At 37.6% G+C, this 57,671-nt stretch carries 34 protein-coding genes and 2 pseudogenes (1 of these 36 running past the window's edge); 15 read left to right on the top strand and 21 right to left on the bottom strand.

Translation table 11 applies throughout. The features are described from left to right. From VKJ25_RS10445 to VKJ25_RS10425, 5 genes are all read right to left on the bottom strand, one after another. Positions 1–1,298, bottom strand: partial view of a PEP-CTERM sorting domain-containing protein gene (locus tag VKJ25_RS10445; RefSeq protein ID WP_324236571.1) — the 5' portion only. The gene continues 400 nt to the left of window position 1, outside the view; the window shows 1,298 of its 1,698 coding nt (coding positions 1–1,298); it begins with the start codon at positions 1,296–1,298; the stop codon falls past the left edge of the window. Between the two features lie 111 nt (positions 1,299–1,409). Next, positions 1,410–2,054, bottom strand: coding sequence for a PEP-CTERM sorting domain-containing protein (locus VKJ25_RS10440; RefSeq protein WP_324236570.1), 645 nt, complete (start codon positions 2,052–2,054; stop codon positions 1,410–1,412). A gap of 16 nt (positions 2,055–2,070) precedes the next feature. Then, the gene (locus tag VKJ25_RS10435; protein WP_324236569.1) at positions 2,071–11,532 is read right to left on the bottom strand and encodes a LamG-like jellyroll fold domain-containing protein; all 9,462 of its coding nucleotides are present in this window, start codon (positions 11,530–11,532) and stop codon (positions 2,071–2,073) included. A 163-nt stretch (positions 11,533–11,695) separates the two neighbouring features. Beyond that, the gene (locus VKJ25_RS10430) at positions 11,696–12,961 is read right to left on the bottom strand and encodes a sensor histidine kinase (RefSeq protein ID WP_324236568.1); all 1,266 of its coding nucleotides are present in this window, start codon (positions 12,959–12,961) and stop codon (positions 11,696–11,698) included. Between the two features lie 69 nt (positions 12,962–13,030). Continuing rightward, on the bottom strand, positions 13,031–13,783 hold the full coding sequence (locus VKJ25_RS10425; RefSeq protein ID WP_324236567.1) for a response regulator transcription factor: 753 nt from the start codon (positions 13,781–13,783) through the stop codon (positions 13,031–13,033). Between the two features lie 631 nt (positions 13,784–14,414). Here VKJ25_RS10425 and VKJ25_RS10420 point away from each other — a divergent pair. Continuing rightward, positions 14,415–16,076, top strand: a complete 1,662-nt coding sequence (locus VKJ25_RS10420; protein ID WP_324236566.1) for a CocE/NonD family hydrolase — start codon at positions 14,415–14,417, stop codon at positions 16,074–16,076. Between the two features lie 238 nt (positions 16,077–16,314). Then, a pseudogene (locus VKJ25_RS10415) lies at positions 16,315–17,760 on the top strand (GUN4 domain-containing protein). 898 nt (positions 17,761–18,658) lie between these two features. Here VKJ25_RS10415 and VKJ25_RS10410 read toward each other — a convergent pair. Further along, on the bottom strand, positions 18,659–19,939 hold the full coding sequence (locus VKJ25_RS10410; protein ID WP_324236565.1) for a tetratricopeptide repeat protein: 1,281 nt from the start codon (positions 19,937–19,939) through the stop codon (positions 18,659–18,661). Between the two features lie 520 nt (positions 19,940–20,459). On the opposite strand from VKJ25_RS10410, the gene rimM reads away from it, so the two are divergent. Continuing rightward, the gene (gene rimM / locus VKJ25_RS10405) at positions 20,460–21,086 is read left to right on the top strand and encodes a ribosome maturation factor RimM (RefSeq protein ID WP_324236564.1); all 627 of its coding nucleotides are present in this window, start codon (positions 20,460–20,462) and stop codon (positions 21,084–21,086) included. 304 nt (positions 21,087–21,390) lie between these two features. On the opposite strand, the gene VKJ25_RS10400 is transcribed toward rimM, so the two are convergent. From VKJ25_RS10400 to VKJ25_RS10390, 3 genes are all read right to left on the bottom strand, one after another. Next, positions 21,391–21,846 (bottom strand): nitrate reductase associated protein, encoded by a 456-nt coding sequence (locus VKJ25_RS10400; protein WP_324236563.1) that lies wholly within the window; start codon positions 21,844–21,846, stop codon positions 21,391–21,393. A 347-nt stretch (positions 21,847–22,193) separates the two neighbouring features. Further along, complete coding sequence (locus tag VKJ25_RS10395) at positions 22,194–22,664, bottom strand: phosphate-starvation-inducible PsiE family protein (protein ID WP_324236562.1); 471 nt, start codon at positions 22,662–22,664, stop codon at positions 22,194–22,196. 250 nt (positions 22,665–22,914) lie between these two features. Next, positions 22,915–23,124, bottom strand: a complete 210-nt coding sequence (locus tag VKJ25_RS10390; protein ID WP_324236561.1) for a hypothetical protein — start codon at positions 23,122–23,124, stop codon at positions 22,915–22,917. Positions 23,125–23,365: 241 nt separating this feature from the next. Between VKJ25_RS10390 and VKJ25_RS10385 the strand changes: the two genes are divergently transcribed. Continuing rightward, positions 23,366–24,298, top strand: a complete 933-nt coding sequence (locus VKJ25_RS10385) for an NAD-dependent epimerase/dehydratase family protein (RefSeq protein ID WP_324236560.1) — start codon at positions 23,366–23,368, stop codon at positions 24,296–24,298. Positions 24,299–24,774: 476 nt separating this feature from the next. Here the strand turns inward: VKJ25_RS10385 and VKJ25_RS10380 are convergent, their stop codons facing one another. Continuing rightward, on the bottom strand, positions 24,775–25,803 hold the full coding sequence (locus VKJ25_RS10380; RefSeq protein ID WP_324236559.1) for a S66 peptidase family protein: 1,029 nt from the start codon (positions 25,801–25,803) through the stop codon (positions 24,775–24,777). Between the two features lie 444 nt (positions 25,804–26,247). On the opposite strand from VKJ25_RS10380, the gene VKJ25_RS10375 reads away from it, so the two are divergent. Then, positions 26,248–26,697 carry an NUDIX hydrolase gene (locus VKJ25_RS10375; RefSeq protein ID WP_324236558.1) on the top strand — a complete coding sequence of 150 codons (450 nt, stop codon included), beginning with the start codon at positions 26,248–26,250 and terminating at the stop codon, positions 26,695–26,697. A 3-nt stretch (positions 26,698–26,700) separates the two neighbouring features. On the opposite strand, the gene VKJ25_RS10370 is transcribed toward VKJ25_RS10375, so the two are convergent. The 5 genes and pseudogenes from VKJ25_RS10370 to VKJ25_RS10350 all read right to left on the bottom strand — a co-directional run bounded on the left by VKJ25_RS10370 (position 26,701) and on the right by VKJ25_RS10350 (position 31,186). Then, a complete protein-coding gene (locus tag VKJ25_RS10370; RefSeq protein ID WP_324236557.1) occupies positions 26,701–26,862 on the bottom strand; it encodes a hypothetical protein in 162 nt (53 codons plus the stop codon). 8 nt (positions 26,863–26,870) lie between these two features. Next, entirely contained in the window at positions 26,871–27,986 is a 1,116-nt protein-coding gene (locus VKJ25_RS10365; protein ID WP_324236556.1) for an ATP-binding protein, read from the bottom strand. Next, positions 27,987–28,586, bottom strand: a complete 600-nt coding sequence (locus VKJ25_RS10360; RefSeq protein ID WP_324236555.1) for an AlbA family DNA-binding domain-containing protein — start codon at positions 28,584–28,586, stop codon at positions 27,987–27,989. Between the two features lie 248 nt (positions 28,587–28,834). Then, a pseudogene (locus VKJ25_RS10355) lies at positions 28,835–29,780 on the bottom strand (threo-3-hydroxy-L-aspartate ammonia-lyase). An 884-nt stretch (positions 29,781–30,664) separates the two neighbouring features. Then, positions 30,665–31,186, bottom strand: coding sequence for a pentapeptide repeat-containing protein (locus VKJ25_RS10350; protein ID WP_324236554.1), 522 nt, complete (start codon positions 31,184–31,186; stop codon positions 30,665–30,667). Between the two features lie 387 nt (positions 31,187–31,573). On the opposite strand from VKJ25_RS10350, the gene VKJ25_RS10345 reads away from it, so the two are divergent. The 7 genes from VKJ25_RS10345 (at position 31,574) to VKJ25_RS10315 (ending at position 41,002) form a co-directional block, all read left to right on the top strand. Continuing rightward, on the top strand, positions 31,574–31,696 hold the full coding sequence (locus VKJ25_RS10345; protein WP_324236553.1) for a pentapeptide repeat-containing protein: 123 nt from the start codon (positions 31,574–31,576) through the stop codon (positions 31,694–31,696). Between the two features lie 8 nt (positions 31,697–31,704). Continuing rightward, on the top strand, positions 31,705–31,803 hold the full coding sequence (locus tag VKJ25_RS10340) for a pentapeptide repeat-containing protein (protein WP_324236552.1): 99 nt from the start codon (positions 31,705–31,707) through the stop codon (positions 31,801–31,803). 98 nt (positions 31,804–31,901) lie between these two features. Further along, the gene (locus VKJ25_RS10335; RefSeq protein ID WP_324236551.1) at positions 31,902–32,087 is read left to right on the top strand and encodes a pentapeptide repeat-containing protein; all 186 of its coding nucleotides are present in this window, start codon (positions 31,902–31,904) and stop codon (positions 32,085–32,087) included. Further along, complete coding sequence (locus VKJ25_RS10330) at positions 32,074–32,628, top strand: RidA family protein (RefSeq protein ID WP_324236550.1); 555 nt, start codon at positions 32,074–32,076, stop codon at positions 32,626–32,628. The genes VKJ25_RS10335 and VKJ25_RS10330 overlap by 14 nt, the downstream gene beginning before the upstream one ends. 925 nt (positions 32,629–33,553) lie before the next feature. Further along, positions 33,554–37,210: an adenylate/guanylate cyclase domain-containing protein gene (locus VKJ25_RS10325; protein WP_324236549.1), complete on the top strand. Its 3,657-nt coding sequence runs from the start codon at positions 33,554–33,556 to the stop codon at positions 37,208–37,210. 604 nt (positions 37,211–37,814) lie between these two features. After that, positions 37,815–38,147: a hypothetical protein gene (locus VKJ25_RS10320; RefSeq protein WP_324236548.1), complete on the top strand. Its 333-nt coding sequence runs from the start codon at positions 37,815–37,817 to the stop codon at positions 38,145–38,147. 1,220 nt (positions 38,148–39,367) lie between these two features. Then, positions 39,368–41,002, top strand: a complete 1,635-nt coding sequence (locus VKJ25_RS10315; RefSeq protein WP_324236547.1) for a Ppx/GppA phosphatase family protein — start codon at positions 39,368–39,370, stop codon at positions 41,000–41,002. Between the two features lie 570 nt (positions 41,003–41,572). Here VKJ25_RS10315 and VKJ25_RS10310 read toward each other — a convergent pair. Together VKJ25_RS10310 and VKJ25_RS10305 are read right to left on the bottom strand one after the other, a co-directional pair. Beyond that, on the bottom strand, positions 41,573–41,974 hold the full coding sequence (locus VKJ25_RS10310) for a thioredoxin family protein (protein ID WP_324236546.1): 402 nt from the start codon (positions 41,972–41,974) through the stop codon (positions 41,573–41,575). 47 nt (positions 41,975–42,021) lie between these two features. Then, positions 42,022–42,735 (bottom strand): NnrU family protein, encoded by a 714-nt coding sequence (locus tag VKJ25_RS10305; protein ID WP_324236545.1) that lies wholly within the window; start codon positions 42,733–42,735, stop codon positions 42,022–42,024. A 530-nt stretch (positions 42,736–43,265) separates the two neighbouring features. Here VKJ25_RS10305 and VKJ25_RS10300 point away from each other — a divergent pair. Further along, the gene (locus VKJ25_RS10300) at positions 43,266–44,270 is read left to right on the top strand and encodes a LysR family transcriptional regulator (protein ID WP_324236544.1); all 1,005 of its coding nucleotides are present in this window, start codon (positions 43,266–43,268) and stop codon (positions 44,268–44,270) included. 1,422 nt (positions 44,271–45,692) lie between these two features. On the opposite strand, the gene VKJ25_RS24860 is transcribed toward VKJ25_RS10300, so the two are convergent. Then, on the bottom strand, positions 45,693–45,788 hold the full coding sequence (locus tag VKJ25_RS24860; RefSeq protein ID WP_483143739.1) for an ACP phosphodiesterase: 96 nt from the start codon (positions 45,786–45,788) through the stop codon (positions 45,693–45,695). 208 nt (positions 45,789–45,996) lie between these two features. Between VKJ25_RS24860 and VKJ25_RS10295 the strand changes: the two genes are divergently transcribed. Beyond that, a complete protein-coding gene (locus tag VKJ25_RS10295; RefSeq protein WP_324236543.1) occupies positions 45,997–47,355 on the top strand; it encodes a hypothetical protein in 1,359 nt (452 codons plus the stop codon). A gap of 243 nt (positions 47,356–47,598) precedes the next feature. Then, positions 47,599–47,865 (top strand): hypothetical protein, encoded by a 267-nt coding sequence (locus VKJ25_RS10290; protein WP_324236542.1) that lies wholly within the window; start codon positions 47,599–47,601, stop codon positions 47,863–47,865. On the opposite strand, the gene VKJ25_RS10285 is transcribed toward VKJ25_RS10290, so the two are convergent. The 3 genes from VKJ25_RS10285 to VKJ25_RS10275 form a co-directional block, all read right to left on the bottom strand. Beyond that, complete coding sequence (locus VKJ25_RS10285; protein ID WP_324236541.1) at positions 47,850–49,679, bottom strand: putative bifunctional diguanylate cyclase/phosphodiesterase; 1,830 nt, start codon at positions 49,677–49,679, stop codon at positions 47,850–47,852. The two genes, VKJ25_RS10290 and VKJ25_RS10285, sit on opposite strands and share 16 nt — an antisense overlap. Before the next feature lie 1,231 nt (positions 49,680–50,910). Beyond that, positions 50,911–54,318, bottom strand: coding sequence for a PAS domain-containing protein (locus tag VKJ25_RS10280; RefSeq protein ID WP_324236540.1), 3,408 nt, complete (start codon positions 54,316–54,318; stop codon positions 50,911–50,913). A 994-nt stretch (positions 54,319–55,312) separates the two neighbouring features. After that, positions 55,313–57,142, bottom strand: coding sequence for a caspase family protein (locus VKJ25_RS10275; protein WP_324236539.1), 1,830 nt, complete (start codon positions 57,140–57,142; stop codon positions 55,313–55,315). Positions 57,143–57,671: the final 529 nt, after the last annotated feature.

Genomic DNA, 57,671 nt, shown 5'->3' with positions numbered 1-57,671 from the left:
TTCACTGGATCAAACCCCGCTTCAAACGTAAACGTATATTGCTTAGTTGGAGATAAGAGTTGATCGTTTTCATCGAAAAAACGAACGGGATAAACTGCTTCCTCAACTACATTTCCTCCTAAGCCACCACGAGCTAATAAGGTTCGGGGTAGATACTCATCCTCAAAGTTACCAAAAGGAGTTCCCAAAGAATAAAACCAACCATTGTGGACATCATTAATTAATAATTTCTGATCCTCAGAACAGTTATCAAAAGAAACATCACTGCCAACACAATAGGCTTGGTCTGGCTCAATGGTTTTGATAGCGGCGATTTCTTCTGCCTCTTTAATTCCCAAGAGCAGAGCGGCCGCTTCATCGAGATTATTGATAATAAATTGATCATCAAATTCGATTTGTTCACTTTCGACCGGGCTAATACCAATTTGAGCAATTTGCCCTAAAATTGGATTGTCTAGAGCCGGGGGAGGATTTTTGACTAACCAACGATTCAGAACATTGAAAAACTCTAGACCTTCAACATTTAATTCTGGAAACTCGATGCCAGGTTTTGTAATGATTGGATTTTTATAATCTGGGTCATTTCCGTCAATAATAAATGATTGATATTCATTAAGCGTTAGAAAAACGTTTTTTTGAATCAAGTTTACAACCTCATTGCGATCTGAGGTAGAGTTAGGCGTCACTTCAAATCGTCCGACAATCCAACCAGAATTGGTGGGTGATGTGATGGTTTTCGTGATAGGAAAAGGAATCGTTCCGTTGAAATTTGGCCCAACAATGGCATAAGTCCCTTCCCCCTGCCCAGTGGTACGACTTCCAACATAGTCATAGTCATTGGTGTAAGCATCCATAAATTGCCAAACAAAGTATTGATCAGCAAAGGGGGTTGTACTCCGGTCTGGGTTAAAGAGAATAAGGGGTTGATTCGTTAAGTCAATATGGGAGGAAGCATAGACAACATTGACATTCGGAGATACCCAAAGTTGATTATCGGGGAGTGGGGTAGCCGTATCGATGAATAATTTATTGATCGGAGCATAAACGGCATCAGCAGTCGGAATCGTTTGATTAAACTCCTTTTCGGCAACGGTCACTGGGGCAAAACCGTAAATCCAAGCATCTTTGGCTAATTCAGTAATGGTAGGAAGGGGCAACCCAATTGAGCCAGCCACTGCGGGCAGTGCCCCTAGTAATAGGGTGGTCGGTATGACCATCAACTGACAAATAGGAGAAATCAGTGCTTTCTTGGTCATCAGGCTAGATAAATATTGCAGGGACAGAATTTTGTTGAGCATGATAAACAAAAGTGTTGGTAAACAACTGAAAATAAAATAACTGTTAGACGAAGAATCTAAGGAAGCTTAGGATAAAATCGTAAAGCTTATGATTGATTTTGCACTAATCTCCTAAGACAATTTTTGACCACTTCCCTTGTGTCCGACTTTACGCTTAAACGTCGCCCCCCAAAAAAGGGCTGAGACAGCGCCTAACAGTGTAAAAGGTTCAGGAACAGCGGAATAAGAGGGTTTGCCAACGCCTGAGTCGTTGGGTAAGGCGGAAAGACTATAGTCAAAACTAGAATCATCGGGACTGACAAAGGCATTGTTAAAGTCAAACGAAAAATCGCCATTAATGTAACTGCCGTTGAGTCCCACAAAGGCGCTGGGGTCGAAAACGGCAAAATAGGCGACGGGCGCAGTCATTATGGTTTCCCCAATACTGCCGTTACAAAGATTACCGTAACAATAGTTAGCGCCATTAAAATCGAAATCAAAACCCGTTACCGTCGCCGTCGCCTGGGGTGATCCTGCCACGTCGGCATCGTCATAACGAAAAGTGCCATCAAAGGTTTGCCCAACGAGGGAGCCACTCTCGATCAAGACAGAAAATTCATAATGAATAATCGCCGCCTGGGCTGGAAAGGCGGTGAGAGTCAGCCCGATCGCCGAGAAAATGGCGCTAGTGGTAAAGGTTAAGAATTTCATGTTCATAATCAATGAGCAGGATTGATAAAAGATGGACAAGGTTGAGAAAGGTGGCAAGGGAGACATAGGGGGGATTCAGTCCCTAAAAGCAAAAATTAGTGGCATCACTCAGGCCCCCAACATCCACATCGAATAGAAATGCAAAGGCCCGACGACTGGCTGCTCCCAAACTCCCGTCAGGATCGATAAACAGTTGGGAATGGGTTTCCCCAGCGGCACCAAACTGGACATAACCATCGGCGATCGGGTCACTGCCTCCATAATTGAGCGTGTCGAGTAGTTGACTGAGATCGATTAAATCAACGCCGACTTCAAAGTCAAAAATGAGGTCGCCCGCGTCGTGTAAAGCCGTGAACACAAAGGTGTCGTTGCCAAGCCCGCCGGTTAGTTGATCACTGCCTCGATTTCCGCTGAGAAAATCATCGCCACTCCCGCCTAGCAATTGGTCGTTACTGGAACCGCCGAAAAGGCGATCATTCCCGCCTTCTCCCAAAATATAAGAATCTTGAGCGCTCACCTGAACCACATCGTCCCCCTCTCCAGCGGCGATCGGTTGGCTAAAGTCGCCTCCCTGGCTAAAGGATTCCAGGATTCGTAAGTCAAAGTTGCGATTGGACTGCCGTAGAATAATGTCATCAATCAGGGGAATATCCACAGAGAGGGTTTCGACCCCCGGCCCAAAAATCAGTTTGCCGGAGCGAGGGATAAAATGGGTGCCCGCATCAGCAGTACCATCGAGAGTCGTGTAATTTAGGGTTAAGCCTTCACTAATGTCACCAGTTCGGGTAACTGTGAACTTAGCCTCTGATTCGCTTTCAGAAACCACCCCTTCAGAGACAAAAATGCGGGGGGTTGCGTCGAAGACGGCGACGGAATTTTCTTCTGGCGCAGTCAAGCTTGTAATGGCGACCTCGACGGAACCAATATCATCGTTGGTGGTGACAACTGTTAGTGTGTCCAGAGAGATAACCCGAACTCCGGGTGTGACATAAATAGACGCTTCTGCCGACGTATATTTATCGTAGGTAACGCCATTACCAGATACGGTTCCTTGGTTGGTAAAGTCACTCGCTAAGAATAGAGTGTCGGTAAAACCATTTGCGCCAGAATCTGCATCCACAAAGAGGCTGTTACTGGTGGTAGATAAATTCAGAACCGTTAAGGCATTGAGGGTTAACGTATTTTCGCCATAGCCGGTCATGTCAATAACTTCTAGATTTTGGAGTCGCAAACCACTGCTTAGCTCGGTTAAATCCCAGACTTGATTGAGCGCTCCTGCCAGCTTAAGAGTGTCGCGCCCACTGCCCCCATCAACTCGTCGAAAATCGGTATCGCCAATGGCAAGGACATCATTACCGGAGCCACCCACAAGGACATCAAACCCTCCTCGGCCGTCCAAAAAATCTGCGCCATTGCTCCCGATAATTTTATCTCCCGTTGCTGTTCCCTCCAAAACATCGTTGGCGATCGTTCCCCCTTGGCTCAATGTTGCGAGGAAATCACCGCCAAACAGCACATAGCTAAGGTTATCCACACCCGGTGCGCCAATGGCAAAATCGGCAAACCCATCGCCATTCACATCCTCACCGCCACCGAGGGTTAAGCCAGCTTGGGAGTTGGCCAGCCCTTCGATGGTTAGTCCGAATAGGGGTAAACCATCAGCAGTAACGGTTGTTGTGGCTGATGTGGTGAGGCTGGGAAGGAAAATAAAATCAGTCTGTCCTACATTTTTCCAGTTAGGACTGCCAAAAACGACATAGACTTTGGATGCACTGGGTTGTCCGACAATGACATCATCAAAGCCATCCCCATTAATATCTCCATTGCCGATTAACTGCAAAGGATTGGTGTCAGCAATGTTTTCACCTTCTAGCGAGGCGTAAGTGTAATTTGTTTCTCCACTGCCACTAATGGCAAGATAAAAAAGATTGTCCTCAATCCCTGAGCCAATCACCACAAAATCGCCCTTGCCATCCCCATTAACATCGCCAATGTCTAAGACATCCAATTGGGGTGATAAAGATAAATTAACGGTCGGTAATTGCCCATAGGTGAGAGCAGTGTCTGTTTGACCAAAATTAGCCGAACCATAAATGACATAGGGAATTCTTAGTTCAGGGGTGCTGCTAGCGTTAATGCCAATCAAGTCGCTGTAACCATCATTGTTGGTGTCGGCGATCGCCGTAATACCTAAAAATTCTGTGAACGTTAGGGGGGCATTACTCAAATCTAACGCCACCGGATCGGCGATCGTTCCCTCGGCATTACCCACAACCCAGTAAAGTGCTTCCGTTGTCTGTATCAACCAGTCGTTAAATCCATCGCCATTGGGATCTAATCCCGGCACAATGTTTGTAATTGACCCAGATAATGAGGATAGAGAGAAGGACGGTAACGTGGAAATATCTAACGTTTCTTGGGTTCCTAACGTCTCATTCCCCAACAATAAACTCGTGATGGCTGAAACCATTGTAATCGTTGCTCCCGCTTCCAGAGCGCCGTTATTTCCTTTTTGGCTACTGTCATCTACCGTTCCATTATCAAAGGTGTAATCCCCGACTAAATTGGTTTGGGTTAGAGGCTTGTCAATGGTTTGGTTGAGATTGGCCTGAATTTCGGCTTGGGTACGGGCCACATTCCAGATACGGAGATTATCGATCTGCCCAGCAAAATAGTTAGGGCGATCACTCGCACCCCTTCTGCCTAAAAATAGAGGAGAGTTATTTTGAGTGCTGTTGGTGGTGGTATCAGTTGCGGAAGCCGCAAGTTCGCCATCCAAATAAAGGTATAAATTTTTACCGTCTTTAACAAAGGCGACATGGTAGAACTGGTTAGTTCCAATTTTTGCGCTTATGGCAGGATTATTTGTGCCATCAAAACGAGCGACAAGAATTTCTCCAGCGCTTCTCTGATAGCGAATAACAAACGGATATCCCCCTTGCTCTGACCATTTTTCAATGATGTCATTGTCCCCCTCTTGGGTATCTGGCTGTTGGGTATCGATCCAAATCCACGCTTCTACAGTAAAGTTGTCATTCGTATCAAAGTTAATCGCTTCGATATTGGGAATTTGAGCATAATTGTTAATGCCATTCAAATTTAGGGCAGAATTGCTCGTTTCTGCCACAACATCTTGCAAACCATCCCCATTGACATCCCCCACGGCGGTGTACTGGGTAGAAACCGCTTGGGTTAAGGTCAATTCACGAGTAACCAGACTGTCATCGAGAAGTGCTTGGGTGCCGCCCCCAAAGACAAGAGTACTAGCGGTGGGGGTATTGTTGACCAAGGTTTCACTATAGCCATCACCGTTTAAATCCCCCAGTAAAATCACCTGTGGAGCGGCGGTGGGGTTGTCAATTGCGCCCGGAATAATCAATCCCTGATTGGATGTCAGGTCTTTAATTTTCAAGCTGCCTTCGTCCGCCAGCCAAGGATGGCCAAATAAAATGCCCACTTGATTGCCAACGAGGGCGCTGGCGAGTAAATCCTCTACGCCATCACCATTGACATCTACCGCATCGGTGGCCGGAACCATTAAGTCTTGGGGATTGGTTCCATTCAACGTGAAGTAATTAAAACTCGGATCGGGGGCACTAGCCAATTGGTTAAAGAAAGCTGTTCCTTGGGTAGCGCCGGGTTGCAGGGGGGTAATGGTGCTGTAGGCGTTGCCCGTGGCGCTGCTCCAAAGGGGATTATTGCTACTGCTGGTATTGCCAAACAGGATATGGGCTTGACCGGCGCTGTAGCCCGCATTCGGGGAACCAATCAGTAAATCATTAGCACCATCGCCATTAAAATCGCCTGCATCTGCCACCAAACGACCCAAATGGGCGCTGGCTTCTGGAGCCGTGAGAATTAGGTTACTGTCCCAGGCTAACGACAAGGGATCTTGATCAATGTAGTCAGCAAAACTGGAGCGCCCCGCGACCACATAAACACTCCCAGCCCCTTTGCTTTCCGCCGGAGCGCCGATCGCCAAATCTTCGTAGGTATCACCGTTAAGATCCCCAGCGCCAGAAACGCTATAGCCTGCATCCCCATCACTGTTAAAAATGGAAGAGCCATCCAAGATAAAACCGTTATTGGCCCCCAGAGCGCTTTGGGTGAGTCCGGTGGCAAAATTGCCCCCCTGTCCGAGCAAAACGTAGGCGCGACCCGTGGTTAGGGTCAGGTCATTACTGCCAGTAATATTCTGGTTATCGGGAACGGTAGGCGTGGTGGCCAGCCAAGCATTAATGGCATCCTTGGGAGCGTTGACATTTTGAAAACGGCTGTTAAAGGTGACCGTTTGTTGGTAATTAGGAGCGCCAATCACAATGTCGGCATGGACATCGGCGTTGAGGGTATGGCGACTGCTGTTAACCGGCACAATGTCCACCGCAAATCCAGCGGTACTACCCGCTTCGCCGGTAAAAATTAATTGGGGCGTTAAACTACTGCTGGCGCTACCATAAATGGCATAGACTTCTCCGGCCCCGGCGGAGCCATAGGGAGCGCCCACCAAAATATCCGCATAATCGTCACCGTTTAAATTCCCCACCGCTAAGGCAGTTCCCGCTTCACTGGCAGAACTAAAGCCGCTAATGGCTAAGGCCTTGCCTTCACTAACGAGGGTGGCCAGGTTGAGGCTACTGTTGGCGGTGAGGTATTCGCCAAAGACAACATAAATAATGCCTGCCTGGTTGTTACCTCGCGGTGCGCCAATCACTAAATCAGCTTTGCCATCGCCATTGATATCTCCTACCCCCAAGGTATAACCGGCATTTTCTTGGCTACCTTCTACCCCAGTAATCAGGACACCCCCAGTGGGAACGGTGGTTGGATCTAGGGTTAATCCGGCATTACTGTTAAGCGTTTTCCCAGCCGGAATGATGATAATGGCGCCGTCCCCCGTTGCGCCATTGGCGCTGGGTTTGGCATAGGGGGCCGCAATGGCGATTGCCATTTGACCATCAAGAAATGCGCCAGCGGCCATGGCAGTACCAACATAATCTTCGCTGGTAGCTAACGTCAGCCCACTATCAATCTGAGCCAGACTCGACACTTCATCTTCAAGAATGTCCCCCTGGGCAGAAATGACATCCCCGGCGGTTCCCGATTGACTGGGATTCGGTAATAAGGGTTGGAATTGAGTCGCTGTGGCGCCATCACTAAAAACGACCTTGACGGTGTAGTTCGAGGTGGAGGCTGTCCCTTGAAAATAAAGATCAAAAGTTTCTGTAATGCCCAAGAGGGTATGGCTAACGCCACTGGCATTATTAGTCAGTTCATCACCTTGGATGATTGCGAGGGGAAGGTGACCATCCGTTGCCCAATTACTACTCCAAATAGTGTTGCCATCAGGGCTGGTGACTTGGATCGCGTTGAGGGTGGCATTGGGATTGACGAGGGAAATTTGGGTATAAAGATCCGTCACCCCATCGGGGGCTAAGCCAGAAGTGGAAACAACGTCATAGGTTGGCAGACGGGAGAGTAGGGGCTGAGTCACCGGATCTTGGGGCTGAGGCGCAAATAGATTACTACTACTCCATTCACTGCCGTCGTAAACCGCATAAAACGTGCCATCTTTCACCACATTGGCGGGAAGATTATAGCGGGCGACATAATGATTGCTGATGGCATTGACCCCAGTAATGCCAGGATCATAATTCGTGATGTTGCCGCTCGCATCCACTGTGGGATCGGGCGTTGGCGTAAAGAGGGCGTTGTAAATGGCGATTTCATCTAACTGTCCGTCCAGATTTTGACCGGCTACCACCGACGCATCGGCTTTGGGGTTGGCACTGCCCTGTTGTTGCCCGACTAAGGCGCCGTTTAAATATAAGGCGGAGATCGGATTGTCTTGAGTACCGTTAATGCTGCTGTCCAGCGTCGCCACCACGTAATACCATTCTCCGGTGGTCAGCGCCTCACTGGTAATTTCGCCATTGCCCACATCAAACACCAGCGTTCCCCCTTCCCCAGTTTGTAGAATCCATTCGGGGGTCGGGGTTGAATTACTGTCGGTGGCGAGGGGCAGTTTTTGTAAGAGAATTTGACCGCTGGCCGTGCTATCCAGTTTGACCCAGAGTTCGAGGGTGTAACTGCCGTTTAAACTGCTTTGACTAAAGGGAATGGAAAGATACCCCCCCGCTGTGGCGCTAAATTGGGCCGACGCATCGGGGTCACCATCACCCGTTTCGGTGTTCACTAACGCACTATCGGCCACAATGGCCACCGTTCCCCCTACATAGGCGCCGTTATAGGTACTGCCTAAATTACCTAAATTTTGGGCGACGGAACTGCCACTGTCGTTGAGGCGATAGTACCAAGCCGGATCGTCATCTAAGACCGTGGCGCTGTAACTCGGCGCAATATCGTCAGTCCAGTAAATGGCAGGATTAGAGCCAAAGGCATCCAGAATCAGCTTACTAACCCGTAAATCGCTCTGCTGGGCGACAATCGCCGCTTCTGTCCATTGGTCATTGCTGGCATCCCAGGTACTGGTGTAGATGGTGGAGAGGGGTTCATCATTAATGGCGCTATCGGAGACCCAAGCTAACCTTAAATTGCCGTCGGGATCTTGTCCCACCGTGGGTAAACTATCGGTTCCCGCCATCGCAAACGCCACTTCTGGCGCACTCCAATCGCTCCACACACCTCCACTGGCGGGACGACTGGAGAGGCTGTAATAAATATCGGTCGCTTGGATCGCTGCTTGCACTTCATCAGGAGTACTGTTGGCGTTTAAATCCCCTGCTGTTTCGGAAAAACCCCACACCAAAATACGGTTAAGGGTATAGTCGGCAAAATCCTCAATGGTGGCCGGATTGGCGATCGCCCCGGTACTGGTGTTGGTATAGAAAAATTCACCACTAGGGTTGAAATTAAACCCCGGATGAAGGCTCTCATTGGTTTGATTCACCACGGTGGGAATATCCCAACCCCGCCCAGAACTATCCAACGCCGAGGCATATACCCGACTAACTACCGCGCCGGTTTGACTGGCCAGGGGAAGGGTACTGTCACCGCCCGCCGCCACCCAAGCCAATAACACTGACCCGGTATAGGGGTCAAACGCCAGGGTAATATCATCATCTGCCGTTAAATCATTGAGGGTTCCGGCGCTGGGATCAGATAAGTCGGAGCGGACGGCCCCTGTCGTTTGGTAAAGAATGTTGGAGCCAGTCGTGGGGGCATAAATGACAGTGACATCACCTGTATTGCCGCTGGCCGTACTGTCAGTTATGCTGTCCGTTGCTAAGGTTGCTGATGAATTAGTGGATAAATCAAAAGAATAGCTAACCCCTTTATTCCAGCCCCAAGACCAATTCCAGAGCAAAAATGAAGCGCTGGCCGACAAATTACCCGCAAAATCTAAATCGACTGAGGCCGCCCCTGTATTATCCACATTCAAGTCAATGCCAATGTCAGCTCCCGCTCCCATGTTGCCTTGTAGGGTATTGAACAACACGCCGATACTGCCGCTCAAGTTCGGCGCATAATCCAGCCCAATAGTCAGATCCTCAAAGGTATAGTTTTTCAAATCGCCCAACAACGTGCCCACCTGCTCCACAATTTGCAACCCATAGAGCAAGCCGATCAGGGTTTCCACCGTCGCGACAGGATAATTTAAAATTCCTCCCTCAGCGGGTTCCACTTCCCCTTGGGCGTTTTCTTCCAGGGTCAGCAGAGCAATGGTTTGCAATAGAGCCAGGGGCAAACCCGCTAACGCTTCACCTTCTGTTCCATTCAAAAAGGCCGTGATGGTTTGATTGACCATCTGGATGGAACCCGGAGTGTTGACATTCCCCGTCAGGTAAATCGGCAGTTGCGGTGTCGTTGATTTGGTTGCTAAGTCAACACCAGTATTAACCGTGAAATTCAGTTTAGATAAGGTGACACTCCCCTGCAAAATCCCTCCCTTTAGCTTTGCGGGTAGAGGGGGAACAGACAGTTGAATCGCATCAAACGTTCCAAATCCCAGCGTCAAACCTATGGAAGCGTCTGAGTATTGCAAATCCCCCGACTCATCCGGGGTAAATGTGGTGCTCAGGTCTAACGAAAGGGACAGGGAGGTTCCCACAAATTGATCTCGACCTGAGCTTTCATCGGAGCCAGATGTAATGGTTGGCCCTTCGGCAATCGAAACATTAGTATCTAGTACGTAAACCACTTGTCCATCTTGGACTTCCTTGCTCGTGCCAATAGACCCCGTCAGGGTATACGTTTGATTGCTATCGGCCGGAATCAAGGAGGCGGGTAGCGGAATTTGCCCCGTTAAAATCCAACTGGCGGCGGCAAACGTTAAATTAAAGCCTTGGGTGGTGCCGAAGGGAGTGGTGGCAATACTGCTAGAGGTTGCGCCCAATCCCAACAAAGCCTCATTACTTTTGGAATTAATCGTGTCAGCAGTCAAAAACTGGGCCTCAGGCCCCAGAGGTTCATAGCTGGCAGGAATCGGTATTTGGTCAGCAAAGGTGACCATATTGCCGTTTTGATCGGTGAGCGTATCGCTAGTGCGAGCATCCCCCGTAAACGCAATGAATTCACTGTAAAGATCAGTATCGTCGTTGGTTTGGCTGGCAACGGGAAAAATCGCGCTGGCTAGGGAACTGATGGCAATGGTAGTAGGGGTGTTTGAACCGACCGGAATGGTTTGTAACTGAATCTCCTCGCTTGCGCTTTGACTCTTGAGTATCCAGACGGCATCGTCACTATCAACAGAACGGTCTAGCCCTGTGTTTAAGCCATAGAGATCTTCACTGGGGGAAAAAACGGTTGCATCGGCATTGGCCAAAATTTGTTGGTTAGCTAGATCAAAATTAAAGTTGAAGGTGTCGAGGGCTAACTGTTGGCTAAGGTCATAACTGGCTAAAACCGTCGTGCCATCCGCCGACAGCGCCAACATTGTCCAGCTTGTCAATTCATTGCTAATACCATCCCCTAAACTGTTATTCGCGCCCCGCCCCGATAAAATGCCATCGCCATTGCTATCAACACCAGTAAAACGAAAGCTAATGAGGGTATTTTGATCGCCTAAACTGCCCCGCCAGTTGGCAATGTATTCCACCGTGGTATCGACTTGGGAATAGACCACGGATACCGCCGCCGGAGTCGCTATACCTTCTTGGGTAATGGTGGCTGGGGTAAGCGCAAGCGCCGGATCTTGGCTAAAAACGGTGTCATTGGGATTATTAAGATTAGGAGCGCCAAATTCGACGGCATTTGACCACTGAACCGTTTGGTCTTCCCCATAGCGCCCCACGACATAAAACAGGTCGCCGTTGCTATCGGCCCAAATTGCCACCAACCCTGGCGCATACTCGGTAAAGGTTTGCCCCGTTCCCGTATCTGTGACTTGGTAGGGAATAATATCGCCGGTAATCAGTTGCAGTTTGCCCCCGCCAACCGATGTGGCCACAGGACGACCTTCCACCCACTGGTTAGCGGTTTCATCAAAATAGCTATGCCACAGGGCCCCGCTCTGTTCCCAAACGGCGTGTTCGGTCCCGGCCGCATCAACGGTAATAGCGGCAAATGCTCCGTAGTTGTTAGACATGGTTTGAAACGAGAAAAGTGACTAACCCAAGGCGGCAATCTCAAAACCACAAACGACCTTTGGGTGATTTAGATCACGCTCTTGTCCAGTTAAGCGCTTTTCTGATTCTTTGGGTAGGGGATCAGTCCAAGGGGGGGATAAAACCAGGGCGTTGACCCTTTATTCAAACAACCTCTGAGAGAATCGGCAAGGTGACGGTGAAACAGGCCCCTCCGGTTTGGGGATCGTTGGCGGCGCCGAGGCTTCCCTGATGGGCTTCAATAATCTCTTTAGCGATAGCCAACCCCAAACCGCTACCGGATCGGGGAGACTGCCCCCGATGGCGGGAGGGATCGCCCCGGTAGAGGCGGTTAAAAATAAAGGGCAGATCCTGGGGATTAAAGCCGGCGCCTTGATCCAAGACTTGCACCTGGGCCTGGGAAGCGCCTAAATCGGCCCACACGGTAATTACCCCCCTCTCTGGGCTATGTTTCAGACAATTGTCGAATAAATTGATAAACACTTGAATGAGTCGATCCCGGTCGCCCCGGAGCCATAACTGCTCGGCGCCTTGGTAATCCAGTTGAATCTGTTTTTCCTGAGCTAAGGGTAACAGGCGTTGCCAACTGGAGAGTAAAACGTCTCGCAGATCCAAATCTTCCAAATCCAGACACTGCCCCGGATTCTCCGTAATCTGGGAAAGGCTGAGCCATTCGTCTACCAGTGCGCGTAAGCGCTCAGTTTCTGTCAGCATCTGTCCCACCCAGCCCTGTTCTGGGGATTGAAGTCGGGGAAAGAGAGCCTCGGCGACTAAGGAAATCGCCGTCAGGGGCGTGCGTAACTCGTGGGTCAGATCGGCGAAGACTCGGTCGCGACTACGGCGCAATTCCGCTAGGGGCTGGAGATTTTCGATAAAAATGGCCACCTGTCCCCGGGGTAGAGGATAGCTATACCCTTTCAGTAACCAGGAGGAGAGGTTGCCTGGATTAAGGGTCTCCGGGTTGATGGGCGGAAAAAAAAGCCATTCCTGAATATGGGGGGTTTGGGTCTGGCGAGTCCGCTCCACCAATTGGTCTAACTCGGAAGACCGCACCCATTCTAACAGTAACCGGTACTGCCTTGATTCCCAGCGGTCAATCTGGAGCCATTTCTGGGCCTGACGGTTACACCAGAGTAAATGGTTGTCTTCATCCACCTGGAGATAGCCCCAGGGGGCCTGCTCTAAGATCAAGCGGGACTGGCTTCGCTCCTCCAGCAGACGGGATTCCCGGTCTTTAAGATAAGCGAGTTCCCGGCGTACTAAGGAAATTAGCGAGAGAGAACGAGCGACCTGGGGGGTATCTTCCAGGGAAGTCAAAAAAGGCATTAACCGGCGCTTGAGCCGCCAACGCTCCCCCAATCCCAGGGCAAAACCTAGAAGTCCGCCCAACACTAGGGCCAAAACATCCATCGCTTACCCCCCACGGTCGATGCGCCAACACCTATTTAGAATAGACGAGGTTAAGAGAAAATTAACCGCCTAGCCAAACCGGTAGCCAAAACCCCTAACGGTAATAATATACTCGGGCTGACTGGGGTCTAGTTCTAGTTTTTCCCGTAACCAACGAATATGGACATCCACGGTTTTGGTGTCGCCTAAAAAATCCATGCCCCAGACTTGCTCGATTAGTTGTTCCCGGGACCAAACCCGGCGGGGATGGGCCATAAATAATTCCAGTAGGCGGTATTCCTTCGGCGCTAAACTCACCTCTTCCCCCCGGAGAACGACCCGGCATTCCTTGGGATAGAGCACTAAATCCCGAAACTTGCGGAAGGTGTTGGTCGAACCCGCGCCGAAACTTTGGCGCCGAATCAGGGCCCGACAACGGGCAACCAATTCCCGCATACTAAAGGGTTTGCTCAGGTAATCGTCGGCGCCGACTTCTAGCCCCAAAACCCGATCCGTTTCGCTGGCCTTGGCGCTGACGATGAGGATAGGTAGGGTGTTGCCTTGATAACGGAGGGTGCGGCAGATATCCAGACCGTTGACCTGGGGAAGCATCAGGTCCAGCAACATCAGATCGATAGGCGGTTGATTGGAGGCGGCCTCAATATCTTGGATCAGCGCCAAGGCGCTGCGGCCATCCTCGGCCCAGAGGACGTCGTAGCCTTCTTCCTGAAGTGCGAGCACCAGCATTTGGCGGATGACTTCTTCATCTTCTACCACTAAAATTCGGTAAGTTTGACTTATTTTTTGGGCGGACGCATACTGGGGAACGTCAAGGGATAGCATAAAAACCTTCTACTGCTGGCTCCTATGCTCAGATATATCACGAATCCGGGGGCAGGGGTGACGGGACAACTGTATGATTTGTTACCAAACCCTGTCCCGCTGGCGCGGTCTAAGGCTTATCGCTTCTAGGGTTCGAGCCAAAGTGGAAGATTTGCTTAAATTTTGTGGTGAACGTAATCCAGTGATTCAACCCGCCTGAGAAAGCTACGGTGTACACAGATCTTGGTTCAAGACTCAGTTTTGGGTTTGATCCCCCTAAATCCCCCTTTGTAAGGAGGACTTTGAAGACTCCCTCGCTGACAAAGGGGAGATATAAAAAAGTAGATTTCAATCCCCCTAAATCCCCCTTTGTAAGGGGGACTTTGAAGAACATCCATAACATAAAATTTTTATACTATAAACTCAAAGAAATGATTTGTGAAAAAAATTTTAGGGGTTTGGTTTCCAAATCCCATTTTTTTTATTGTTAATTATTAGACATCTCTAAAAATCAAAAATAGAATCAATTATTATCTATAAATCATCAATTATTCCCCTCCTGGGAGGGGTTAGGGGTGGGTTCCCTATCCCCTATTTCCTATTACCTATTTCCTCTTCCCTCTTTTAATTATTAATTATTAAACCTATTAAAATGAAAATTTTACCCAAAGAAACTACATCCATGTTAACAAGAGATGGAGTACGTTTAGATGCTGATATTTATCGCCCCGATGCAGAAGGAGAATTTCCCATAATATTAATGCGACAACCTTATGGTCGAGCGATCGCTTCCACAGTGGTTTATGCTCATCCAAAATGGTACGCTGCTCATGGTTATATTGTAATTATTCAAGATGTCCGAGGTAGAGGTACATCCGAAGGAAAATTTCAATTATTTACCCATGAAATTGAAGATGGAATTGATACTATTAATTGGGCAAAAAATTTACCAGGTAGTACTGGCGAAATAGGAATGTATGGATTTTCTTATCAAGGCATGACTCAACTATATGCTGCTAGTGCTAAACCTCCTGCTTTAAAAACAATTTGTCCGGGAATGATTGGTTATGATTTATATCAAGATTGGGCTTACGAAGGTGGAGCTTTTTGTTTACAAACAAATCTTGGTTGGGCAGTTCAGCTAGCAACAGAAACTGCTCGTTTACAAGGAGATGAAAAGTCTTATCAAGAACTTTATCAAGCTTCCAGAAATTTGCCTTTATCTACTACAAATCCTGCCTTCCCAAAAGTGATGAATGAGTATGGAAAAGAATCTTTTTATCATCAGTGGATAGAAAATTATCAATCTAATGAATATTGGCAAAACCTATCACCAAATATGGAAAATGTAGACCTGCCAATCTTACATATCGGCGGTTGGTTTGATACCTATTTACGAGGTACAATTCATTTATATAAAGAAATGGTAAACCGCAGTAAATTCTTACAAAAATTAATTGTCGGTCCCTGGTCTCATATTCCTTGGGGAACAAAAGTAGGAGCTGTAAATTATGGTTTAGCAGCTTCTAACCCCATAGATGATTTACAAATATTATGGTTTAATCAATTTCTGAAAGGAATAAATACAGGAATATTAGAGCGATCGCCTGTTTCTTTATTTGAGATGGGAAGTAATGAATGGCGTAATTTTAATTGTTGGCCGAGTAATAATAATAAGTTCTATTATTTGGCTAGTACAGGACTTGCTAATATGAGGGAAGATTCGGGAAGTTTAACGGAAAATTGCCCTGATATTTCTGTTGATGATACGTTTGTACATGACCCTTGGCGACCAGTTCCCACATTGGGAGGTCATGCGACATTTCCAGCCGGTTCTTTTGAACGTTCAGAATTAGATTGTCGGACTGATATTTTGACTTATACTTCTGAATTTTTAAGGTCAGACTTACACATAGCTGGAGATATTTTTGTGAATGTTTATTGTACGGCAGATACAAGTAGTTTTGATCTTTATGCTGTGTTGTCTGAAGTGAGAAAAAATGGGAATGTTTATAATTTTAGTCAGGGTTATATTAAGGTGGTTGATAATGATTTGCCAGTGAAAATTTGTTTACAACCAACTTGTATGAAAATTGCTAAAGGTAATGGGATAAGATTGAGTTTAAGTGCTGCTTGTTTTCCAGCTTATTTAATTAATCCTGGTATAGATAAACCACCAGCAGAAGTAAAATTAATTGACGCAAAAATTATTACCATAACTGTTAGTTTCGGGAAAAATTATCCTTCTATAATTTCTTTGTCAATGACGAAGGAAGAAGGAAGAAGGAAGAAGGAGCGAAGTTATAAAATATAGCAATCAGGAATCAGATTTAGCTGTAGGGGTTTGGTCTCCAAACCCAAGTACTAAGGGATTTGGAGACCAAACCCCTACGATAATCTTATAACCTAATTTAGGGTTGCTATAGAAATTATTCAATAGGTTTGAATTTTAACAACATACATAAGGAAGGATTGCGATAATTTTCATTATTAATTATTCATTCTAAGCGCGGATTGTTATAATTTTCATTATTGATTATTAATTATTAATTATGTCCCAGTGTCTTAATCCAGAGTGTTTAACTATTAACCCAGACAATTTTAAGTTCTGTCAAAAATGCGGAAATAAACTATTACTTGTAGAACGTTATTGGGCAAAAAGTATTCTCGGACAAGGTGGTTTTGGTCGAACTTTTTTAGCAGTAGATGAGTTTAAACCTTCTAAACCTTTTTGTGTCATTAAACAGTTTCTCCCTGAGCTACAGGAAACCAAAACTGTGGCAAAAGCTGCGGAGTTATTTGCACAGGAAACAGAAAGGTTGAAGTTATTAGGAAAGCATTCCCAAATCCCTGAACTTTATGGTTATTTTACTGTGGATAATCGTCAATATTTAGTACAGGAATTTATTCAAGGTGAAACTCTACAAAAATAGTTAGAAAATTGTGGCGTTTTTAATGAAAGTCAAATTAGAGAATTGTTAATAGACTTATTATCTGTTTTGCAATTTGTTCACGGTCATAATGTAATTCATCGGGATATTAAGCCGGAGAATATTATTAGGAGAGAGGCAGATAAAAAGTTAGTTTTGGTTGATTTTGGAGCATCTAAAATTTTACCAACAACTCAACGTCGGACAGTGACAGGAACAGTTATTGGTTCAGCAGAGTATTGCGCCCCGGAACAGTCAATGGGAAAGGCAAAATTAGCTAGCGATTTGTATAGTTTGGGAGTAACTTGTTTACATTTATTGACTCAGATGAGTCCCTTTGATTTGTATGATGTAATGGAAATGGAATGGGTATGGCGAGATTGTTTAAATGTAAATTTTGTCAGTGATAATTTGGCTAAAGTTTTAGATGGTTTGGTAGAGCAAAAACCAAAGCAACGTTATCAGCAGGTTGAAGATGTTTTGGCTGATTTAGGATTTGGTAATTCTTCTGTTTCTGTTACTCAAGAATTGCAAAATTCTCCAAAAAAATCTGTTTCTGCTACTCAAAAAAATCAACAACCTCGACAAAATTTTGTTTCTAATAATGTACCTTTAATCTCAGCTAGAGGAGTAAAATATGAAAAATTGCGCGATCTATTAGCATCAGGAAAATGGAAAGAAGCAGACAAGGAAACTGCTAATTGTATGTTGAAAGTTGCAAGACAAGAAAATGAAGGTTGGTTGAGAGTAGAAGATATAGATAATTTTCCTTGCGAAGACCTGGGAACTATTGACCAACTTTGGGTAAAATATAGTAATGGTAAATTTGGCTTTTCAGTGCAGAAGCAGATTTATCAGAGTTTGGGTGGTACAAGGAAGTATGATAGTAAAATATCAAGAAATTTTGGCGATCAAGTTGGATGGCGTCAAGGAGGAACCTGGTTGTATTACTCAAACCTAACTTTTAGTCTGAACACATATAAGGGGCACCTCCCTTGGCTTGCTGTGCGATTGTGGACGGTAGTTGGTTCTTCTCTCGTGCAAAAACTTGTAGAATGTAAAATATAGCTGTTTCAGCCATCTGAAATTTAGTTATCAGTTATCAGTTTTTAATAATCTATTTATCACTCATCAAATGTCAGCCTTTTCCCCTTTCCATGACACAAGTTATTGTCATTGCGAGGCGGTGATAGAAACTGTTAACTTCTAGAAATAACTATTAACTTAGCCAAAGCAATCTCCCATATTACAGAAAAGATTGCTTCGGGGGTTTTGGGGTGCTTCACATAAAACAATTTCTTTTCCTTCCCCCTCGCTGCGGACAGAGAGGTTGTCATTGCGAGGCGGTGATAGAAACAGTTAACCTTTCGGAATAAGCATTAACTTAGCCGCAGCAATCTCTCGTATTACAGTGTTGAGGTGCTTCACATAAAATAATTTCTTTTCTTTTCCCCCTCGCTGCGGACAGTATTAGAAGTTATTATCATTTTTTTCTTGAGAAATTTCCCCTTTTTGATACCAATATATAGCCGCTGCTAAACACATATCCTAAACAAATTATTCAGCAGTTAAACGACGAGCAGAACAAATATCTTCTGGTAAATTAATAGTAATTTCTGGCATAGCAATCTTTATCTAAAATTACAGAGATTATACTAAATTGATAAATGTTTGCTAAAGCTAATTTAGTTATTATAGAGGTTGTCATTGCGAGGCGGTGATAGAAGCAGTTAACTTTTCGGAATAACTATTAACTTAGCCGAAGCAATCTCCCGTATGACAGAAAAGATTGCTTCGGGGGTCTTAGGGTGCTTCACATAAAATAATTACTTTTCCTGCCCCTCGCAATGACATCTTAGAGATTGCTTTGGGGGTGTTGATAATTTCTCTTGAAAATAATTACTTTCCCTTCCCCCCTCGCAATGACAGTTAGTTATTATAATAATAAATAGCTATACTATCTACCTTAATTCAATATCAATTTTTGAAACAAATCATTATGCCGAATATTCTCAAAATCAGGTTCATTTTTTGCCATTTCCTGATAGTTTCCATCATTCAAAATAATCGCTTTTTCTAAATGTTGTAAAGCAATTTCCACCTCACCTTTTAAACTACAACAACGCGCCAAATTATACCAAGCATTAGAATAGTTAGGTTTAATTTTTACAGCATTATCAAAACAAGCGATCGCCTCTTCATAAATACCTAACTTCATCAAAGAAACACCCCGATTATTCCAAGCATCAGTATAATTATTTCTAATTGCAATTGCCTGATTATAAGATTTTACCGCCTCTTGATATTTTTGAATTTTAGCTAAACAAACCCCACGATTATTCCAAGCATCTGCATAATCAGGTTTAACCTTTATTCCTTGTTCAAAAGAATTAATTCCCTCCTGATAATGCTGCAATTCTATTAAAGAAACCCCACGATTATTCCAAGCATCTGCATAATCAGGCTGAATTTGTAAAGCTCTATCATAAGAAGCGATCGCTTCATCAAACATCTTTAATCTTGTCAATGCCACACCCCGATTATTCCAAATTTCTGCCATTTCTGGATAAATTTTTAAGGCTTGATTATAAGCATTAATAGCTTCTTTAGGCCGACCTGCTAATAGAAATTGAGAGGCTTGTTTGGCATAATCATTTGCCATCATTAATGGCTCAGAATTATCCTCTTGAGTAGAAGAATATTGAATCAAAGTATCCTTTTGCAGTTGTTCAATTTTTTCATCAGCTTTATTACTTTGTTGTTTCAGTTCATTTAAGATAATTTGAGCCTCTTCTACAATTTCTTTTAGTTGAGATATTGTGTCATATTTCAAACTATCAATTTCTTGTTCTGTAATATCAATTTTGTTAGCTAATTTTGCTTGGGAAAACCAAATCCAAATTGCTGCTGAAGCCGGAAAAAATGTCAAAACAATTAGAAAAACACCAAGTAATGATGTCGCATGACGAAAAGTATAATCTACTTCTTGTCGGACGCGATCGCGAATTTCTTCTCTAAAGTCAAATTCTTCTAATTGTGTTTGATTTTGCGCGAGCAGAATTAAAGATTTTTCGGGTTGGTAATCATGGTTAATTTTGTTATTTATATAATAATTTTTATTTTGACTATATACGGCACTTTCACCAATAGAAAACATCAAAGTTAAAATGAAAATACAAATTGATTTTGGTAAAGTCAAGGGAAATTTTTGACAACTATTATTCCTTTTCCCTTTATCACTAACCATATTTTTTTTTCTATAAATAACAAATGGTTGAACAGCTTTTCTTGGTTGTATGTTTCCTTTTATAATTTTCATTAACTTCTAAAAATTAAGATTAACTAATAAGTAAGTATTCAGCAATCAGCAGTCAGCGGTCAGTTATTTATTTTAGTTTGAGATAAAAGCTTTATTAGTTGAGGTAAATTGAATCTTACTATCAAAGCCAACTTTAAACTTTATATTCATTTCGACCCTACTGGATTGTTTCATCTTAAAATGTTGTATGGGGTAGGGGGCGAGTTTGAGCTAGAATTTTAATGCTTACTCTAAGATTTACATAAACCCGTCCCGTTAGACGGTGACAACCCAACATTAGTAAGGTTTTGTTGGGTTTCACTATCGTACTGCTATACAGAAGCAAGCTACTACCCAACCTACATTTTTAAGTGTGTCAGTTTACTAAAGATGATGTATAATTTACTCTTTGCGTAATTCCAGATCTATTTAACTTTTGACTTTTAAATTTTGACTTCTGACTTAAATTATGTCTGAATGGATTGAAATTGGTAAAATTGTTGCACCTCAAGGTTTGAGGGGAGAACTGCGAGTATATCCTAGTTCAGATTTCCCAGAAAGATTCTTAGAACCTGGAAAAAGGTGGTTATTATTACCAAATCAAATGGAACCCCAGTCTATTGAATTATTAGGTGGTCGTTATCTTTCTGGTAAGGGTTTATATGTAATAAAGTTAGCAGAAATTGAAAATCGTGAACAAGCTGAAGGTTTACGAAATAGTCTGTTATTGATTGAAAAAGGCGATCGCCCTGAACTAGAAGAAGATGAATTTTATGTCCCAGATTTAATTGGTTTAACAGTTATTAATCAGTTAAATGGGGAAATTCTTGGGAAGGTTGTGAGCATGATTTCTGCTGGTAGTGATTTATTAGAAGTAGAAAAAATATCTAATATTCCTGTTATTTCTGAAGTTGATAAGGCAAATAATTTACCACAAGAAAATGAGCCAAGTCGGCGAAAAAAACATCAGCAAAAATCTCAATCTTCTCAAGGCAAAAATATTTTAATTCCGTTTGTAAAAGAAATTGTTCCTATAGTTGATTTTGAAAAAAATATCATTGAAATTACTCCCCCAGAAGGCTTAATTGAACTGTAAATTAAGTTAAGAAATAGGGAGTAGGGAGTAGAGAGTCACCCACCCCTAACCCCTCCGATGGAGGGGAAGTCAAGAGGAATAAGGAGTTTTAGAGGACATGGACGGTTCCCGATAAATCGAAAAAATTATCCCTTGACTTGGGTGCCTCAATATAACCAAAATACTCACTTTTTTAGATTTATAAGGCTAAAATCTGATACTTTTTTACAACCTAAAAAGGGTAAAAGCTTTATATATAAACACTTTTATATTCAATCAGCAAGCCCTAATTATCAATTATCCATTATCCATTATTTGCTCTGATTCAAATCAAGTTAAATTCTTGAATAGCAGGTAAAAAGTTTTTATTTTCATGGCTAGGGCGACTAAGTTTAACGAGAACAAACCTTTGCATTGCAGTGAGATTTTTCCATTGGTTTAAATTAATTTGAAGACCTACTTCTTGAGCTTTTTCCTGAACTGTTTCGGGAATTTTTGTCTCATCTACCCAAGGAGGGTTTTCTGGAATAGGTAAATCTTTAGCAGAGGTATTTGTTTGCTCAATTACTAACTGATGTAACCATTCTCGGTAACTTTTAATTTCTTCAGGTTCAGTACAAGGTCTATCTACTAATTCTTGACGAATTGTATGATTAAATTGATGCCAGTGGGATAATTTTAATTTAACTCCACAAGTATCTAATTTATAGCGTACTATCATAGGAATGCACCGTAGAGATGCTACGAAATCTTGCTCAAATTCAAAATAATTTTCATTCATATTTTTTTGATTTTTCAGAGATAATAAAAATGATTTATCAATCAAAAATTCTAAATAAGCATTCAGCTTTTCCTAGAGAATACTATGCAAAAAAACTTTTACAAAGAATCAAAACCCTAGTAAATTATTACATTTAAAAGCTGATAGCTAGTTAAACCAAATATCATTTTTAATGTAAGCATTTAGCTATTAGTAGTCAGATCAAGGGCAATAAAAATCAATGGCAAGCATTCTTTTAAATTCTACTTTTTAACCATATATCTGATATTATCAAACGATGTATATTTATGGCTGGAAATTATAGATTTGCTTCCCAAGCTGATAGCTGACTGCTGAATGCTTACTCTTTAATGCTTGGATTTTTGATTATTTTGCGAGCGAATAATCCAGAAACTAATTGATAAAGCAAAAGTAGCAAGTGCTAATCCAATTAAAGCTTCTCCTCCTTTTTTATCCAAATCATAAATAATGATTTTTCGGGCTACAGCAATTAAAGAAGTAGCAATTACTAACTCCACTTGAAAAACGTGTTTACGAAGATAGGCTGTAATATTTTCTAGAATTTCTAGAGCAATTAAAATATTTAAAAATAGTCCAAAGATTTCAAATAAACTATCTTTAAACAGAGGATTAGGTGTCAATAAAAGTTGTTTATATATATAAACTATCAAATCACATACAGCAAAAATAATCACAGTAATCATTGCTAAAGATAGAACTTTAGAAACTAAGAATTCTATACCTTCAATGAATTGGAGAAAAATGTTATCTTGTTCATGCAGAAAAATATTTTTGATAGTTTTAAGTAATTTATTCATGTTTTTTTAGTATAAAATTGATGTCAGCATTTAGCCATCAGCTATGAGTTATTAATTCACTTTCATAGCGAAGGATCAAGTTAGCCTCCCAAAATAATTAAAACTTATTTTTGCTTAGCATTCCCCAGGAAATAAAAAGGCTATAAACTAACTTAAGTAACTTATTAAGTTCAAAAGATAAATGCTGAATGCTTACTTTTATTCACTTTTTTAATATGCAGTAAAAAGAAACTAATTAGTAGAATTAAATCTATTTGATTTCTGTTTTTTCCATTTCATTAACCGAGTTTTGAATAGTAGCAATAATCAGAGTGCTTACTCCAGCAAAAGCTATTACTCCCACCAGGGCAGCAATTGATATATTGTGTAGTAAAACCGATTGCTCTAATTTGGCTTTGGTATGCTCAGATATTATATTTTCTGAGTCTTTCTCCGGGAACTTATCAGAATTGGATTGCATATTATTATCTTAGTTTTAAATTGTGTTTAATTAGTATACAATTAGTTGTGATAAAAAGAAAGAAGCCAATTATTGCTATATAGCCATCAGAAATGATTGATGAGAAAAACTGTAGGGGTTTGGTTTCCCAATCCCATTTATGTGCTTGGTTTGGAGAACAAACTCCTACAATAAAATCTGAAAATCTATGCACGGATTGCTATATAATTAAATTCTTAACTATTGATAACAAGAGGAAAAGATGCGAATATTAATTATGGGTGGTACCCGATTTATTGGGGTATATTTAACTAAAATTTTGGTAGAAAAAGGCCATGAAATTGTATTATTTAATCGTGGCAATAAACCGGCTCCAGTATTAGGAATCCAAGAAATTCATGGGGATAGAACTGATTCTAACCAACTAAAAGAAAAATTAGCATCGGAAAAATTTGATGCTATTTTTGATAATAACGGACGAAAATTAACTGATACAAAACCTCTCGCAGAAATCTTTCAAGGTCAAGTCAAACATTTCGTTTATATGAGTTCTGCTGGAGTTTATTTAAAATCTGACCAAATGCCTCATATTGAAGGAGATACTATTGACCCAAAAAGTCGTCATTTAGGAAAATTTGAAACAGAAATAGAATTAGCCAATCAAAATTTACCCTGGACTTCTATTCGCCCTACTTATATTTACGGACCACAAAATTATAATGATTTAGAAGCATGGTTCTTTGAAAGGATTGTACGCGATCGCCCCATTCCTATTCCTGGTAATGGACTTCATATTACTCAATTAGGTCATGTCCAAGACTTAGCTATGGCAATGGTAAATGTGTTGGAAAATGATAAAGCAATTGGGCAGATTTATAATGTTTCTGGGGAACGTTTTATTACTTTTGATGGTTTAGCTCGTGCTTGTGCTGAAGCTGCGGGAAAATCTCCTGATTCTATTAAGTTAGTACATTACGATCCAAAGCAATTTGACTTTGGTAAAAAGAAAGCTTTTCCATTAAGAGTTCAACATTTTTTTGCCAGTGTAAATAAGGCAATAATAGAATTAAATTGGCAGCCAAAATATGACTTAATCTCTGGGTTAAAAGATTCATTTGAAAATGATTTTATTGCTTCCGGCCGTGACAAAGCAGAAGTAGATTTTTCAGTCGATGATGAAATTTTGAAAGTGTAAGTATCCAGATATTAGCTATTAGTAAATCATCAAAAAAGTCAAATGTGGTTTATGTTTGATAAAATTGAACAATTCAACTAAGAGAGGATTTTATGCAGTCATCAAATCAATAAGAATTGAAACTAATTTTCCCTTATTAACTATTTTTTTATATACAAAAAGAGGTTGGTGTTGGCGGAGTCTAGCGGCATATTGCCTAAATTTTTAGAGATATGTTTAGGGATTCTATAATATACAGGACTTACGCAAAGACACTATATAGTTAAATAGAGCGATCACTATAATTTTTTAAGTGATCGCCTGAACAAGAAAATTACCATAATTAATACAAAGAGGATTTACGCACCGACCCTAGATATAGTGCTTACCCCATGCGCAATATTTTTTAACATATAGTACCTCCCTTGTAAGTCTTGATAGTAATTATCCGGATTTCATATAAAACTCACCTACTTTCTTTCTTCCTTATTCCTTCTTCAAACCACAGCAGTTTCTAACATTGTCATCGTACCGCGATCGCTATCTATCTCCACCTCTACTCCCAATGGTACTGTAAACTTATCCAAAAGATGACCGATATTTGTACCATACCAAGCAGGAATACCTAGAGGTCGAATAAGATCAATCAAAACCTGCGATAATGTTAACGTGGGAAAATCATCCTCTTCATCCAAACATCGAGTACATCTAGCAAACACAAAACCCTCCAACTGCCTCAAAATACCAGCTAAACTCAAATGAGTCAACATTCGATCTACCCGATAAATATCCTCTCCTGTGTCCTCCACAAACAAAATTTTCCCTCGCCAGTCTGGCAAAAAATGAGATCCTACTATCGCCGTAAACACAGATAAATTTCCTCCCACCAGTCGTCCCCGCGCTTTTCCACCTGTAATAGTTTCCACAATATTCGGAGGCGGTTGCAAAGTCATCGCTTTTCCTTCAAGCAAGATACCTTGGAAATAACCAACAGAAAATTTATTCCAGGAAGATAGACCATTGAGACCGTGGAATGTCACCAAACCAGTGCGAGCATATATCCCCAATAACAAAGCAGTAATATCGCTGTAACCCATAACAATTTTAGGATTTTTACGAATTAAGTCATAGTCTAATAATGGCAAGATGCGACTGCTACCCCAACCACCTGTAGTTGTTATTAATGCTTTTATTTCCTCATCCCCAAACATGGCATTGATATCCGCAGCGCGATCAATATCTTTACCTGCAAAATATCCATATTGATCGAGAACGTGAGTTCCAGCTTTTACTTTAAACCCTTGTTGTCCTAAAACTAAATTGACGTATTTGAGGTTAGATTTAAAAATCATAGTGCCAGGACTAACTACTCCGATAGTATCGCCTACTTTGAGGCGGGGTGGTTTGAGGATGGGTAGAGGCGATGCTGCTGAAGCAACACTCTGGAAATGCTTATTAGTAGTAAGTTGGGTTGCTAATAAACTTAGACCTAGAAATTTTAAAAAGTAACGGCGATCGCTCATCATTAAATTTGGACATAATAAACATAATATTCAGTATATAATCAAAATCTAAAATTTCTTGGTAACTGTTGTCAAGGCAGATAAAATTTTGTATGATTATTTCTCAACCAAGAAACTAGATTTATTGCCCTATTTGTCCTAAACGACGAGCTTTTGTTGATAAACTCGGTTTCTGCATAAGTTCTGGGAACAAAAAAATACCAGATTTTCTTACTTCCTAGTTCAGTAGGTGGTATTGATAACTGATATAACAGTTGAAGTAAAGGGCGCGGAAATTTCTAAATCCTGTTTGCGGAGCATTTCCCTATATGAAAAATCCTTTGATAGTTTCCTGTTCCCTCTCTTGGTCGATTGGATATCGCGAGGAATCTCGCCATCCCTTGACCGCTGTTCCCACCTTCTGTGTTCCCTATTCCCTAGCGCGTAGCGCTATAACTGATAACTGAAATGACTTATCGTAATCCTACTCCCACTGTTGATATTATTATCGAATTAATTAATAAACCAGGACGGCCTATTGTTTTGATAGAAAGAAAAAACGAACCTTTCGGTTGGGCGATTCCTGGTGGGTTTGTTGACTATGGAGAAACTGTCGAAACTGCAGCAAAACGGGAAGCAAAAGAAGAAACGAGTTTGGAAGTAAAATTAATCGAACAATTTTATGTTTATTCTGACCCCAACCGCGACCCCCGTCAACATACAATGAGTGTGGTATTTATTGCCACTGCAACTGGGGAACCGAAAGCAGCAGATGATGCTAAAAATTTAGCTGTGTTTGAACCTTGGCAGATTCCGACAAATCTTTGTTTTGATCACGACCGTATTCTTCAAGATTATTTGCGGTATCGTTATTATGGTTTGAGACCAAGAGTTGATTCATTAATGGATAATGGATAATGGTTAATCCTCAGCAAGCTGATTAAATTTGTCATTTTGGTTGGATGCAGTTTTATATGCTTGCTGTGGATGATGAGGTTTATCTGGATATTGAAGTTGTAAGCTACCTTCTTTTACCATAGAATTGATATAATGAGTTCTAATAGTGTCTGGATTTCTATCCAAAAGTTCAGCTAATGTAATGTTTTGAGATTTATATACCCATTTGAGCATAGATTAAAAATTGTGGTTATCATTAGTTCTCGACTTACTCGTTTCTTTTCTCTGACTGGAGTTGCAATATCTATTAATTCTTTTTCTGGATTATGCTCGGAGTTAGGTTCGTTATGCTCGGAGCTAGGTTGGTTATGCTCGGAGCTAAGTTTGTTATGCTCAGAGTTATTCAACAACGAAAATAAATCAAGCTGACCTTGGTTTGGTAGATTATAGCGCGTACCTTTACCGTGACCAGATTTCTCTAAACAACCATGATCAACTAGACCTTTTAAACATTTACTTATATCTGTAGGATGCTCTTTTCTATAACGTTGAATATCTGTATTACTAACTTCTCCAAACTTATGAGTAATTACCAAAATAATACGCTCTAATTCTGTTAAATTATAATAATTATTTCCGACTATTTCCTTTAATTCTTTTTCTATATTTTCTGGTATAAAACTAACCATTGGTAACAATAAAGATGTTACTTCTATATCAAGCTTTTCTGATACAAAAGGAATAAACCATTGTTGTTCTTTCCATGCTCTGAGAATTTTTCTAAATCCAGAACCTGCTTTTTCTCCTAATCCTAACATTTGAAACATTTTTTGTAATTTAGGATTACGAGGATCGCTTTGACCACCTTGATACAAAACATCAATAGGTATTCTCAGACGACCGGGATTAGAAAATATAAAACCTTGTTTAGACTTGATGATAACTAATGATTTTGTAGATAGATGATCGGCATGAATTAGAGTATTTACTAATGCTTCTCTTATACCTTGATGAACATGAGTTTCTTCTCTACGAGTAGCATCTTTATCAAGTTTAAATGGTACATCTAAATCGTTAACCAAACGATTATAAACACGATAATAAAAATTAAATAAATTTGGTTCCCATTTACCATCAAGGGTTAAACGATAATCCCACCTTTGGTCTGGATCGCTAGAGAAACGTTCTTGATAATCTAAGTGGTAATGAGGAAAAGCATCTAAAATACTACGTTCACGACCAAACATTAGTAACCCAGCATAAGTTAATCCCTCTTGATTTGTGGCGCGATCGCGTTTCCATCCTCCCAACTAAAGGAGTAAATTTTTATCGTCAAGTTCCAAGTAAGGATGATCCGGTTCTCTATTACTAAAACGTTGTCGAAATGCTTTCATAGTTTCTGGATCTAGATCGTCAAAATTAAAATTATCTAAAATTTGATAATCTTGGGGATCATTACTTGCATCTCGCAACATCTGCTTAATTTCTACTTCAGTGCAGTGGTAGTCTCCAGAATAGTTACGTTTATATGTTCCTGTCATTAGATTTTTATTAATATAAACAGGACGTTGAGTACGAGTTGCTCTAGGAACTGGAATAATAATAAGTTTACTACTGTCAATTTCTTTAATTTCCAAATTGTAATTAGAGCAAATAGGAAAACTCAATTTTTCAGGATTATTATGATTATTCCAAAATTGGGTTATTAAATTTTCTGGATTATTAACTCCTGAAATAATAAATCCATCATCAGTTTCACTAACTCCTAATATTATATAGCCGCCATCTGTATTAGCAAAAGCTGAGAGAGTTGGCAAAATATCTTTGGGTAAAGTATTTTTAGCAGACTTAAACTCAATATCTTGGTCTTCCCCAATATCTATATGTTCTAATAAAGTATCTAAATCCATCTGTTAAAATTTGTAGATTAAATTATACTAATCCTACATGATTTATGAAAAAAATTGTAAGGGTTTGGAAACCAAACCCCTACGGTGAAATATTACAACTTGCTGTTTATGATTTCTACATCTACAGTTAAACAACAGTAGGACTTACACAGAAGAAACCCGGTTTCTTCTAGAAGAAAAAACCCGGTTTCTTGTAGAAGAAGAAACCCGGTTTATCATAGAAACCAATTTTCTGGGTTCACCAGACTTTATTCCTGAACAGATTTAAACAACTCTCCTACTTGCTTCAAATCTACATTTCCCCCACTAATAATTACTCCCACTCTAATATCTGAAACTTTAATATTTCCTTCTAACAAAGCTGCTGCTGCTAAAGCTCCAGTAGGTTCTATTACTAACTTCATTCTCTCCCAAATAAAATACATTGTTCTTAAAATTTCTGACTCAGAAACTGTCACCATATCATCAACATAATTCAAGATTAAAGGAAAATTTAAGTTACCTAAAAAAGGCGTTCTCGCACCATCAGCAATAGTGTTAGGATTATGTATAATTTGCAGAGTTTGAGAATAAAAAGACCGAGTTGCATCATCAGCATTTTTTTGCTCAACTCCCACAACTTTGCAGTTTTTTAATAAATTTTTAGTAGCGATCGCGCAGCCAGAAAGTAAACCTCCACCACCACAACATACTAATAGTAAATCCAAACTTTCTACTTCTTCAATTAACTCTAAAGCAGTCGTACCTTGTCCGGCAATAATATCAATATGGTCATAAGGTGGAATAATTGTAGAACCTTTTTCTTGAGCAATTTTTTCAGCTAAATCTTTTCTATTGGCTTCATTTATATCATAGAAAATTATCTCAGCTCCATAACCACGGGTAGCAGATTTTTTTTAACGTCTGGAGCATTGTGTGGCATCACAATAGTTGTCGGAATATTTAATAATTTACCTATGAGAGCGATCGCCTGAGCATGATTTCCAGAAGAATAAGTTAATACACCTGATTTATTTTGAATTTATGATAGTTTAGATAAAGCATTGTCAGCTCCTCTAAACTTAAATGAACCTGTACGTTGAAAATTTTCACACTTAAAAAATACCTCACAGTTAGTCAGTTTATTTACAGTTTTGAAGTTATTGCAGGTGTCCGTTGAGCTACAGAATATAAACGATTAGCTGCTGCTGCAATATGATTTTAATTAACTGCAAAATTATTGGTAGATTTGGAATTATAGATAGACATATTACTAATGGATAATTGATAATTAAGGTGTAAGCATTCAGCTATCAGCGGAGGTAAGGAAAGCAGAGGGCGAAAGTCAGAAGCGGTGTTACCCCATATCGGCGATATACGCAAGCGGTCAAGTTTTACGTTGGCAACAGACGCAACCGGTTAGATGCCACGTCGGGGACAGACACAAGCGGTCAGATCAAGCGTCAGCGTAAGACACGGGAATGCTCACCAAGAGATGCAAAAGGGAATATTGGTTAAAAGGTTTTTTGAGCGCTAATTATTGGGACATGATATGTAAGCATTTAGCCGTAAGCTATAAGCTAGCCTCCTACGGAGCAACTGCGCAATTAATTGAGCTATTACTTTTAATTTCTACAGGACTTACGCCAAGACCACATATATAGCGTCAAAAACTATAACGTTATAGTTTTTAAACTCCACATATAGTAGCTTTGCGTAAGTCCTATTCTAATAAAAGCTTTATGATACGGTTCCCGATAAATCAGAAATTTTATTTGAATACAAAATCCTGTTTTTAAGTCTATATTCCTTGAAATTTAGTCCTTAAGGTTGAGCTTTTTATTGTTAATAGGTGTTGGCGCAGCATTCCGCAGGAAATGCTTACCATGATATGATATAACAATTCAAAAACTAGAAATAAACTCTGAAAATATAGCAATCAGGAATGAAATGTAAGGAATTCTGCACGCACAAAATTTAATATAATTATAATACAATTTATATCCTCTTTTCACAAACCATAACTGACTGCTATATGTCAATTATCTATTAGTAAAAAAATTTAATTTTAACTATTCAACTGGAAATTATATTACTGTCTATTTTTGGTCTCCTAAACATTGAAATCTTCTTTGAGAAAGAATTGGTCTTGGTTGAAATGATTCTAAACCACGACCATCATAAAGAGTTGCTCCATCAGGCATTTTTGCTCCTTCTAATTTTACTCCTTCTGTTAAAGCGCCATCGAAAATAGCACCACTTAAATCCGTCTTTCTCAAGTCAGCACCTCTAAGGTCAGCTCCACTAAGATTAGCATCAACTAAATTAGACCATTGGAGGTTAATATTTTGTAGATTAGCATTAGTTAGGTCAGCACAAGTAAAGTAAGAACCACTAAAATTACTATTACTTAAGTCGGCATTTTTTAAGTTAGTTTGTCTTAGTCTGGCAGTGCGTCGTATGATATTACTAAGGTCAACTCCACTAAAGTCGCATCCTTGACAAACTTTTAATGGGTCCTCTAAAAACTGTTGTAGTTCTTCAACATTTTTTGCTAGAATAGGGGTTGCTAAAGAGGCAATTAATAAAAGGGTAATAGTGGTGATTATTTTCAGTTTCATACTGGTTCATTTTGATTTGCTTCGATAATTATATTATATAGCAATCCTAAATAGGTTGTGGCAAATAAAAAGTATCTAAAAACCCTCAAGCCATTACATATCATGTATTACAAGTTAAGTTTTTTCTAATTTTTTTTTGATTTTGTATAAAAATAAAATAAGATTGCTATAGCAATTTTCAAGAGATTATAATATTTGATAGTAGGTATTTTATCTCCCAACCCTTACTATTTTTTTAGAGTCATTTATTATGGCTATATATTGATAATTTCGTGCATACCAATAGTGGTAAGATCAGAAAAATTTAATCAATAGGTAAATTATGGATGCTAGAGAACTTATAGAAAAGTATGAAGGTGGAGTCAGAGATTTCCGTGAAAAAAACTAATGGGTATAGACCTTGAGGAAAAAGATTTAACTGGTATAGACTTTTCTAATGCAGATTTATTAAAGGCAGATTTAAGTAAATTTTTTTTGACAGAAGCTAACTTAAATAGTGCAACTTTTTAGGAGTATATTTGAGTCAAGTAAATTTATCTAAGGCAATTATTTCCCGATTAAATTTTTCAAATACAGACTTAAATCAGATAAATTTAAGCTATGCTGATGTTCAATAAACAAACTTAAGCTATTCATCTTTAAAAAATGCCAAGCTAGTCTGTGCAAAATGTACAAAATCAAATTTTAGTAGAAGAGCAGAACTTAAAAAGCAGATTTGAGTAAAAGAGATTTTCAAGGTACTAATTTTATTCTGGCTAAATTAGATAATGCAAATCTCAGAAAGTCAGACCTCAGTAATGCTGACTTAAGTAAAGCTTGTCTCAAAGAAGCTAATTTAGAAAGAGCAAATTTACAAGGTGCTAATTTAATAAGAGCAGATTTAGAAAGTGCTAATCTTTAGTAAAGCAAATTTATTTGGTGCTAAAACTTATGGATGGAATATAAAAAATGCAGATTTTACTGGTACTATAATGCCCGATGGGGAAAAGTTTATTCAAACAGAAATACCCACCAATCATCAACCAACAAAATCAACAACAAATCTAAACATGACAACTCGCAAAATAATCAAAACCGACAAAGCACCAGATCCAGTTGGCCCATATAATCAAGCGATCGCTGCCACTGGCCAAATGATCTTTGTTTCTGGTCAAATAGCGATCGACACCAGAATCAATCAAGTAGTCTATACCGACAACGTAAGTAAACAAACAGAACAAGTTATGGCAAACCTGGAAGCTATCCTCACTGAAGCAGGAGCTACTTGGTCAAATGTCGTCAAAACCACAGTCTTTCTGAAAAACATGGACGACTTCGCTACCGTCAACAATATCTACAGCAAACACTTCGACTCTGAAAATGCACCCGCTCGTGCTTGTGTCGAAGTTGCCCGTTTACCTAAAGACGTGCTGGTAGAAATTGACTGCATTGCCGTAGTATAGATGACTTGACTTTAAGTCAAACAAAGTGTATAATTAGAGACAAAGGGCTAGGTTTCTTTGAAAAGTTAAATAACTGTCTACCCTCGGTTTACAAAACTTTCCATTTGGGTAGAATGTAGTAGGGACTCTCCAAAGAAAAGCCCCACATAGTTTTTCTTTCTCGATCAGGACTTACGCATCTAGAACCAAAAGTGGGTTTATTACCCTGATCATTTTTGCTTAAACCACAAAACTTCTGAGATAAACTGTGTTTATGCGTAAGTCCTGCTTTGCTTAAGCTTCTAATTTCCGATTTCAGCTATATTTTCCGGATATCACCAATACAACTGCGATTTAGAATATAAAAACATAAACTTTAGCTAATTAGTTAATTAGTTATAATCGAACAGGACTTTATTATTATTTTTCAGGGTTAGTTTCTGACATTTATTAGATTATTAAAGATAATTATGTTAATATAACTTAAGATATGCTTATATTGTATTAATCTCCTCAATAGTAAAAAAAAATAGAGATATTTAAGGTTTACAGGAGTTATACAGAATCAGAACTTACTCAGCATCTACTAGAAAGTTCAATAATTAAGTATTTTATACCTTTTTTAAATATTAAACTTGTTATATCATGTCCGGATAATTAGTTATAAAAAACCTTTTTATTTTGAACCAATATTCCCTTTTACCTGTCCCCCCTTTGAAAGGGGGGTAGGGGAGATTCCCTCAGTATAAGTGCCTTCCTATAAAGTGTAATTATTCAACTGGACATAATATTAAATAAATATACAGCCAATTTGATCAAGCTTTTGGTATAGCTATCATCAGCAAGAAATCTGTACTTCTTACTTCCTATTCTCAAGTATATATAGCCAAACTTTGTATATATTAAACTTAAATAAATTGTGGTGCATACACAATATTTTGAAATTATGAATGATCAAGATAAAACTAAAGAGGAGCTAATTCAAGAATTAAGAGAACTTCGTCAAACTGTTAGTAAACTTGAGAAAGCTAATTCACCTGGCAGCTTAACTGAACAAGAATTAAAATTAAATAAAATAATTGAAGAAAGAACTGCAGCACTAAAAGAATCAAACGATCAGTTAATAGAAGAAATTGTACAACACCAACAAACAGTAAAAAGTTTAGAAATAGCTAAAGAACAATTACAAACAGTTTTGGCAGCAGTACCAGGTACAGTATCTTGGATTAGTTCAGATTTACACTATATAGAAGTTAATCAGGAGTTAGCTGATATTTTTGGTATCCCCAGAACAAAATTTCCGGGGAAAGATATTGGTTTTTTGGGGGCAAGTTCTGAGTTTTATAATTTTGTCCAAGAATTTTTTGAGAGTTCGTGTTTAGAAACAAATCGTGAAATCACATCAATAGTTAATGGGGAAGTCAGAAATTATTTGGTAGTGGCAGAAAAGTACAATAAAAGTCAAGCTGCCTTTATTGTAGGTATAGATATTACGGAACGTAAACAAGCAGAAGAAAAGCTAAGAACAGCTAAAGAACAATTAGAAACAGTATTAGAAGCAGTACCAGGTACAGTATCTTGGATTAGTTCAGATTTACACTATATAGAAGTTAATCAACGGTTAGCTGATATTTTTGGTATCAACAGAGCAGAATTTATGGGGCAAGATATTGGCTTTTTAGGAACAAGTTCTGAGTTTAATGATTTTGTCAGAAGTTTTTTTGAGAGTTCCTCTTCAGAAACAACTCGTGAAATTATATCAATAATTCATGGTGAACCTCGAAATTATTTGATTGTTGCCGAAAAGTACAATGAAAACCAAGCTGCTTTTATTGTCGGAATAGATATTACCGAACGCAAACAAGCAGAAAAAAGTGTCTTAGTTAGTAAAGAGAAACTGGAAACAGTATTGGAAGCTGTTCCAGGAATGGTTTCCTGGGTTAATTCTGACTTAACCTATATTGAAGTTAATCAGAAATTAGCTGATCGCTTCAACCTAAAACGCTCAGAATTTGTTGGTCAAAATATTGGTTTTATAAATAAAGATTCTCAATTTATCTCTGGGATGGCAGATTTTTTTGCTAGTTCGGAACAAGAAATCACCTTTGAAATTACTGGACAATACCAAAATTCATCCCGAAATTATTTAATAGTTGCTCACAAATATAATCAAAATCAAGCAGCATTTGTAGTAGAGGTTGATATCACTGAACACAGACAAATAGAGTTAAAACTGGGAGCAACTCAAGAAAAGTTCCAAACTATCTTAGATACAATACCAGGAATTGTGTCTTGGATTAGCTCAGATTTACATTACTTAGGAGTTAATAAACATTTAGCAGAAACTTACAATTTACCCACAGAAGCTTTTATTGGCAAAAATATTGGTTTTCTTAAAGCTAGTGAAGAATTTACTGAATTTATGGCAGAATTTTTTGCTAGCTCTGCTGAAGATGATTATCGAGAAATATCTGCTTATGTTAATGGTATTCCCCGAAATTATTTAATTGTTGCCCAAAAATATGCGGGAGGAGCAGCAGCTTTTGCGATCGGCATTGACATTAGCGATCGCAAGCGTATGGAAGCAGCCTTACGAGAAGCTGAAGAAAAATATCGTACTATCTTTGAAAATGCTATTGAAGGAATTTTTCAAGCTACTTCAGATGGCTACTTGATCAGTGCTAATCCAGCATTAGCTAGAATTTATGGTTATAGTTCTCCGGAAGAAGTGATTGCTAATTTCGTCTCCTTACAACATAAACTTTACGGCCCTCCTGAGTATCGGCAACAATTTATGCAAAAATTACAGGAAGAAGGTGCGGTAGTTAATTATGAATCACAAATCTATCGTCAAGATGGCACTCGAATGTGGATTTCGGAAAATGCTAGAGCTGTCTATGATCGAGATCATCAATTAATTCGTTATGAAGGAACTGTTGAAGATATTACAGAACGCAAAGAAGCACAGGAAGCTTTACAAATAGTTAATCAACAATTAGAAAGTAAGGTTGAGGAACGTACTAGAGCTTTAAAAGAATCAAATCATTTGCTAATGATGGAAATTTCGGAACGTCAACGTGTAGAGACTGCACTCCGACAATCAGAAGCAGAGCTAAGGGTTTTGTTTGAGGCCATGACTGATGTCATTACTGTCTTTGATGCCAAAGGTAGATATGTCAATATCTTATCTACTAATTCTGAAGTAATATATAGTCCTAGTAGCGAATTAATTGGTAAAAGTGTTTATGAAGTTTTGCCTCCTCAGCAAGCTAACCTGTTTATGATCAATATTCAACAAGTGCTGAATACCCAAAAAACTGTTAATATAGAATATAGTTTGCTAGCATCTAGAGACCCTAAAAGTCAAAAAAATCATTCTATATGGGATATCTCATCCAAAATTCCTAATCACGAATCTAACGGATCGCTTCCCGCTCCCAACTGTTCTATTCCTCAACTTGAAGAAATCTGGTTTACTGCTAACGTTTCACCATTACCAGATAATTGTGTAATTTGGGTGGCGCGTAATATTACAGAACGCAAACAGGTACTAAATGCTTTACAAAAAGCAGAGGAAAAATACCGTACCATCTTTGAAAATGCAGCAGAAGGGATATTTCAAACTACTCCTGATGGCAGATTTATCAGTGTCAATCCAGCTTTAATTAAAATGTATGGGTTTTCCTCAGAAGCAGAATTAAAGGATAAGCTAAATAATATTGCTCAACAATTATATGTTAACCCCAGACGTCGCTCTGAATTTATTGCCCAACTAGAAAAAAATGATTCTGTATCAAATTTTGAATCAGAGATTTATCGTGGTGATGGTGGTGTCATGTGGATTTCGGAAAATGCTCGTGTAGTTCGTAATTCTAAGGGAGAAACACTTTACTATGAAGGAACTATTCAAGACATTACAAAACGTAAGTCTATAGAAATAGCATTGCGGTTAGAACAAGAAAAATCGGACAGTTTATTATTAAATGTTTTACCTGTTCAGATTGCCACTAAATTAAAACAAAATCAACATCCAATCGCTCAACGATTTGAAAATGTGACAATCTTATTTGCTGATATTGTCGATTTTACAGGCTTTTCCGCTCGAATATCTCCTAATGAATTAGTAGATATATTGAACCAAATTTTCTCAGAATTTGATAAATTGACTGAACAACATCATTTGGAAAAAATTAAAACAATTGGAGATTCTTACATGGTTGTTGGTGGTTTACCCACAGCTAGAGAAGATCATGTAGAGGTAATCGCTAAAATGGCATTAGATATGCAAAAGGCAATTAGAAAATTTTTTAACGATCAGGAGGAACCTTTCCAAATTCGTATTGGTATTAATACTGGACCAGTAGTAGCAGGAGTCATTGGTATTAAAAAGTTTAGTTATGATTTGTGGGGTGATACAGTAAATGTAGCGTCTCGAATGGAGTCAAGTGGAACCCCTGGTAAAATTCAAGTTACAGAAGCTACTTATCAACTTTTAAAAGATAAGTTTTTATTAGAGTCACGAGGTCTTACACCAGTTAAAGGTAAGGGAGAAATGATGACTTATTGGCTAATAGATAGGGCAAAAAATTTAATTTTCTCTTAGCTTTAGTTATAGCGGTTTTCATGTCAGTAAACCACAGTAGGGACGTTGCATAACAAAAATGCGTTTTCCGTTCCGGAATGCTCCGCTTTCCATGTCGCGCAGCCAAACGTCTCTATCTCTACAAGATTTCGGTTATGGGGACGTGGTTAATCCATTTGAAAAGCGCTGTATTGGGTATTTTTGTACTCTATTATTTTTTGGGAAAAATTCTGCTAATCATTAATATTTTTTTCTGTTTATTTACAAATCTTAATTTATATCATATCCCTTGGTATCGGAGCGTGTAAAAACTGCAGGAATATCTACCTTCTGTAAGGTTTTTTCTTCTCTTAAAGCTTCTTCCTTTTTCCTTCTTCCTTACCAAAAAAAGAGGTATAAAGCCTCCCCTTGTTCGGGTGATGAAAAAATTTTAACACGGTTCCCGATAAATCAGTATTTCAAGCCTCCGAATTTATTCGGCACTCTCTACTGATAACTGAAATGACCTTCTCAGATGATTGTAACAATTAGACAAATAATTGTAATAATTTTACATATAAAAATGTATCTAACATAGTTTATATAAAGATCAAAGAAGAAATGTAATATTTTTGGAGATGTCTAAATGAATAAGGAAAGTTTATTACAAGATCTTAATGCTGCCATAGTAAAATATAAAGATAATCCTGTAGCAAGAGTTTTTTTTAGTCTAACAAAACAGATTTGGCAAATTGATTGGACTGTTCCTCCTTTTGATATTCTCACCCACTATCTTGAATTTAATATCCCTTACTTTGTTCGGTTTATGTCAGTAGACAAAGATGATGAAGCTGAAGAAAAACAGTTACTTATCGATTGGCTCCAGACTAAATCTGCTTTAGATAAAGAAGGCAAGACACGACTACCTCAGTTAGTAGATGAACTAAATGACTTACGAACTGCAGCCAGAAACAGCTAATAATTATATTGATTATTATTGAAGGGGGAATATAATAATTTTTATTTGTCATTATTAGGACTAAAGCCATGAACGCTATTGGTAGGGTGTGTTTTGCCTTCCGCAAAGCTCCGCTTTATATGTCGGCAAAAGCCAAAGCGCTACGCGACATGTAAAGTGTATCTCGTAACGCACCAATACTCCATATATACCTATTGGTAGGGTGCGTTAGCGTAGCGTAACGCACCAATACTCCATATATAGAACCTTTGTGTAAGTCCTGTATATCTTTTTAAGGCGATCGCTTCTTTAATTTTATCATAGGACTAAAGCTATCTGTAGGGTGCGTTTCGCTACGGGACATGAAAAGCGTATCTCGTAACGCACCAAGACTCTATACATATAGCCTTTGCGTAAGTCCTGATTTTGTCATAGGACTAAAGCCATGAGGTAGGAAAAACAGGGGTTTAAGATTGCTTCCCGACCGTCGTATCGGACGAAAATACGTTGCAGTTGTGTAAGTCCTGTATCAAATTAAAGCGCTTTTAAGATTGATGAACTACATCACCACAACCAAAACCATGTCGGAGTAAATGACCATTCGCCACTACTGTGGTCTACCGAGATGAAAACTGCTGTAATTTTTTTCAGATATAACTATTATTACCAGGACTTACCCATGAGGAACACAATGTCAACATTTGAGATTGCTATCCTGACCGACTGCTTCGCATTTCCTGAGGTCATGCTGCGCTTTCCATGTTGCGGAGCGAAACGCTGTCACTTGCGCTTCGCAAAGCTTCGCTTTTCATGTCGCGGACCGTTATCGTATAGGGACTGCTACGCAAACATGTCGGCTCAAGCACCGAAAACGCAATGACAGAAATACGTTGCGCGTGCGTAACTCCTGATTGCTAATATCATGTCCACTAGCATCGGATTTTTAGGGCACCGTGCGTCTATAGAATGAAGGTTAAAATGGCAGAAAAGCTTCTGCCTTCAGCATAAGTGCCTTCCTTCCACGGAAATCTAATTACTCAACAGGACATCATATAATTTTTTATACAAACCTCAAAATCAATAATTTGTCAATATTAAAAGTCCATTTTTATAATTTTTTGTCATAATAAAAAAGATAAGATTACTTAATCTTAGGACTTATACAAAGAAATCCAGTTTCCTGATTCACCCGCATAAGTTCTGATAAAATGAAACACACTTGTAATTTAGGATACATTTATATGGTTACATCTGTTCCTCTGGTTAAAATTCGTACTCCACTGGGAGACAAAGACCGCATCTTAGCAGCAATAGATATGGGTACAAACTCGTTACATTTGGTAGTAGTAAAAATCGACCCCAAGTTTCCCACTTTTACAATTATTGAGCGAGACAAAGAAACAGTTAGACTGGGAGACTGCGAGCCCAAAGGTAATTTAAAACCAGAAGTGATGGATAAAGCGATCGCTACTTTAGAGCGTTTCCAAAAAATTGCTGAAGGTGCTAATGCTGAACAGATCATTACAGTTGCCACCAGTGCTGTACGGGAAGCACCCAACGGCAAAGAATTTCTCAAGAGAATAGCTAAGGAATTAGATCTCTATGTTAACTTAATTTCAGGTAAAGAAGAAGCACGACGAATTTATCTAGGGGTGCTTTCAGCAATGGAATTTAACAACCAACCACATATTATCATTGATATTGGTGGAGGTTCCACAGAATTGATATTAGGTGATAGCAAAACATCAAGAACTCTGAGCAGTACCAAAGTAGGTGCAGTACGTTTGACAAAAGAATTTGTGACTACAGACCCCATTAATGAGAGTGAGTTTGCTTATTTGCAAGCTTACAGTAGAGGTTTATTAGAACGTCCGACAGAAGAATTATTAGCTAATCTCAACAAAGATGAAAAACCTCGGTTAGTGGGAACTGCTGGTACTATAGAATCTTTAGCAACTATTCATGCTTATGAAAAGTTGGGGAATGTACCAACTCCTTTGGGTGGTTATCAGTTTAGTTTCGCTGAACTGAAAGAATTAGTGAATAAGTTGAGGAAATTATCTATTTCTGAAAGATTGGAAATTCCTGGTATGTCAGAAAAGAGAGCAGAAATTATTCTGGGGGGTGCTGTCGTGTTACAGGAAGCAATGAGTTTATTAGGTATGGAGTCAATAACTGTCTGCGAAAGTAGTTTGCGGGAGGGGGTAATAGTTGACTGGATGTTAAATCATGGTTTGATAGATGATCGCCTCCGTTTTCAAAGTTCAATTCGGCAACGAAACACTCTCAAAATTGCCCAAAAATATCAAGTCAATATCGAGAATGGGGAGCGGGTTGCTTCTTTGGCGTTGCATTTATTTGACCAAACTCAAGGGTTGCTGCATAATTGGGGATATGAGGAACGAGAGTTATTATGGTCAGCAGCAATTTTGCATAATTGTGGTGTATATGTCAGTCATTCCGCACACCATAAACATTCTTATTATTTGATTAGAAATGGGGAGTTATTGGGGTATAGTGAAATTGAAATTGAAATTATTGCTAATTTAGCTCGTTATCACCGCAAAACTTTACCGAAAAAAAAGCATGAACATTATCACAATTTACCGAAAAAATATCAACAACTGGTCTCTGAGTTGAGTGCGTTGTTAAGGTTGGCGGTGGCTTTAGATAGACGACAAATAGGAGCGATCGCTAATGTGAAATGTCAGTTAAATAAAAATAAACAAGAATTTCATCTCTGGTTACGACCTGCTGACCCGGAAGATGATTGTGCATTAGAATTATGGAGTTTGGAATATAAGAAGGAAGCATTTGAGAAAGAGTTTGGTTTAAAATTAATAGCAAATCTAGAAACTGCAATGGTATCTGTTTGAAGAAGTAAGAAGGCAGAAGGCAGCTATGCTCAAGTAAGAAGCAGACTTAGATTTCTTGCAGAAACCGGGTTTATTGGTTGGCAGGGAAGTTGGATACAACTTCCCTGTTGGGTTATCATATCAAATCCGCTGGCTTTAGAGAATAACGTTCTACTATTAGAAAAGAGCGAAAATTATTATTCCCTAGAGGGTTTGGAGGCCAAACCCCTACGGTCTTTAAAACATAGCCAAATATCAAACTATCAGAAAATTCAAACCAGCTAAAACTAGCTCCAAAGACAATTATTATTCCCTAGGGCGTGTCATCAATTAAATAAGTTGACAAAAAGGCTATTCTCTGTTATGTAAAAATGGCGATCGCGGTTGGATAGGTTCAGATACAGGGAGGGCATACCTGAAATTGTGCGGTCGGTAGGGGCGGGTTTCTCAGTTAAATGAACGATTTTCCCGCTTCTGTTAGATAAACCCGCCCCCCCCCAATGATGTAATGAACAGTTTTAGCTTTGTCAGTCCACTACTTTTGTTGATAAAGCTTCTAACATCTAATTGATGACACACCCTAAAAATCTATCAGAATTTCTGAATGCCATAATTTTGACTTAGTGGAATTAACTGTCGTTGCAAAAATTGAGCGTCGCGACGATCTTGATAGTTCAACATAAAAGCATCTAATGTCCGCCGGAAATCTTCTCGTCCCTGAAAATGATCGATACGATTAACTATTTGGCCATTTTCAAACAAAATTAGGGTGGGTAAAGTTTTTAGTTGATATTTACTGGCCAGCCTTAAACTTTGGTCAGCATTCACCCCTATTAGTTTTAAATGGCCATTCCACTCTGATTGAAATTTAACTAATTGGGGGACAATCATTTTGCATAGGCCACACCAAGGTGCCCAAAAATGAACTAAAACTGGCTTGGTGGACTCCAATACCTCTTTTTTAAAATTTTTTTCCTCAACTGGCAGAATCATGATCCTTGAATGTATATTAATTAAATTTTTTATATCCTGGGATCATGCTACCAATATATGTTCCCAGTTGCATGGATTAATAAAGAATGAGCTTGCCAGAACAAGAATACAAAAACTCCTACCCCAAGGTAAGCCCATCGGAGAAACTCATGGAACTGTAAGGTTTGACGTCCTTGGATAATGGCCAGAAATGGAATAATGGATGTTCGAGATTTTAATTTTTCATAAGATTCACCAAAACGCTTCTCTAGTCGGCGATCTCCATGCCAAACACCAAACAAATGGTGGATAACAAGGCCAATTGAGGTAACTAAAGTAAAGCTTGTCCCTAACCAAAGGGTGTGGGCAATACACCATATTACTTGGCCTACCATTTGGGGATGACGAGTAATACGAATAATTCCTGTCTCATGGAGATGGACTTCAGGCTTTTGAATGGCCGCAATTTCTAAGAGATTGAATGTAGAGGGGTATAGGAAAAGAAAGGAAATGGCTGATAGTATCCAGACTATAGGTTTGACAATTGGGACACCTTGGAACTGCCATAACTGTAAGCCATCATAACGATGGTTGAAAAAGTAAATAATTAGAACTACTGCTAGTGGTAGACTAACTAGGGCAAATAGAATGCGGTAGGGTCTGGGACCAATTTTAGTTTCCGCCCAGGGTCGGAGGGCAGCTAAACCACTATGAGTGATCGCAAAACTCAGGAGTAACCCCAAGATGATTAAATGGCTAGGGGTGAATAAATCATTAGACATGGCCACTACGGAAATTGATAATAAAAGTTAACTTTTGGAGGAATCGTACAGCAGTATTCTAAAGGGATATAAACTGTGGTCGAGGAATCTGGGAATCTCATTTTCTCCTAAGACTTAACAATTAGCTCTATGCTTTCTCTAAGTCTAAGCCTTATCGCAACCGATAGTAAAATGTCTAAACTGAAATTTTGGGTAACTTTCCAACTCCCTCTTCCTTTGTAGGGAAGAGGGAGAAGTTTTCCTGGTTATATCAAATCCGCTGGCTTTGGAGAATATAATTCTACTATCAGAAAAGAGCGAAAAGTCTGAGTCTGTAGAGGGTACGGTTCCCGATAAATTGGAGAACAAACTCCTACAGGGCTTAAATTATAAGGATACTACCGGATTTGATATGACTTGCTGCTTAGGCAAATTTTCCAGCTAGATACGCTCTTGAAGTTCTCTCAATAAAAACTTGGCTTAATACAGAAACAGACTATAAACTAAAAGTTTCTATTGTATACTCCCTAAATTTTTTTCTTTTAACAATTATGTCTGAGCTTCCTTTCACTTTAGATCAATTACGCATTCTCAAAGCGATCGCTGCTGAAGGTAGCTTTAAAAGAGCTGCCGATAGTCTATTTGTTTCTCAACCAGCAGTTAGTTTACAGGTACAAAATTTAGAACGACAATTAAATGTGCCTTTATTTGACCGGGGAGGTCGCCGGGCACAATTAACTGAAGCTGGTCATTTGCTACTTACTTACGGTGAGAAGATATTATCTCTTTGTCAAGAAACTTGCCGGGCAATTGAAGATTTACAAAACCTTCAGGGAGGAACTTTAATTGTTGGTGCTTCCCAAACTACTGGCACTTATTTATTACCCCGGATGATCGGGATGTTTAGACAAAAATATCCTGATGTAGCTGTACAATTGCATGTTCATTCTACTCGTCGTACTGCTTGGAGTGTGGCTAATGGCCAAATAGATTTATCTATTGTTGGGGGTGAAGTCCCTCCGGAGTTACAGGAGTCTTTGGAAATTGTGCCCTATGCTGAGGATGAACTGGCCTTAATTTTGCCTGTTTCTCATTATCTGGCCGAAAAGGAGACTATTCAAAAAGAGGACTTGTATCACTTAAATTTTATTACTTTGGACTCTCAATCTACTATTCGCAAAGTAATTGATCAAGTTTTATCTGAAAGTGGGATTGATACTCGTCGTCTAAAAGTAGAGATGGAACTAAATTCAATTGAGGCAATTAAAAATGCTGTTCAGTCTGGTTTAGGAGTCGCTTTTGTCTCTGTTTCTGCTATTGAAAAAGAATTACAAATAGGGGTTTTGACTATAGTTAAGATAGAGCAGATAGTTGTTAATAGAATATTATCAGTCATTTATAATCCTAATCGTTACCGCTCTAAAGCAGCAGAAGCTTTTAGTAAAGAAATTTTACCTTTGTTTTCTAGTTTAAATTTTAATCCTGATCAGATTAAACCTTTATCTAAAGAAATACCCCCTATAGAAGTAGTAACAAATAACGGAGATGAAACCTGAATAACAGAAGAAAGGGTTGAAAATGGTTGAAAACTTTATTATTACTTATACAAACTTTTTAAATAATTCATAAATTATGGAAATAATATAAAAAAATATGACTCAATTTAAGGGTGATTTTTGATTAACTCGTTAACAGCAGTAGCCCAATTATTTTATCTTTGCAAACCTTGAGATAAACACACAAAATTTAAGTTAATTCCTGATATATTTGTGTAGGAAATAAGCCAATTTTAAAATATGATTTTAGCTAATATTTTTTTTTATTTTTTAGGTAGTATTTCCTGATTATATTCCAACATAATATAGAATCCGGGTAATTAGTTATCGTAATTTGCAGTTCAGCCTTCGTTTGCTGTAATAACCTGGAAGGTTTTGTTACAAAATTGAATATTTAAGTAGCTATAGAGCTATAAGCGTAAACTGTATAACCGGATTATATATAATACATATTTTTTTGACAAATACATCTAATCTTTTTATGGCTAAATAAATTCCAGTTATTTGCCACAAAATGGTCATATAAAACATTAATAATTAGGGTTTGCTGAAAAAGTATTTTTGTCCTTGGGAGGGAGTAGGGAGTAGTAGGGACTATGCAACGTCCCTACCTACAGAGTCAAGAGAAATCAGGAGTTATAGAGGATGTATCGGAAAAATTATCCCTTGATTTTTAGGTGCCTCTATCTTGTCTTGCGCAAAATCCTAGATTTTTGAACCTGAATTACTTAAAAGCTGGTAAGTTATTAGCACTGGCAAAGGCTGAAATCTTGACCAGGAAATATTTTTATATTTAATCAGCAAGCCCTAATTAGGGTTTGCTAAAAAAGTCTGTTAGTGGTGATAGGGAACAGGGAATAGTTTAGGCGATCTGCTACGGCCAAATTTTCTGATAGTCAGGGTCAAAATTTTATCATTTTGAGACAAAAATAGCTAAAAATTAGGTACTTTATTATTATGCCGAAAAAAGTCTGAAACCTTATTTTTACTTCTCAAATATATTGAATGAGTATCGCTCAAACAATCAACTTGACCGAAAAATAAGGTCTCAATCTTCCCCTTTAATAAATAGCTGATTTATAAACTAAATATTAAGGGGGCGGAGTCACTGGCTATACTTAAATTTCAGGATTTTTGGCAAGTAAATTATTAATTGCTAAAAGCTAGGTAATATAGGACTTTGGGCGAAGTGTACAAATTAACTCTAAAGGGAATGAAAAAAACTTCTTCAATATTTCAAGTCTCTGACAACAGCTACGAGGTACTGATAACTGTTTCGCTTCTTGGCTGTCGCTGACATAAGACTCTACGCGACATGGAAAGCGGAGCATTCTCTACATGAAAACGGACAACTTCTCCGCAGGAGGCTAACTGTTAGCGTTAGCGAAGTTCCTCTGCAAGAGGCAGCTTTTCCCCAGGAGACTAACTAAAATGACCTTTCACAAAGTCACTTCGTAAATTTCCTATTTGTGATTCGGAAGTATTTTTTGCTAAAAGTAAATGAGCTAAATAGTTCATAATTTATAGATAGTCCTTATTTTTTTATCCTAATAAAATATTAAATTCCCTTAGATAATTTGTAAAAAAATCAGGATTTAATAGAAATTTGTTGGAGATAATCATTGACGATAGGGAGTAATAACATATAAAATATATCGACATCCTGATGATTAACTTCCCTTAGATTTTTCTTAATCTCCCTCATAAGTTAAGTGGGTTTTGTAAAATGATAAACACTGTAAAATCTAACTTCCCAAAGCTAAATTCTGAATCTACCCTTGGAGAATTGCCATTAATTGACTTTCAAGTAAGTCCAACAATTTCAGTAGAATTAGTTTCATCTCAGTTTTATGAACAACCTGACTTGCCTGGAGTTATAGTTGTCTCTAATCAAAATTTTCTTGGTATGATTTCTCGACGTCACTTTTATGAACAGATGAGTTCTCCCTACGGGAGAGAATTATTTACTAAACGACCAATTCAATATTTTTTCAAAGCAACTAAATGTTATGAAAACTGTTTAATATTATCTGCCAAAGAAAAAATTAACTTAGCTCTACAAAAAGCACTCAGTCGTTCCGAGGAAAATATCTATGAACCAATAGTGGTTCAATTTATCAACAAAGAAAAATCTAATTTTTCTATATATTTTCTGCTGAATTTTCAAACCTTAATTATTGCTCAGTCTCATATACTTTATGAAGTAAATTATCAGTTACATAATTATCAAAAAAATGCTAAAGATTATTTTTTACAACTAACAAATAAACAGCAGAAACTCCAACAACACACACAAGCCTTACAAATTCAGAAACAAGAAATTTTAGCTAGAAATAATCTCTTGGAAAAACAGCAAAATGAACTAATTACTCAATCAGAACAAATTAATAATCTTAACCAAAGAATAAAAGAAATTACTGGTTTAATATCTCAAGAGGGAAGAAAGGCATTTAATGCCACATTTACAGGAGTACAAACCATCAATAAAAACATTGATGAAATTGTTAATATTGGTCAGTTATTTTCAAGTGAGCTAAAGCTCATTAACTCTACATCAAATAAAATTGAAACAGTTAGTAAACAAGCCAAACATTTAGCAATGCAAGCTGCTATAATTGCAGGACATTCAAGTTCACAACTTGGTGGTTTTAGTCATATAACTAATGAAATAGGAAAGTTAGTTAGCGAAACATCAGAAGCTGGTCGTCAAATGAATCAAGTAGCTAAGAACTTGATAACGAAAATTGCTGAACTAAAAAAGTTGACTGAAACTGCTAAACAGACTTCTAAGTCTCTCGTAGAAAATAATCAGCGCTCTGAGAAAATATTGGATGAGTTGGAAGTATTAATTCATCAACTAAGTTTGGAAAAAACTTCAGTTAATTTATCTTCGCCTATACATCATGTTAATGGTAAAGCTACTACACTTTCTTCACAACATCCAAATTCAGACGAAAATTTAGAGCAAAAAGATACAAATGTTTCTGAATTTCCCAAATTCAACAATAACAAAGAGAAAGAAAAATTATTACAACAAATTCAATCTATTTTAGATTCCAGAAATATTAAGACTAATACTGACTGAGATGTCATTTCAGTTATCAGTTATCAATGAGTCTTCGACTAAAGTGGGAGGCTTGAAATACTCAGTTAAACATTCATTTTTTCATCCGTTTAAAAGGGGAGGTACATACCCTAATTTTTTGGTAAAGGAAGAGGGAAGAGGGAAGAGGGAAGAGGGAAGAGGGAAGAGAGTAGAAGGAAAAATATTACATCAGGAAGATATCTCTTCAATTTTATAACTAGAATACAATATTTAATCAGAAAAATGCAAATAATTGTTGCTCCAAATCACTTTCTTTATAAAGATAAAAAAGTATACAATCTAGAACTTCAAGGTGTAGGTAATCAAGCAACGGCATCTTTATACTGCAAAAATAATGAAACAATTAGTCGAGCTGTTTCTATGGATAAAACTCAGTTAGAAGGACTTTGTAAAATTAAAGAAGCGATAAGTTTGCGACAAGAAGCAGTCATAGATATTGCACCCATCTTAGAAGCACACAATTGGCAAGTAATTCAAGTGTTTGCTTGATTTATCCAATTATTAATCATTTGAGGACAATTAGCTAAAGACTCTGCTAAAGATGCAAATTCTACCAAAGGTAATGGACGATTAAATACATAACCTTGAAGTTCATCACATTGATTTTGCACTAAAAAAGATAATTCTTCTTCAGTTTCTACTCCTTCAGCAATGACTCGCATATTTAATTTATGAGCCATGGAAATAATTGCTGATGTTATCACTTGGTTCGTAGAATTGAGATTAATTTTTCTAATAAAGTTCTGGTTAATTTTGATAGAATCAATAGGAAATTTTTCCAAATAACTTAAGGAAGAATAACCTGTACCAAAATCATCTATAGCAACTTGAATACCTAAAGTTTTTAAACCATGTAAACTTCTCATAACTATTGTGGGATTTGCAGTAATCAATACACTTTCATTAATATCTAACTCAACATAATTAGGAGCAAGACCACTATTCAAAAGAACTTTAACTAATTTCTGACGTAAATCTAATTTATTTAATTGGCGAGTAGATATATTAACTCCTACTCTTATTTTTCCTAACCCAATATCTTGTAAAGCTTTAATATCTTCACAAGCACTTTTCAAAACAAATTCACCTATTGCTTCAATTAATCCTGTTTCTTCTGCTAATGGTAAAAATTGCCCAGGTAATATTACAGAACCATCAGCAGTTTGCCAGCGGATTAGAGCTTCAGCACCAACAATTTGACCTGTTTTTAAATCAATTATCGGTTGATAGTAAATTTTAAATTGTTTATTTGCCAAAGCTGAGTATAAATCATTCTCTAATTTTAATGTATTAGTATTTTGATGTTTACCTATTTCTTTTTTGTAAAAATTATATAGGTTATTCCCTTTTGTTCGAGCATATTCCATCACATTCTTGGCTTTTAAAATTAATTCTCCAATCTCCTGGCCATCAATAGGATAGAGAGCAATTCCAGCATTAGCACTAATCAAAAACTTTTGTTCTTTTAAGAGATAAGGTTGAGTGAATTGCTGTAAAATTTTTTGAATAATAAATTTAGTTTCAATCTTATTAGTAAATGGCTCCAATATAATAACTAACTCATCTGTATCTAAGCGAGCAATCATACTGTTTTTGCTAATCAATTTATTAATATTTTGCAGTATGGCTCTAATCAACAAATCACCCCATTCGTATCCCAAATCATTAATGCGTTTGAAGCGATTAATGCCTAAACAAATCACAGAAATAATTGGTGTAAAATCTTTTTCTGACTGAGGATATTCTTCTTGAAAAATATCAATTTTATTAATAATTTTAGCAAATTTGTCTGATAGGATAATTCGATTTGTTAGAGGATTTATATCTTGTTGATTTGTTAACTTATTAAGCTGATTTTTTACTTCTTCAATTTCCTTGATATAGGACGATTCTACTGCTTGTTCACCTTTATGTTTTTGCAGAGCAATCTCGATTGTAGTTTTTAAAGCTTGAGGCTTAAATGGCTTTACTAAATAACCATAAGGTTCAGTTAATTTTGCTCTTCCTAATGTATCATCATCTGCGTAAGCAGTCATATAAATAACAGGTATTTTTAATTGAGAACGAATATGTCCAGCAGCTTCAATACCATCTAAATTTCCTTGAAGCATAATATCCATTAGCACTAAATTAGGATGGTTGTTTGTTGCAGATTCAATTGCTTCTTCACCAGAGTCTACAATTTCAATTACTTCATATCCCAGTTTTTTAAGGTTTCTAGAGATATTTTCTGCCGCAATTAATTCGTCTTCAACAACTAAAATTTTCGCCGGATTTTTAGCAGTATTTTGATTGATTTTCATGAAAATTTACCTGTATAATACCTTCATTAATGAATAATGGATAATGAATAATGAATAATGGATAATGGATAATTACCTCTCCCTAAAAGTGAGAGGATTGGTGCTTCAGGAAAAGATTTATTTTTCTTGGTCGATTAGATATGGTTAGGGAACCCATCTATCTCACTTTACTGGACTGTTTCATCTAAAATGGTACATTAGGGAGTAGGGGAGTAGGGGAGTGAGGGGAGAAAGATTATTGCCCTTGTTTTGTCCCTCAACCCAACCTACAGCTATTGAACCATTTAAGGTGAAACAATGTACTACGGGAAGCTCCGCTTTTCATGTCGCGTAGCGTTATCGTATAGGGACTGCTACGCAAATATGTCGGATCAAGCGCCGAAAACGACCGCTTTTTCCCCTATCCAAGGGGAGGTTTCAAGGTGCGAATTATTTAATTATTTAATTATTTAATTATTTAATTATTTAATTATTAATTATTTCGGTAAGCATTCAGCTATTAATTTTTGAGAAAGTAAAAGCCACACTTGAAATTGAGAAAGAATAAAAGGATTCACCCCTCAGCTATAGCCATAAGAAATGATTTGTGAGAAAAAACTGTAGGGGTTTGGTCTCTCAATCTCTTTCCGCTTAGGTTTGTAGACTAAACCCCTATGATAAAATCTTATACTATTTTGATAAATGTTTGTTACAAATGGTAGAAGCAGGAAAGAAGGAATCAGAAAGAAACTTTTAACAAAAAAGAAATAATTAGTTTCTAAGGATAATTAAAAGTTTTAAATAAAATTGGTCTTTAACTAAATTTAGAATTTCTTGATTCTATACAAAAGCTGAATGCGAGGGCATTCTTTAGGAAATGCTTATAGTATTTATTATTTTAAGACTTATCTATGCCTTTTCCATTTTAACATTACTTTTGATAAATTCTATAATCAGGATTGTTATATTGATACAATTAAGCAATCCTAAATTAGGTTGTGACAAATCAAAAAGCAAAAAACTAAAATTCTCATCTGTTTCCTGTTCCCTCTCTAAACTAGGAAATTTGTTTTGCATAATCCAAAGATGACTAAATAATTTACCTTCCTGTTCCCTCTCTAAACTAGAAAATTTATTTTGTATAATCTAAGGATTAAAATCCTTAGCTAATAGCTGAAGTAATCTAAAGGTAACTAAATAATTTACCTTCCTGTTCCCTCCCTCAAATAGCAAATTTATTTTCCACAACTATTTAAAATCTGGGCTTGTATTTAAGAGGAAAAAATATTAAATTAAATACTGTACCCTGAGTACCATCAAACTCTATTTCAGCTTTTAATTGTTTAGACAGAATCCTGACTAACTTCAAACCCAAAGAAGGACTATTTTGCCAATCAAAATCTGGTGGTATCCCAATACCATTATCTCTAATTGTGAGATGAATTTTTTCCTCTTCATCTTGATATAATTCAATAACAACTTCCCCATTTTCACTATTAGGAAAAGCATATTTTAAAGAATTAGTTACCAATTCATTAATTATTAAACCACAAGGAATTGCTGTTTCTAAATTCATAGTTATAGATTCTACATTAATTATAGGATTAATTATACTTTCTCTATTAATGTAGGAACATAATAAATTGTCCATCAAATTATGAATATATTCCCTAAAATTAACTTGCCCTAAATCTTTTGACTGATAAAGTTGTTCATGGATCAAAGCCATAGTTTGAATCCGATTTTGACTATCAGCAAATAATTCCATTATTCTCTCATCTTCAATATAATCTGATTGCAAATCTAATAAATTAGAAATAATGTGTAGATTATTCTTAACTCGGTGATGAATTTCTTTCAGCAAAACCTCTTTTTCCTGAAGAGAAATTTGTAATTGTGTTTCTGCTTTTTTGCGATCGCTAATATCAATACAACTCCCAATATAACCAGCAAAAATATTATTGAGATTAAACCTCGGAACTCCAGTATCAAAAATCCAACGATATTCACCATCTGCTCTTCGCAAACGATATTCAATATTAAACGGTTGATGGGTCTGAAAATTTACTTGATAGGTTTCCAGGTAATACTCCACATCTTCAGGGTGAATACCCTGTTGCCAACCATTCCCTATTTCTTCCTCTAAACTACGCCCAGTAAAATTTAGCCAAGTTTGATTAAAATAACTAAAAAGGCAATCTCTTCCCGACATCCAAATTAATACAGGAGCGCTATCTGCCATCATCCGAAAACGTTGTTCGCTTTCTCGTAGCGCTAACTCTGCTTCCTGATATTCTAAAGCACTGACAAAAATCTTACCAATAATTGTTAACAGATTAATTGTAGAATTTGTCCAGTTTGGTAATTGACGAATGCCATCGAACCGCACAAAACCAATTAATTGAGTTCCTGAAACCATCGGAATACATAACAAAGATTGAATTGACTGCGCTAACAATCTTTGTTTTTCAGTGCTTGCTTCGAGAGGTAAATTCGAGACTAGAGGTATATACACCACTTCAAACTTATATAGTTTCTCCATTAACCAAGGTAAATCATCTATAGAAAAATTTTGTAAACTATCAGTTTCAGTTTCTATTCCAGTAGCAAAACACTGATAAGTATTACTAACTTGAGTGCGATCGCTACTTACTAAAAACAAATAACTACGATCTGCACCTATTAACTCACTAAGTTGTTTTAATGCTACTTGTAGAGTGCTATCAACTTGGTTAGGATGAAGATTAATAAAGCTAGCAGAAATAGTAGAAACCAGTTTTTCCAATTTTAGTTGTTGCTGAAGAGTTACTTCTGCTGCTTTGCGATCACTAATATCTGTATGAGTGCAAATCATTCTAATTGGTTTACCCGTTTCATCCCTAGCTACTACCCTACCATAAGTTGCTATCCATTTCCATTCACCAGACTTAGTTCGTAATCGATAGTCGAAAGCAAAAATAAATGAACTATCTTCCAAATGTAAATTCAAAGCATCCATCACCCAATCTTTATCTTCCGGATGGATTAGCATTTCCCAACTATCAAAATTTCTAGGCAAATCATTTTCATCATAACCTAACATTTCTAACCATCGCACACTGTAATAACATTTACCCGTAATAATATTCCAATCCCATAATCCATTACCTGAAGTTTCTAATGCAAGTTCGAGTTGTTGTTGAATTAATCGTAGTTTTTGATCTACAAGTCTATCCTTACTAATATCTTGTGCTATGCGAGCTATTCTATCAACTTCCCCTGCTTGATTTTTAATCGGAAAACTACGTTCTAAAATCCAACGTATTTCCCCATCAGGTAGTACAATGCGATATTCTTTTTCCTCTTCTTTTTCCCAAAAATTTGCTAATTTTTGTGCCACTTGCGGGCGATCTTCTGGATAAATAATATTGAGAAAAGAGCTTGGTGATGCATATAACTCATCGCAGCTATAACCCCAAATTTTTTCATAGCTAGGAGAAATATAAATAATTTGATGATTGCGAATATCTTCTATCCAAAGAACATTATTTATATTTTCTGCTAATTGATAAAATCTTTCTTGATTTTCTCGTAATGCTATTTGTATTTGTTTATGTTCTGTAATATCTAAAACTATGCCAAAAATTTTAATTACCTTGCCTTCTTTATCAACAATCGGTTTCCCACTAATTAATATATGTTTTACTTTCCCACCAGAGCATAATATTCTTTGCTCAATTTTGAAATTTTGACCATAGTGAATTGTTAAATCAATCGCTTTTTTGATGGCTGGCAAATCATCAGGATGAATTAACTGATAATAATCTTCCATAGTGAAAAATTTTGATTGGAAAGGCCAACAAAAAATAAAAGATAATTGTTCTGAACACTTAAACTCACCTGTAATTAAATCATTTTGCCAAGTTCCGACACCAGCAAATTTTTCAGCTTCTATTAATTGTCTTTGATTAATAAAAAGCTGTTCCATAGATTCCTGTTCATCTGTAATATCTCGTACAACTGCACAGATTAAATTTTCTGTTAAACAAGGAACAATATTCCAAGTAAACCATTTATAAGAACCATCTTTTGTGCAATAACGATTCTGGAAATTCAAACTTGTAGCACCCTCAGAAATCTTTTCTATTTCTGCAACAGTAATATTTCGGTCTTCTGGATGTACAAACTCAAGATAAGGTACTGCTAATAGTTCTTGAATACTGTAACCTAAAATTCTTGACCAACTTGAATTAAGCTGTTTAAAATAACCATCAGTACCCATAATTGCCAATAAATCAACAGAAACATGAAAAAAGCGATCGCTTTCTCGGAAGTTATTTTCATCTTTCTGTATCTGCTTAAAAGATGCTGCTAAATCTTCTATTTTAGTAAGATTACTTTTTTGAATTTCTCTTAATAATTTGTATATGGCTTTAGTCATCCAGCTAGATATTAGCAAAGCTAAGTAAGTAACTATAGTTATTCCTAATAAACATAACAAGATAGTAAATGTATCTAGATTATGAATAACATGATGACTAAAATTATTATTTAATTGAAATTGAGTAGCTAATTGTTGAACTAAGCTTCCTTCATTTTGTACTAATATCCAACCAACAAATCCAACTGTAATATATATGGGAGTAATCAAATATATGAACAAAATAAATTGTAATGACAATCGAAAATTTTCATAGAAAATAATATTATATAAAATCAAATAATTGCTCAGTTTTTTTAGCAACCTCTTTACTGGTAAAACTAGCATCATTTTTACCTAAATTATTCTTAAATTAGGATTTGCAAAATACAAACAAATAGAGGGCTTTCCATTGTTATGAGGTACACTCCGAAGCGGGCAAAATGCCCCCACTAAAATTTTGTCACCATTTACCTTGTACATCATTTGCTCGAAATCTCCTGTATTTGTACGTATCTTGGCTGTAATAGCTAAAACACACTTCATTAATGGATAATTGATAATTACCTCTCCCGAAAAGCTATACTTTATAAACATTTTTCTGAATACAAAACTTAGAGAAAAAATAGAAGTTATGGGCTTACCATTCAATAGGGTATTCCGGGAGAGTAAACATATTTAATCAGCTTCTAAAACATATCTATAATTTCCGGCCATACATTATATGGGTTGACAACTCAGATATATGATTGAAAAGTAGAAGTTAAAATAGCGCTTATTTCATTCATTTTTATTGCGCTTGAGCTGACTACTGCTAATTCCTAATAGTTGTTTGCGCAGCATTCTGCAGGAAATCCTTACCAACACATTAAAATTAAACCTGATCTCAAACTATTAAAAGGGTTGATATTTTTTTGACCAAACTCCAAGTACCCAATATCCCTATCAAAAATAATTACTGCTACATATTATATATCCTAGTAGAAGTTTTATAAACATCTTTTTTTCTTGTTTTTTAGTCTATTTTTAGATTCAGTAATTTTGCAAGTATTAATTAATCCACCAACTAAATTGAGTATTTTCTTAAATACAGGCATATTAGCTTTCAACGATAAATTTTAAACCTTTATAATTTAGGGTTTAATTATTAATTAGAGAACTCCAATAATAAAAAAATAAATCAATTATTATACAGAAATAATCTATATCTTTTTCCCTAATCCCTACTCCCTACTCCCTATTTTCTAATTCTTCATTATTTCCTATTTTTCCAATCTGCCACTGCTTTTTGAGCAGACTCATAAGAAGGTGTTCCATAAGGAACTAACTCACCAGCCAAAATAGCCTCATTCAAATTTTTATTCTTAGCTCTGACTTTTGCAATATTAAAAATTGTATTACTCCATTGAGCAATTAATTGTTGAGCTTCTTCATACTTAGGTTCACCAGACTTAATTTTACGAACTTCATTAATTGCCTTAATATAAGAAGAAGCTTGTCCAGGTTTAATCTGTTCCTTTGCAGCTTTCAATAAAGCTTCATTAAACTCCTCATTATCTTTTGTTTGTTTAGCTATTAATGGTTGCCATTTTGCCATTGCTAACTTTGCTTCTTGATAAATTGGTCTGACATTTTGAGGTACTAATTTAGCTGCATTAATAGCACCATCATAATCACCTTTTGCAGCTCGTCCAATAGCTATATCAAGAATAGTAAAACTCCAACGTTCTATTTGACTTTGTGCTTCCGGGTAGAGTGGATCGCTTTCAGGAATTTCAGAAGCCTTAATAATTGCTTGACTAAAACTAGAAGCTGAAACTGAATAAAGTGAATTTCCAGCTTCAGATAATATTAATTGATTATCTGAGAGCTGGTTTTCTTCTTGTTTTTCCTGATTTATTTTTAAATTAGAAGTATTTGCTGTAGATTGACCTTCAACAGAATTTACTACAAATGATCGAGACAAAGTTGGTTCTAATAAATTATCTTCTTCAGTTTTCGTAGTAGGTAAATCACCATCACCCACTAATTGTTCACTGAAAAATATAGACTTATTAGTAAAAAAGACACCTAATAGTAGCAATAAAGAAGTAAAACTACTGCCTAAAATCAACTTTTGTAAAAATGATTTATCCGCCTCAATATTTTTATCAACACTTTTCAACATTTCTACTGTTTGGAAATTATTTTGACTATTTTTAGGAGATGTAACCATATTATTATTTGTATTTCCATTTACCATATTTTTTTTCCTAAGTTTTGTTTTTATATTTGAAACTTGTTTTGTTGTTTGATAATTAACTAAAGGTTCAACAATTACACCTACTTTTTCTGTGACAGAATTATCAAGTTGAACTCTTTGAGGCAAAATTATTTGATTAATTTTATCAGTAGGATTGACCATAATCAAATGATTTTGCTTTGGTCGTAAATATTCAGTACATAATTCTGGTAAGCGACTACTCAAAAAATCATCAAGATTTTTTAGTGTTATACATTTTTCAGAATTTAATCCTTCTAAAATAGCTGCTGTAAAAAATCCTAACCGCAGTCTAGAAGTTTCATCCGAAATTTGGTTAGCATGACATGATAGTAACAAAGGTATTTCTAAATCTTTAGCTATTTCTAATGCTTGAACACCAAATTTATTATCCACATCAGCTAAACTGCTATGCTTAATATCTAGCATAACCAAAACCTCTCCTACAGGAGACTTAATCAAATTTTCCAGGAGCTTTCTTATTGATATTCCCGTAGCTTCAGGGTCTATCAAATTACCATCAACAGGTATTAAGTAATCTTGATTTTGAAACCTAACACCATAACCACTAAAAAAATACCAAAGACAATCCTCAACTTGCAATTCGTTTTGACAAAACTTTTCAGTAATATTTAGTATACTCTCTTTATTAGGTTGACACTCCCCGCTAATATTGTCACTTAATAAAAAGCATCGTTCTGGCGCAAAATTTCTTTCATTCACCACAAGGTTATGTAGTGCCTCTGCATCTTGTTGAGCATAACTGAGAGGTTCCAGAAACTCGTATTGATTTATACCAATAGCAATAGAAGCATAATTCTTCATTAGTCTAAAGATTCCAATACTTAATAAATTGCCTATATGTATAGTAGCATTCTTAGGCCATTTTCGCTTAGTCCATTTATTGGGGATGTGAAGAAGGACCTTCTGGACTCATATCAAAAATCTTGGACATCTTACTGAAAATTAGGCCATAAAATCTTATAACTACCACTAATATGTGTGAAATTTATGTATTGATAATTGCAAATAACTAAATTAGTATAATTTTTTTGACTATTGAAGCTTTATATTCCGCAAATTAGGTGTAAATATTTGCACATACAGTCAGTCTAACTTTATATCTAAAAGAATAAAAATGGCATTTTTCACTAAAATTTCTAGTCAAAATAAAATTTTTTTGTGAAATTTCAAAGTCCTACAACCCTTTGCTAGCAAAAGATATAACTAATTCACTACAACTAAAAAAAATAATTTTCCGGAAAACTTTGAAAAAAGGGGTTGACATTCCAAGAAGGAGTTGCTAGATTAGTAAATGTGCCGGTGAGGGAGACGAAACAAACCTCGAATCTCA

The sequence above is a fragment of the Okeania sp. genome, assembly GCF_035285525.1.
Taxonomy (GTDB): domain Bacteria; phylum Cyanobacteriota; class Cyanobacteriia; order Cyanobacteriales; family Microcoleaceae; genus Trichodesmium.
The sequence above is the reverse complement of the archived record's forward strand: the minus strand, read 5'-3'. Positions and strand labels throughout refer to the sequence as shown.

Bases quoted from the DNA above. Each gene is read 5' to 3' on its own strand.
- VKJ25_RS10360 (WP_324236555.1), bottom strand. From the start codon at position 28,586: ATGGATTTAGATACTTTATTAGAACATATAGATATTGGGGAAGACCAA.
- VKJ25_RS24860 (WP_483143739.1), bottom strand. From the start codon at position 45,788: ATGAACTATTTAGCTCATTTACTTTTAGCAAAAAATACTTCCGAATCA.
- VKJ25_RS10275 (WP_324236539.1), bottom strand. From the start codon at position 57,142: ATGAAGAATTATGCTTCTATTGCTATTGGTATAAATCAATACGAGTTT.
- VKJ25_RS10410 (WP_324236565.1), bottom strand. From the start codon at position 19,939: ATGGTTAGTGATAAAGGGAAAAGGAATAATAGTTGTCAAAAATTTCCC.
- VKJ25_RS10350 (WP_324236554.1), bottom strand. From the start codon at position 31,186: ATGAAACTGAAAATAATCACCACTATTACCCTTTTATTAATTGCCTCT.
- VKJ25_RS10290 (WP_324236542.1), top strand. From the start codon at position 47,599: ATGCAAATAATTGTTGCTCCAAATCACTTTCTTTATAAAGATAAAAAA.
- VKJ25_RS10375 (WP_324236558.1), top strand. From the start codon at position 26,248: ATGACTTATCGTAATCCTACTCCCACTGTTGATATTATTATCGAATTA.
- VKJ25_RS10300 (WP_324236544.1), top strand. From the start codon at position 43,266: ATGTCTGAGCTTCCTTTCACTTTAGATCAATTACGCATTCTCAAAGCG.
- VKJ25_RS10395 (WP_324236562.1), bottom strand. From the start codon at position 22,664: ATGAATAAATTACTTAAAACTATCAAAAATATTTTTCTGCATGAACAA.
- VKJ25_RS10325 (WP_324236549.1), top strand. From the start codon at position 33,554: ATGAATGATCAAGATAAAACTAAAGAGGAGCTAATTCAAGAATTAAGA.
- VKJ25_RS10420 (WP_324236566.1), top strand. From the start codon at position 14,415: ATGAAAATTTTACCCAAAGAAACTACATCCATGTTAACAAGAGATGGA.
- VKJ25_RS10385 (WP_324236560.1), top strand. From the start codon at position 23,366: ATGCGAATATTAATTATGGGTGGTACCCGATTTATTGGGGTATATTTA.
- VKJ25_RS10430 (WP_324236568.1), bottom strand. From the start codon at position 12,961: ATGGATGTTTTGGCCCTAGTGTTGGGCGGACTTCTAGGTTTTGCCCTG.
- VKJ25_RS10440 (WP_324236570.1), bottom strand. From the start codon at position 2,054: ATGTCTCCCTTGCCACCTTTCTCAACCTTGTCCATCTTTTATCAATCC.
- rimM (WP_324236564.1), top strand. From the start codon at position 20,460: ATGTCTGAATGGATTGAAATTGGTAAAATTGTTGCACCTCAAGGTTTG.
- VKJ25_RS10425 (WP_324236567.1), bottom strand. From the start codon at position 13,783: ATGCTATCCCTTGACGTTCCCCAGTATGCGTCCGCCCAAAAAATAAGT.
- VKJ25_RS10305 (WP_324236545.1), bottom strand. From the start codon at position 42,735: ATGTCTAATGATTTATTCACCCCTAGCCATTTAATCATCTTGGGGTTA.
- VKJ25_RS10400 (WP_324236563.1), bottom strand. From the start codon at position 21,846: ATGAATGAAAATTATTTTGAATTTGAGCAAGATTTCGTAGCATCTCTA.
- VKJ25_RS10320 (WP_324236548.1), top strand. From the start codon at position 37,815: ATGAATAAGGAAAGTTTATTACAAGATCTTAATGCTGCCATAGTAAAA.
- VKJ25_RS10285 (WP_324236541.1), bottom strand. From the start codon at position 49,679: ATGAAAATCAATCAAAATACTGCTAAAAATCCGGCGAAAATTTTAGTT.
- VKJ25_RS10345 (WP_324236553.1), top strand. From the start codon at position 31,574: ATGGGTATAGACCTTGAGGAAAAAGATTTAACTGGTATAGACTTTTCT.
- VKJ25_RS10390 (WP_324236561.1), bottom strand. From the start codon at position 23,124: ATGCAATCCAATTCTGATAAGTTCCCGGAGAAAGACTCAGAAAATATA.
- VKJ25_RS10435 (WP_324236569.1), bottom strand. From the start codon at position 11,532: ATGTCTAACAACTACGGAGCATTTGCCGCTATTACCGTTGATGCGGCC.
- VKJ25_RS10380 (WP_324236559.1), bottom strand. From the start codon at position 25,803: ATGATGAGCGATCGCCGTTACTTTTTAAAATTTCTAGGTCTAAGTTTA.
- VKJ25_RS10315 (WP_324236547.1), top strand. From the start codon at position 39,368: ATGGTTACATCTGTTCCTCTGGTTAAAATTCGTACTCCACTGGGAGAC.
- VKJ25_RS10295 (WP_324236543.1), top strand. From the start codon at position 45,997: ATGATAAACACTGTAAAATCTAACTTCCCAAAGCTAAATTCTGAATCT.
- VKJ25_RS10310 (WP_324236546.1), bottom strand. From the start codon at position 41,974: ATGATTCTGCCAGTTGAGGAAAAAAATTTTAAAAAAGAGGTATTGGAG.